This is a genomic window from Mucilaginibacter sp., from assembly GCF_041660805.1.
Lineage (GTDB): Bacteria > Bacteroidota > Bacteroidia > Sphingobacteriales > Sphingobacteriaceae > Mucilaginibacter.
Genome location: NZ_JBAZVP010000002.1, coordinates 57,672 through 115,342 on the forward strand (window position 1 = coordinate 57,672; position 57,671 = coordinate 115,342).

Consider the following 57,671-nt stretch of genomic DNA (forward strand, 5'->3'; position numbering starts at 1 on the left):
GGTAAAATTATTGCCATCGTATCTGAGGGGGATACCGAAGTTAAAGAGATGGCCGATTATGTCATAGAGATCCCGTTAACCGGCGAGACATTTGTGCCGCTGCTGGCAACCATACCACTGCAACTATTGGCTTACCATATAGCTGTACTGCGCGGTTGTAATGTTGACCAGCCACGTAATTTGGCTAAGTCGGTAACGGTGGAGTAAAGGAAAAAGAAGGATTAAATATAATTACAGGATAAAGCTGTCTTCAAAAGAGACGGCTTTGTTAATTTCCGGATGCTTTTTCAAGGGGCTTGCCGGGTTTTAAAAACCCATTTAAAATGGCTGCAATTATTATCACCCCAACGCAACCAATTGCATTTAGCCACAGGTAAGCCACCGCGTTATAATACCCCATTATACATATTATGGCTTCGGTAAGTACAGCGGCAATAAATACGGCTGTACCGTTTATGCGTTTAATATAAAAAGCCACTATAAAAACGCCCAATATGGTGCCATATATATAGGAACCTAACTGGTTAACGGCCTCTAAAAGATTGCCCATTTTACTTGCATAAAGGGCCATTACAATGCAAACCAATCCCCAAAAAATAGTTGCCAGGCGCGATGCCGTCACATAGCTTTTATCAGATGCATCGGGTTTAATGATCCGTTTATAAATATCTACCACGGTTGTTGATGCCAGAGAGTTTAACCCGCTTGCTGTAGAGCCCATTGATGCCAGAAATATAATAGCGATGAGTAAGCCTATCAGTCCCTTAGGCAAATAATGGGTAACAAAGGTGAGGAATACATAATTGGTATCATCTGTATTAGCGTTTTCGTTATTCTTTTTGATAACCGCTATAGCATCCTGCCTGATAATGCCCGCCTGTACGTTGGCCAGTTTCAATGCATCCTGCGCATGCGAAACCTGCTCGGGGTTGTTACTATCAATGGCTTTTACCAGCTCATTGGCCTTTATTTTTTTCTGTTTAAAAGCTTCGGTATATTGTTGTTCCAGGTAGTTATACTGTGTTGCATAGCTGCTTTTTTTAACCTGCTCAACCTCATAATTATTAAAAAATACCGGTGGGCGGTTAAACTGGTAAAAACTGAATACCAGTACACCTATCAGTAATATCAAAAACTGCATAGGTATTTTCAGCAACCCGTTCATGATCAACCCTAACCTGCTTTGCCCAACTGAGCTGCCGGTTAAATACCGGCCCACCTGGCTTTGGTCTGTACCGAAGTAAGACAATTGCAGGAAAAAACCGCCAATAATTCCGCTCCATATATTGTAGCGGTTATCAGGGTCAAACTTCCAGTCGATGACATTCATGCGGCCCAGGTTACCGGCCAGTTTAATGGATTTAATAAAGCCTACATCTGCAGGCATCAGCATCACCACAAATACACCGGCTAAAAACATCCCCGAAAAAATGATTGTCATTTGCAGCAGCTGGGTGTACGATACCGCTTTTGCACCGCCATAAACGGTGTAGAATAAAACCAACCCACCTATAAACAGGGTGGTATAAGTAGTATTAATGTGTAATATGCCCGATAAGATGATAGAAGGCGCATAAATGGTGATCCCGGTAGACAGGCCACGCTGGATCAGGAATAAAAAGGAAGTAAGCACGCGTGTTTTAAGATCAAACCGCTTTTCCAGAAATTCGTATGCTGTATATACCTTAAGCTTATGAAAAATGGGTACAAACGTAATACACAAAACGATCATGGCCAGTGGCAGGCCGAAGTAGAATTGCACAAAACGCATCCCATCGCTATATGCCTGGCCCGGTGCGGATAGGAAAGTGATGGCACTGGCCTGCGTTGCCATTACAGATAGCCCCACGTGGTACCAGGGTAATGAGCGGCTGCCCAGATACTGGTCTATATTTTTATTACTGCCGCTTTTCCACACGCCATAAATTACTATGGCAAGCAGTGTAATAACTAATACTATCCAATCGGTTAAGCTCATTCAAATGACCTTGTAATGAGCCAAAACACAATAATTAAAAAAACCAGCCACACGACAACAACGCCGTAAAACTGGTTCCAGTTACGTATAAATGAAGGAAGCTCGCTATCTTCAGGCCTCTTCACGGCCTTTCACCAAAAACTTAAGGAACACTGCTGCAGTAAGTAAACCAAAAACACCACCTACCGGTATCCAAATAAAACCTCTTTCAACAATTGCACCTACAAACATGCCGCAAACTAATGCTACAAGGTAGAATACATAATCGTAATTTTTTTCTTCCTGATGATGTGGGTGATGATGATGTGACATAGTATCGTATATTAAATTTTCGTTGCAAATTTATATTATTAAACCATTGATGCCTAATGCAATTATTAGTTTTTTGGCTTACTCAATAAATTTATAAATAAGCGGTAAGCGCCGGATTAGTAAGTATAATTTTTAAGCGCATTTTTTATTGCCGGGTTTTTAATGTTTTGAATAACCGGAATTATATCTTTTGGCCGGTACTTCGCCCAAACCTTGTTGTACTTAGTTATTAAGAAGTAAAAAAAATATTCTCTTACAAAGGGATTTGGATATTTTACAATATAGTTTAATAGGTTATCAAAGTTTTTCTCCGAGTCTATGGGGTTGAATTTTATATGTGTTAAATTGTAAAAAAATGCGCTAAAGGTTTCCTCCATGCGGTACGTATAACTGGTATCGGCAGGAATAAAGTTTGTGTTTAAGAATGCCGTGGATACTTTCTCAGAGAAAGCAGGGAATTGTTTTTTATTATATGTAGCAAGTTCGCTTTCAAAATATATAGCATTAGATAAAAATTCAAAATTAGTTGCTCGTGCTATATAGTCTATAAAAGACTTATCATAGCTATATTTATGTAGGTAGAAATTGTAATACTTAAGTCTAAAAGCATGAAACTTTGCTAAATCAGCATAAAAAGCTAAAGAATTGTTTTGATATTTAACATTTTTAAAATCGAGATATACTTCTCCATCTATTTTTCTAACAGTTACAAAATTTGAAAATGTATAGTTTTTCGCATTATTGCCTGTAGCCGTTATTGTATCCTTAAAACTTTCATCGTCCCACACGATTAGCTTATACATCAATTTAACGTCATCCCCGGGTGTAACTAAAATTGGTCGTCCGTTTATATAAATAACACCGGGTTTATTATCAAAATAATTTAATGAATAATGTTCTTCATCTATTTTTGTTAAATTATAATTAACCGGCTTTTCAAAAATGGAACGCCTCTCAACTTTTATTCTCTTCGTGTTCTGTAAGGTAATATCTATTGTGGCCCTATTTTGTGCGCAAATACTAAAGGGAAGATATAAAAGGACTAAAATTAAAAAAAATCTCATATAATTTACAGTTAAGTTGCGGTTTCGAATTTGTAAGGGTTTTTTAAAAGCTATGAAAAATAGCATCCTCCTAAAAATAAATAAATCGGGATGCTATTCTGTTAGAGTTAATCAAATAATCAAATTACTTTTTTGATTATTGATCTTTCAATAAATTAATTATTTCTAACACCAAAAACCACCGGTAGTATCATTACTACAGTAATTATGCAATCCCAGCTGTCCACTATGAGGCACTGTGTTGCAGTTACCTTCGTAAAGGTAAATTGTTCCATTATTTATTCCCGTACAATAAATTGAGCCACCCATTGGTTCGCATAATGTGGGGCAGGGATTGCCATTATTACCGCCTGGATCTACTAATCCACCTAAAACATTTTTCATCTCAGCACGGCTGAGTTTGTTAAATTTTGACATTGTATTAGATTTATTAAATTATTTACATTTGCCGTATCCACGCCCCGGCAATTTAAGGCTGCATGTATTTTTAAAGTTCATGCTCTTTACTTTGGCCAAAAGTTCCTTATTGCTGTCAGACCAGCATATATACTTAATATCTTTTATTTTGTATGTATCCGCTAAACGGTATCCGTTTATCGGCAGGTTGGGCGGGGATTTTACTTCGGGCGCTTTGCATCAAGTTTTTTAATTGCGCACTATCAGGGACCATTATAGCATCCTTTTTATTGTAGGCTATAAGTATTGTTCGTAACTGTATGTCGGCATTGGGGTTTAGCCATTCAATTAAAACAGCAGCAGGGTTGGTAGTCCTTGTTTTAAATAACATGTGATGAATAGGTTAATGATCTTAACACTATAAATTTATTTAATATTTATTAAATAACTGCAAATTAATAAGGCTTATTTCATCTGCTTTTGATAAAGTAATTATGCCATGAGAAACGATGGGGATTTATCTATGGTTAGTTTTTTGGCTTACTCAATAAATTTATAAATAAGCGGTAAGCGCCGGGTACACCTGCGGGCAATTCCCTGAAGAAAGCAAGCGATGTGTACACAAAACGCCCTTTGCCGAAATTCGCTACAATAAGCGCTCCCTTATTAGGGGCCATGCCGGTATCGTTCATTTGCAGGGGCGTACTGTACTGGCTGTCTGCATTGTCTACAAAATATAACCCCCGTTCCTGTATCCAGCCATTAAAGTCGGTATCGGTTATTTTGTTTGGGTAGTTAAGTACCGGGTTTTGCGGATCGGTAAAGGTTACCTTAGCACCTTCTTCGGTTACACGCTGGTTAACTACCGTAAAAGGGTACGGGCCAATATTACGGGTAACTAACCCGTTGTTATTATTGTATTGTACCAGCAGGTTGCCGCCATTCTTTACATATTCCATCAGCTTTGGCTGCCCATAGGCCAGGCGTTCGTTCACATTATATGCACGCACTCCGGTTACTATGGCATCATACACAGAAAGGTCGCCGTTAATGATCTCGCCTTCGGTTAACTGATGTACATCATAGCCTACTTCACGTAATGCTTCAGGTACCAGATCGCCGGCACCGGCTATGTAGCCAATTTTTTTGCCAGCGGTTTTCAGGTCTATGTTTACCAGTTTAGCTTGTGCCGGCGGGAAAATAGTGATGGCGGGTATATGGACATATTTTATGTTTAGCAAACCCTGAGAAAATGATTTACCATTTGCTGTCGCGATAACCTCGAAATTGCTGGTGTTAGGTTTGCTATCTGTTGGGGTAACGCTGAAAGCTACCGTCCATTCATCACCTTTGTTTTTGCCGGTAAAATCTATCTTCTCCGGGCTTATTTTCCAACCCGCAATAGGTTTTATGCTGATATTGCCGCTGGCACTGGTGAAGCTTTTTAGTTTTACCTGTACACTTTGTGGTTTGGTGTTATTAAAAACATAAACCTTGTCGGCTATGTCGGCAGTAACAGGTGGCGCAATCACCAATGGCTGGTAAACTTCGCCACGGGCAGGATCTGTGTATTTATATTCAACCGGGGTTTGATAGGTAATTGTAGTGTTTGATATTTTAAAACTTACAGTAACCGATGGGGGTATATTTTGAGGCAATGTTTTTTGCCCTATTAATTTATCGTTCTCTAAATATTCGGTGTTGTAAAAACCAACGCTGTGCGGGTTTTTTAACCAATAAGGCTGGGTAATGTCATCAGCAGGCATTTCGCTGTCAATAGTTGTAAGATTGTTGCTTACTAATGCTGTAGTGCTGCTGTTTGCTGTAACGCTAACCGGCAGGCTGCTTCTTAAAATAACTTGTGTGCGTACTTTTACTATATCGCCCAGTGCATAGCTTGCTTCATTTGCATAACTTTCAAACCACAAGCCGGCGCAGGCAGCTATCAGGCCCTTTAACTCCTTAGTTTTTTGTTTGTGCCAATATTCATAATCGGCAGCGCCGGTTTGTGATAGCCTGACATTCTGCAGGGCTTTATCAGTTGCAATAGTCTGATCAATTTTAGTTAGTAACGCTAACAAAGGTTGCACCGATGCTTGCGGAGAATCGGCCTTAAAGGTTTTATTAATGGCGGCTAACTGAGCGGTTATCTGTGCGCCACCTGCTACCCTGCTCCAGGTAACATCTACCCCATCCATTAAATCGGTTTTTGGTGCATCGCCCAAAATAGTTTTAAAATATTCATAAGCATCGCCCCGCTGCTTTGCCGAACCAAAGCCCTGTGTTTTGTGGCTTGAGCGGCTTTCGGCAGCTATTTCGCCATAACTTTTGCCCAATAAAGTATTATATCCGCCAACATTAATTTTAAACTGATCGGGCGATGTAGTATTAGTATTGCCAAAGTTAAATGTATTCCAAAGCAGGCGCTTGGCCTGCCATACCTGTACATATTTTAATTGCTCGGGGTAACGGTTTGGATCTGCTGCTGCCGAGAAGGCTTCTTGTGCTAATATGGCCGATGAAGTATGGTGCCCATGGCCACCCTCGCCGGTTGTAGGGAAGCGGCAAATCATTACATCGGGCCTAAAATTGCGGATCACCCAAACCATATCTCCCAGTACTTTGTCCTTATCCCAGATCTTTAAAGTTTCTTCCGGCCCTTTTGAAAAGCCAAAGTCATTGGCACGGGTAAAAAATTGTTCGGCACCATCTATACGGCGGGCCGCTAAAAGCTCCTGTGTACGGGTTAATCCTAAAAGTTCGCTTTGTTCGGTACCTATCAGGTTTTGCCCGCCATCGCCGCGGGTTAATGATAAATACCCGGTACGGTAATGTTTTTCCTGCGCCAGATAAGCCAGCAGGCGGGTATTCTCATCATCGGGGTGGGCGGCAACGTATAATACACTGCCCAGCACGTTTAGTTTCTTTAAGTTTTGCTGGATAGTGCCAACATCCGTAGCCGGAGAAGTTTGTGCAGATACTGTAGAGGAAACAAGAAAAAATACAAGGATTAAGGGAAGGAAGCGCTTCATAGCAACAAATATATTGTAAAGATGTATTTCGCGATAACCGTAATGACGATATTATATCATGCGAAACTAATTTTTTGTAAAAATTAATCAAACGATTGATTTTTTTGGCATGGTAATCAATGTCTTACAAATTACTGACAAATCCAATTTTAATTAATCAATCGTTTGATTAATTTTGCGACGGAATGAATCAGACAATGGAAAAAGATAAGACAGAAAAAGCGGATAAAACAGATAAAAAGGATCATATCCTTGATGTGGCTGAAAAAGTTTTTGCTGAATTGGGATATGACGGGGCATCGACCCGGTTAATATCTGGCGAAGCCAATGTTAACATGGCCATGCTTAATTATTATTTCGGTTCAAAGGAAGGGGTTTTTATGGCCATTTTTGAACGCAGGATATCGTCATTCCAATCAATATTGCTAAGTATAGGGAACGATGACAGTATTAATGCCTGGGAAAAGCTTGACAGGTATATTGAAAGTTATGTAGACAGGGTTGTGAACAATAATTGTTTCCACGTAATGCTGCACAGGGAAATATCCAAATCAAAAAAAACAGAGCTTACTGATCAGATAGCCGGTATCATGATGAAAAACGTTAGCGTTTTTCAGGCCATTATTGATACTGGGATTAAAAGCGGCGAATTCAAAAAAGATACAGATTCGCAGTTGCTGGTAGCCACCATATTCGGCACCAAGAACTACTTAGTTAATACCCCGCACATTTCATCATTAATAATAGGGTATGATGTAATGGATAAAGAAAACCAGGATAAAAAGCTTAAACCGCGCTTAAAAACATATTTAAAAAGTTTGTTAAAAGCCTATTTAGTAAATGAAAATGATAACAATAAATAATAGTCCCTTGAAACCTTACCTTACAAACAAAGCTGTTAGGGCCGCGGTAAGTATGGCAATGCTGTTACTGGCAATGCTGTTTACAAACCCCGCCGCCGCCCAGGACAGGACACTTACCCTTGAAGAAGCTATAAAGCTTGGATTGGACAACAGTAAAGTGTTAAAACTTTCGCAATCAAAAATTGACCAGGCCGTATCACAGTATGAGCAGGCTAAAGACCAGGCATTGCCAACCGGCTCTGCAAGCTTTGGCTACAATCGTGCACAGATCCCTGCCCACAAACTTAATGTAGGCGAAGAAAGCCTGGTGCTACCTACCAGCGCGAACGCTTACTTAGGTACCCTATCAGTAAACCAGGTTATTTGGGCCGGCAACAAATTAAAGTACGCCCGCGAATCAACCAACCTGTTAACCCAGGTATCGCGCCTTGATGCGGTGAACGATAAGGATCAGATAGCTTATAGCATTATCAATTCTTATTACAACCTGTATAAAGTGTTGCAAAGCAAGAAAGTAGTTGAGCAAAACTTAGCCACTATTGATGCGCAGATAAAACAATCGCAACGTTTTTTTGACCAGGGTTTGGTTACAAAAAATGATGTATTACGCTTTCAACTACAGCGCTCCAATATTGAGCTGAACGGCATCGATCTGGAAAACAACCGCCGGATAATTAATTACAATATGGATATTTTATTGGGCCTGCCAGAAAGCACCCAGTTAAATATTGCACAAATAACCGAACCCAACAGGGATGCGGCACCTTTAGCTAATTACCTGGATACCGCGCTGGCTAACCGCCCCGAACTTATGCAGATGGATTTGCGTACGCGGGTTGCAGAAACCAATATCAAAACTATTAAGGCAAACACTACCCCTACGCTATCGGCAGCGGGCAGTGCTTATTATGTGGGCATATCAGGTAACCCCATCCCTAAAAGCGGCAACTTTATCACCCCTATATCCGTCGGCTTAACCCTCGGCTGGAACTTTGGCACATTGTGGACCAACAAAAACAAGGTTAATGAGGCCCGCTTGCAACGCGAAGAAGTGATCATTAACAAAGGCATCACTACTGATAATGTAAAGAACGAAGTAAATCAAAGCTATCAGAATTACATGGCTGCCCTGGATAAGATAAGGTTGCTGCAAACATCTATTAACCAGGCGCAGGAAAACAACCGCATACTGGAATCAAAATACAAGAGCAATATATCATCGGCCACAGACCGTGCTGATGCGCAAACCTTGCTTTACCAGGCACAGATAAACCTGGAATTGGCTAAAGCCGATGCAGGGCTTGCATATTACACATTAGTAAAATCAACAGGAAAACTTAACAAATAATTACAATACATAAAGAAATGGCAAACCAGGCGAACGAAACAGAAACCAAAAAGAAACCAAATAAGGTAGTCCCTATTATATTAGGTGTTTTACTGCTGGGTGGTATTATTTTCGGTATAAAAGAATACATATACTACAGCAAACATATTGATACGGATGATGCACAAATAGATGGCGATATAAGCCCGGTTGTGGCACGTGTTGGTGGTTATGTTGATAGTATTATGTTTGAAGAAAACACACACGTTAATAAAAACCAGCTGCTGGTTAAAATTGACGATCGTGATTACAAAGTTAAATTAGAGCAGGCACAAGCCGCACAGGTTGGTGCAAGCGCAGGCATTAACGTAGGCGAGTCGCAAATTTCTACTACTGCTGCTAATTCATCAAGCGCCAGGGCACAGGTTGCATCTGCTGCTGCACGGTTAGAGAAGGTAGAGAAAGATTACCAGCGTTACGCTAACCTTGTTAAAGACGGTTCAGTTACCCAGCAACAATTTGACCAGGCCAAAGCAGATCTTGATGTGGCCCGTGCTACTTATAATGCGGCAAAAGATGAATACAAAGCAGCCCAGCAGCAAATAGCAACAAGCCGTAGCCAGTTAAAGGTTACCAATACAGGTGTAAGCCAAAAGCAGGTTGATATTGACTATGCAAAACTGCAGTTAACCTACACCGATGTAAAAGCGCCATCATCCGGACTTGTATCTAAAAAGAATGTACAGATTGGCCAATTGGTACAAGCAGGACAAACTTTGTTCTCGATAGTAAATGATAACAGCATATACATTACCGCCAACTTTAAAGAAACCCAGCTTGATGAAATGAAGAACGGCCAAAAGGTGGATATTGAAGTTGATGCTTATCCCGACTTGAAACTGGAAGGGTCTGTATACAACTTCTCTCCGGCTACGGGCGCTAAATTTTCATTGCTGCCGCCGGATAATGCTACCGGTAACTTTGTGAAAGTTGTACAACGTGTGCCTGTTAAAATTAAAATTAACGGTTCAAAAGAAGATTTAAGTAAACTGCGCCCGGGTATGAGCGTAAAGGTTTCTGTAATTAAAGGATAAAAAAATGGCTGAAACAGGCTTTAAAAAATGGATCATCACCATAACGGTTATCATCGCTTCGTTACTGGAGCTTATTGATACCACTATTGTGAACGTATCCCTGCCCGATATACAGGGTAACCTTGGTGCAACATTAGAAGATATTGCATGGGTGGTTACCGGTTATGCTGTGGCAAACGTAATTGTACTCCCCATGTCGGGATGGTTAGGAAGCCGCTTTGGGCGCAAAAACTATTTCATTACATCAATAATCGTGTTCACCATTGCCTCTTTCTTATGCGGTAATGCAACCGGGCTTGATGAGCTGGTAATATTCAGGATCATACAGGGTATTGCGGGTGGTGGTTTAATATCAACCTCGCAGGCTATACTAATTGAAACCTGGCCCCGCGAACAAATTGGTACTGCTACGGCGCTGTTTGGTTTGGGGGCTGTGGTAGGCCCAACAGTGGGGCCAACAATTGGCGGTTACATTACTGACCACTCTTCGTGGAGGTGGATCTTTTATGTGAACATTCCGGTTGGTGCCCTTGCTGCTTTTTGCGCCTACACATTTATAAACGAAACGCCTAAGGAAGAAAAAGGGAGACCTATTGACTGGTGGGGTATTGGCTTGCTTGCTGTTGCAGTAGGCAGCTTACAAACCATATTAGAAAAAGGGGAGACCGAAGATTGGTTTGCCACCCCTTATATTACCGTATTAACGGTGACTGCTGTATTAGGCTTAGTATTATTTATATGGCGCGAAATGAGTATTGACTACCCGATAGTGAACTTTGCCATATTAAGGCACCGGAGTTTCTCTGTGGGGATGTTTACCTCTTTCATACTCGGTTTTGGTTTATACGGATCAGTGTTTGTATTCCCGGTGTTTTGCCAGACTTTGCTTGGCTTTACAGCGCAGCAAACGGGCGAGATATTATTCCCGGGCGGGTTGTGTACCATAATTATGATGCCATTTATAGGGAAGATGCTTAACAAAGGTATCCCGGCTCAATTTATGGCTACCGGTGGTATGTTCCTGTTTTTTGTATTTACCTGGATGCTGAGCAATTCAACCTTAGCGGTAGGCCCAAGCAACTTCTTTTTACCGCTAATGATACGCGGTGTGGGTATGGCCTTACTATTTGTACCCCTAACTACTTTGGCAATGGCCGATTTGAAAGGGCCCGAAGTTGGGCAGGGTACCGGGTTAAATAACATGATGCGCCAGTTAGGCGGTTCGTTTGGTATTGCAACCTTAACTACCATTATCCACGTGCGCCAGGGGCTGCACCGCAATAACCTTATCACTAATATGAACCCTTACAACCCTGCATTTACCGAACGTTTAAACATGTATCAGCATGCGTTTATGGCTAAGGGCAAATCAATGATAGATGCTACGCACATGGCCTATGCTGCTATGGAGGGCGCTTTAACCAAGCAGGTATTATTGTTAACTTATGATGATGCTTACTGGATCTCGGGTTTGGTAATGCTGTTCTCTATACCGCTGTTATTCCTGCAACCGTTCCGCAAGAACATGAAGGTGCAAACAGACGCACATTAAAACAAAAGCCGTTCCGCTAATACAAGCGGAACGGCTTTCTCCAAAAAATCAACAATTAAATTTGTATAATCCCCCCTGGGTCCACAAAGTGTTTGATGCCAGATAGTATGTACAGGGGTTAGTAATAATCTTAAGGTATAAAATTAATAGTTTTAATTGAACAAAGCCAAATTTTATTCCATAATATTTTACACTGCCGGGGTATTATTTTACGATAAGTTAAAAAATCACTTTCCCGGTTGCTGTTACCAGCGATGCTATGCGCACAGCGTCAAAGATCCTCTCTTCTGTAGTGCCTAATTTTATCAATGAATCTTCATGGGCATTTACGCACATTTCGCAGCCATTAACGGCAGATATGGCAAGGCTCATCAATTCAAAAAATTCTTTACCGGTTACAGGTTTCATCATTAACTGCATGCGGATACGTGCAGGGATCTGTGTGTATTTTTCTTTTTGAGTAAAATGCCTGAAACGATAAAAAATATTGTTTGATGCCAGTAATGACGCGCAACCAACAGCCTCTGCAATATCTGCAGCTGTTGCGCCCTGTTCTTCGGCGTATTTAGTATAATAGGTAATAAGCGGTTCGTTGTTATTATTAACAGCGGTGCTAAGGCCTAATAAAGCGCATTCCTTAGTGCTTAAATGCTCAGAGGTAAGTGTGCTGGTAAAATTCAGCTTAAGGTCGCGCAGGTAACGCGATTCGCCTTTTTCAAGTAAGGTAAGGCTCAATGTTCTGTAAGTGCTATCTATACTGATGCTTTGCAGCAGTTCTTGTATAAGCTCGGTGCTCTCGTTCATGATAGTGTATAAAAAGTGATAAAAAAATAACCACAAAGGCCACCAAGTATTCACAGAGGTCACAAAGTTAAATCTTCGTGTTCTTTGCGGGTTACTTCGTGTTCTTTGTGGTTATCAATAATTTGCTGCTAAATTAATTATACGCTTAATGTTTCCTGGCCTTTTTCCCAGTTGCAAGGGCAAAGTTCGTCGGTTTGTAAACCATCAAGTACACGTAAAACTTCTTTAACGCTACGGCCTACGCTTAAATCATTAACACATACCCAGCGGATGATACCGGTAGGATCAATAATGAAAGTAGCACGGTAAGCAATTTTTTCGGTAGGTTCTAATATGCCTAAATCTTCAGCTAATGATTTTGAGGTATCAGCTAACATTGGGAATTTAAGATCGCGCAAATCGTCATGATCTCTTCTCCATGCTGCGTGTACAAATTCAGAATCGGTAGATGCGCCAATTAAGCGGGTGTCGCGGTCACGGAACTCGCCAAAGTTTTTGTTGAACTCAGCAATTTCTGTAGGGCATACAAAAGTGAAATCCTTTGGCCACCAGAACATTACGGTCCAAACGTTATCATCATTAACTAAGTAGTCTGAAGTTATTGTTTCAAACTCTTTTCCTTTTTCGATACTTGTTACAGCTATTTTAGAAAACTGTGGGAATTGTTGTCCTATCGTTAACATAATGGTTATTTTGTTATAATTTATGCAACAAATATACGTTTTTTTGACTGCGGATAATATCCAAAATATCTATATACTATAGATAAAAGCTATGGGATAAGTGTTTGATATTGAGAGATGCTATTGGAAAGGGTATAAAATATATGTCATTTCGAGCGATTCGCCCCTTGTTGGTGACAAGGGGAAATAACATATGCGGGGTCATCCTGAGCTTGTCGAAGGACGTGCGCAATGGCCCTGCCCGCAATGCTTCGACAAGCTCAGCATGACCCGCCTAATTAAATATGTCATTGACATTAGAAAGTATAGCGATAGATAAACATCGCTATACAGAAACTATAATATAAACTTTGTACTTAAAAAGTTCGAGTCGTTATCATTTACTATTTCGTTAATGAGCTGCTTGTTGGTATCATTCAACTTGGCGGCTACCAGTGAACGGATAGAGAACGACCTTAAAGCGTCATGTACAGATAAGGTACCCTCTGCACTGTCTTTACGGCCGGTGAAAGGGAAAACATCCGGGCCACGCTGGCATTGGGTATTGATATTTACCCGGCTCACCAGGTTCACAAAAGGATCTATCAATGATGATACTTCTTTTGCATCGTTACTAAAAATACTCACCTGCATACCATGCGGCGAATCTATCTGGTACTCAATCGGCTCTTCAATATTCTCGAACGGAATAATAGGGATCACCGGGCCAAACTGCTCTTCGCGGTACAGCTTCATTTTTTCGTTAACGGGGTACACCACTGCCGGGAAAACAAACGAAGCTGCAGTAACACCGCCATTCTCATTCATCACCTGTGCGCCGTTGGCTATGGCATCATCAATACATTCCTTCAAATAATCAGGTTTATGCGGCTCGGGCAGCGGGGTAAGCTTTACGCCATCCGTCCACGGTAATCCCGGTTTAAGGGCGCTTACCGCTTCGCTGAACAGCTTAATAAACTCATCGGCCACTTCCTTGTGCACAAATATGATCTTGATAGCCGTACAACGCTGTCCGTTAAAAGATAACGAACCCAATATGCACTCGCTTACCGCCAGCTTAAGGTCGGCGTTTTTAGTGATGATAGCTGCGTTCTTGGCATCCAGGCTTAGCACAGCACGGAGGCGGTTCACTTTAGGGTGGCGCTTCTTCAAATCATTGGCAACTTTACTGCTGCCTATGAATGCCAGTACATTGATCTTACCGGTAGCCATTAAACCGGGGGTAACTACCGCACCACGACCGTAAACGGTATTCACCACACCTTTTGGAAAAGCATCCCTAAAAGCTTCCAGTAACGGATAATGCAAGAGCGTACCATGCTTAGGTGGTTTAAAAAGTATGGTATTGCCCATAATAAGGGCGGGTATTAAAGTTGTAAAAGTTTCGTTAAGCGGATAGTTGAATGGCCCCATACAAAGCACCACGCCAAGCGGCGACCTGCGAATTTGTGCCACCAAACCTTCGGCCATCTCAAACCGTGATGATTGCCTGTCAATACCCTTTAGCCCATCAATAGTGGCATTAATATATTCAATAGTACGGTCAAACTCTTTGGCCGAGTCGCCGTATGATTTACCTATCTCCCACATTAACAGTTTTATTACCAAAGTGCGCTGTTCGCTCATTTTATAAACAAAGCGCTCCATGCATTTAATGCGGTCGGGAAGGCTCATGGTAGGCCACTCGCCACGGCCGTTATCATAAGCGGCAAGGGCAGCTTCCATTGCCTCCATTGCTTCGTATTCGCCGCAAACGGGATAGGTGCCAATCAATTTGCGTTTAAGCACACCATCAGTACCGGGAATGCAAACAGGCGAATATACTTCGGTTACATCACCATCCCATTGGCGCATTTCACCGTTAACCAGGTATTCGCGCTGGTGAATTTCTTCAATTCGGTGCGCGGAGGGTATCTGGTCCTCGGCAACAAACATAGCTTGGAGTTGGTCTTTAAAATTTTCCATAGGCAGGGGTTGATCTTATAATGCAAATAAAAATAACGCGGCATATAAAGCGCGATGCATAAAAATACAATTCTTTGCAAGGTAAACCAACACGAAGACACGATGGTTTTAAGAAAAAACGTCGATAACGATATCGTAATGAATTATTGGGCCATTATACCTATTCAATTATCACCTTCTTTTCGTACGTTTTAATGCTGTTTTTTAAACGCAAAATGTACACGCCGTGGCTAAGAAAATTACTGTTGATAGGAATTTGATTATCGCCGGCGAATATATTTACTGTAGAACGGTAGACCCTAAAACCCATCATATTTGTCAGCGTTATTTCGCCGCCATCTTTAATGCGCGATGCCAGCTTAATATTAATTACCGTTGTTGCCGGATTTGGAAATACCTGTAAAGGGTCGGTAATTACAGAATCTGCGGGCGGCGGGGTGTTTCTTTCCACAGCCAGCACGGTTGCAGCAGGGTTATATGCCGAAAGCCGGGTACAAGGGATAGGCAATTCTATTGTGCCACTAGGCAACTGCCATTGTACTGATAAATTATCGCCGGCACTACTTTCCTTTTGTAATGCCTCGATATAGTATTTTTTGCCAGCTGTAAGGGCTATCAACGCTGATTTTTGTGCCGGATATTTAGTGTATTGCCGCGAGAGTGTATATGCGGTTGCCGATGCTATTTTTCTTTTACGTGCCGTTGTCGAATCTGTACTTAACCAAAGCTCGGCCTGGTCATCTCCTGCTATCCAAAAAGTATAGTTGCCGGTAGTTGGCGGTGTAATGTACCCCCTTACACGCGCGCCAAAGTTTTCACCTGCATTAATAGGCACCTCAAAAGCGCTAAGCCGGGTGGTTACAGAAGGATGGTCGGGATAGTTGCTATTGCTGGTAAGGTCAGTAATGAGCTTGCCGGCTATGTTGTTATATTGTTCTTTGGTTATATAAGCCTGGGGGCCGCAATTAGGCGCCAAAGGCATTTCTACCTTCCAGATCTTAGGCGAACTGCCGCCGTATTCCAGTACGTAAATTAGGTTACCCACCATTTCGGCATCAATAGGGTTGTTAAACCCTCTTATAAGGCGGTGCGTTTGTATCTTATAATTATCTGTTTTGCTGTCATATATAAATTGAATATGCAGCAGATCCTGACCAGGGTCGCCGCCAAATGGGCCAAGCATTGTGGAAGTGCCGGTGGAGGTCCACGCCGTTACAAAGCCATGCCCTTTAAATTCATCGGCTAACAGGCTGTCCCTGTCAAACACCAGGCCTAATGGCGACCGGTGGCTTGTAAAAGTGCTGATGTTTATGCCTTCTGCGCCTGCATCTTTAACAGTGCCTGTTATAGGGTCGCGATATTTATCAGCGTCAGGGCCTAAATTTACAATAGGTTCTATAAACGGCCGGTTGGGCCTTTTGGGATAAGACGGATCGTTATAGAAAAAACCGTTTATATAAGCTGTTGAGTTATGATCTACAAGCTTATCTGCAGCCGGGTCATAGCCGGGATACTGCATGGGGGTATTATTCCCGCCCATCCTCCAGGGGAAACCATAAAAACGTCCCTGTCTTATCCAGTTCAGTTCTTCGGGATCGTCCCGGTCTCCTGAGTTTTCGGTGGCATATAAATTACCGTCAGTCCCAAAAGCCAGGTCGAAGCTGTTACGGGTCCCGTCGGCATATAAATAACCCAGGCTTGCCAGCTGGGCAGAATCGTTAGGAAGCACCAGGTTGTTTGAATTGATAGGGATGCGGAAGATGGCAGATGTAAGCGGTTCTTCTCTTAACCCGGGCCTTAAACCACCGCTGCTTTGCACTTCGCCATGATCTGTGCGCGATCCGCTGTTGATAAAAAGGTAATTACTATCGGGGCTAACGGTTATCCCGCTAAAGCCGTGGTCAAACGCGGTATTGGTTAGGCCGTAAGTTGCGGTAGTCATTACTGTCGACCAGATCCTGTCTCCATTAGCCTGTTTTACACCTTTCATTACCTTCCCCACATAACCGGCGTTTGGGGTTTTGATATTCCCAATTAAAAAAAGCGATGTTCCCTTAAACGCCATCCCCTGCAATAGTGTTATACCATGATTTGCCGAAGTTGCTTTTAATGTACTGATGTAAGTTCCCTGGCTGTTGCGCACGTCATACACATTACCGGTTTGGTTAATATACATGATATGCCTGTTGGTAGGATCAAACCCCAGCCTTGAGCAGTTTGGCGGCACATTTATAAAGGGGCTTATCTTAACATCAGAACGCAAGGGTGCCGGTACGGTTTGCGCCAATACGGTTTTATAGGTAGGCAAATAAATGCCGCTTAACCATAATAAACTATAAAACAACTTTACAGAGTAATGTTTTAACATAATAATGGGGGCTTGAAGGTAAATGATCAGTACACTTAACGCTTATAAATGGATGGAGCAATAGCTACCAGGCAGCGGGTGGGATTTAGAGTACAATTTACTACAAATAAAAAGGGAATGCAGCCTTGCCCGCTAGTTGTATACCAAGATGTGGTGCTGTTAGCACAATATTGTATGGAGAGTAAAGTTGGAGGGGGGCCTTCCTATCCTGTGGGATCCTGAAACAAGTTCAGGATGACCGTTGTGATTCTTGATTCCCCTCTTGAGAGGGGTTAGGGATGTGTTTCGCGGAATGCATTTGCGAATTAACACACCCCTGCCATTTCACATCCCTGCCCACCCCCTCTCAAGAGGGGATTTAAAAATGTCATTGCGAGAAGAGTGGCAACATGGCAATTATATGAAGGGGGAATTATTGAAGCGGATGATACCAAAAAAGCCTCCCGATCAGGAGGCTTTTTACTTTATTTTTTTTCCAGCTTGCTGGCTGCGGGTTCATCTAAAAACCATTGCAGGTCGCCTTTGCCGTTGGGTTTAATGAGTTGCGCGGGATAGTTAGGGATGTCTTTGGCATCTTCTAAAATGTGCTTTACCGCCTCTGCCTTGCCTTCGCCGTATACCAGGAACGCTATGTGGTGGGCATTGTTAATGAGCGGCGCGGTGAACGTTATACGGTTCATCTTTACCTCGTCAATATACAAAGCCTGTACAGATGCGGTCTCGTCTGTTAAAACGGGTGTATGCGGAAACAGGGATGCCGTGTGCGAATTATCGCCCAGGCCTAATATCACCAGATCAAAACAGGCGTTGTGCCCGTCAAAAAAACGGATGAGGTTGCGGGTGTAATCTTTGGCGGCCTCTTCGGCACCTAAAGTGGTTTGCACCGCGAAAATATGCGATGGGTCAATACCAAGCGGATCAAACAAGGTTTGCTTCGCCATCAGGTAATTGCTTTGCGGGTCGGTAAGGGGCACATCGCGCTCATCGCCAAAAAAGAAGAAGATCTTTTCCCACTCAATTTTATCGCTATACTTGGCCACCAGTAACTCATGCAGCTTTTTAGGCGAACTGCCGCCAGATAGGGCTACAGAAAAACGATCGTTCTTCTCTATCGCTTCTTTGGCGGTTTTGGCAAAATAATCTGCCAGGCTTGCCAGCACTTCATCGGCGGTTTTAAATATGTTCAATTTCATAACCTTACTTATTTTTTACTGTTTACCGGCACTGTAAACCAGGTAAATCCGTCGCGGGCAATTAATGCCTCGGCAGCTTCCGGGCCCCATGAGTCGGCAGAGTAATTAGGGAAATTCAGGCTCTTTTTGTTTTGCCAGGTGCTTAGTATCGGCATTACCAGTTCCCATGCAGCTTCTACCTGGTCGCCACGCATAAACAGGGTTTGGTCGCCCAGCATGGTATCCAGTATCAGTGTTTCATAGGCTTCCGGCGCCTGGTTTGTGTAAGTACCTTTATAGTCAAACACCATATCAACAGCATTTAACACCATATCAATTCCCGGGCGTTTGGCCTGTACCTGTAAACGGATGCTCATTTCTGGCTGTATGCTAATGATAAGCCTGTTTTGTTGCCAGCTTTCGGCAGCTTCGGTTGGGAATATCAAGTGTGGCACATCTTTAAACTGAATAGTAATAACAGATGACGACTGGTGCATGCGTTTACCTGTACGCAGGTAAAATGGCACACCCTGCCAGCGCCAGTTATCAATAAAGAATTTAATAGCGGCAAATGTTTCTGTGTTAGATTCAGGATCAACCTTTGGCTCTTCGCGGTATCCGGGCACTTCTTTGCCTTTCATCCATCCGCTGCCATATTGGCCCCTAACGGCCGAATTACGTACATCCTCAGGTGTAAACCTGCGCATGGCCCTCAATACATCAACCTTACGGTCGCGCACCTCATCGGCATTAAAGCTTACCGGCGGCTCCATGGCTACGTGGCAAAGCAATTGTAACAGGTGGTTCTGGATCATGTCACGCATCGCGCCCGAGCCATCGTAGTAATCGCCGCGTTCTTCAACGCCCAATTGCTCGGTAACAGAGATCTGTACATGTTCAATATAATTTCGGTTCCATAGCGGCTCCATAATGGAGTTTGCAAAGCGGAACGCCATTATATTCTGAACGGTTTCTTTACCCAGGTAATGGTCAATACGGTAGATCTGGCATTCATCAAAAATACCCTTTAGCAATTCGTTTAACTCTTTAGCTGTTTCCAGGTCATGGCCAAACGGTTTTTCGATGATGATCCTCACCTTTTGTTTATCCTCGGCCAGTTTGGCTTTTGATATGTTTGATGCAATAATAGGGAAGAAGTTTGGTGCTACCGCCAGGTAAAATAAAACATTGGCTGTAGTTTTCCATTCGGCATTATGTTTTTCAATGCGTTTGCCAAACTCTTTATAAGTTTCAAAATCGTTTGCATCAGAAACCTGGTAATAGATATTTTTGGTGAATTCGGCCCATTTCTTATCATCGGTTTTGCCGCTGCGCGAGAACTGGTCAATATCTTTATGCAGATTATCCCTAAACTGCTCATCGGTAAGTTTGGTACGCCCGGTCCCTATAATGGAAAACTGCTTAGGCATCCAACCATCTAAATAAAGGTTATAAAGTGCCGGTGCAATTTTACGGGAGTTTAAATCGCCTGTACCGCCAAATATGATAAATATGGTGGGTTCTGATTTTGTGCTGGTACTACTCATGATAGTATGTTTTTTATTTAGAAACAAGAACTAAGAGCCAAGAATCAAGATAAGATTTTTTCCTGATTGTTGCCTCCCGGTTCTTGCCTCCTGATTTCTTGTATCTCTTTATTAAGCCTCGTTAGCTGGTGCCCACTGTGTATGGAATGTTCCTTCTTTACCTATAAGCTCATAAGTATGCGCTCCAAAGTAGTCACGCTGTGCCTGTATTAAGTTTGATGGCATGCGCTCGCTGCGGAATGCATCAAAATAACTTAACGAGGCAGCATAAGCAGGTGCTGCGATCCCTGCATTAACAGCCGCCGAAACTATTTTACGGATACCCGGTAATGTACCTTCAACAAGGTTTGCCACATCGCTGTCTAAAAGCAAATGTTCAAGGTTTTTATTTTTACCGTACGCGCCATAAATATTCTCCAGGAATTTAGAACGGATGATACAGCCGCCCCTCCAGATCTTGGCAATCTCGTCAAGCTTCAATTCGTATTTATACTCTGCAGAAGCGTTTGACAGCATGTGCATACCCTGTGCGTAGGTAATGATCATGGTGAAGTAGAGGGCCTGCTCTAAAGCGGTTAATAACTCATCTACATTGCCTTCAATTGCCTGGTGGTCATCGGTGCTGTAAATAGCGGCAGCTTTGGTACGTAAGGCTTTGTATTTAGAAAGATCGCGCATGGCAACCGCGGTATCTACCGTTGGGATAGGTGCCTGCAGGTCCATCGCGCTTTGTGATGTCCACTTACCGGTACCTTTTGCACGGGCCTCATCTTTAATATCATCTAAAAGCAAATGGTTGGTACCCGGTGCTTTAAACTTGAAAATATCTTTGGTAATATCCAACAGGAATGATTGCAGGCGGCCGTTGTTCCAATCGGCAAATATTTTACCTATGGCAGCATTATCCAGCTTTAAGCCTTTCTTCATTATCTCATAGGTCTCGGCCAGTAACTGCATTATGCCATACTCAATACCATTGTGTACCATTTTAACAAAATGGCCAGACGCCCCCGGGCCAATATAGGTTACACAAGGCTCGCCATTAACTTTAGCGGCAATGGCTTCAAATATAGGCTTCATTACATTGTAGGCATCCTTATCGCCACCCGGCATCATGCTTGGGCCACGGCGCGCACCTTCTTCACCGCCAGATACGCCCATACCAAAAAAGTGCAGGCCTATAGCCTCCAGCTCTTCAACACGGCGGTTGGTATCAGTAAAGTGCGAGTTACCGCCATCAATTAAAATATCGCCTTTTTCCAGTAACGGGACCAGTTCTTCAATAACGCTATCTACAATTTTACCTGCGGGCACCAGCATCATTATGGCACGCGGCGTGGTTAGGCTTTTAATAAATTCTTTAGCGTCGCCAAAGCCTTTAACAGCCAGGCTGCCGCCTTCTTCATTTAATGATGCTACTTTGCCGGCATCTTTATCATGCCCGGCCACTGCATAACCATGGTCGGCCATGTTTAATAGCAGGCTGCGGCCCATAACGCCTAAGCCTATCATGCCGAAAGCATATTTATCTGTTGTTGCGCTCATATTAAGTGAGATTTTCTTTCTTTAGATCGTTTAGTATTTTCTTTGTTGTCTCAAAATCCACATGCTGAAAAGAGCGGATGCCCAGTTTTTCGGCAGTTTTCACAAACATTATCCTGTCATCAAAATAAACACATTGCTTTGGCGATGCCTGTGCTATACCCATTGCCAGCTGCCAGATCCCCGGATCGGGCTTGCGCATTTTTACTTCGCAGGAGGAGATAAAGGCATCAAAACACTCATGCAGCTTAAATTTTTGCACGCGGTAATCGTTCAGTTCTTTACCCTCGTTATTAAGGGAAATAATACGAAAACCGCAATTTTTTTTCCACTCCTTTAACCAGGCAAGCATATCAGGTAACTCAACCGACTGCGCGTAGATGAACTCCTTAAAATCCTCGCGTACAAAATCGCGCGGGTGGTTAAATATTACCGTATCAAGGTATTCATCTAAGGTGATGCTGCCAATTTCATATACGTTGAAAATGAAATTATGCAGGGCGTTAACCTCCTCTGCATCCAGGCCAAATTTTTTGGCCGCCTCATGCCGGGATTCGTGCCCCCAGCCATTGGTGAGCAAAATGCCACCTACATCAAAGAACAGGATCTTCAAATCTGATTTTTTCATCAGCAGGATTATATTTTAACTTTTTGATCTTCTATAGCTTTCAACAATTTTTCGAAAGGCTTGTTAAATTTATCAATACCCTCGTCTTCTAATTGTTGGGTTATCTGGTCAAGGTCAATACCCAATTCTTTAAGCTTAGCTAAAGCAGCTGTTGCTTCTTCTAAACCATCTTCTAAAGTATTTGCTGCAATACCATGATCGCGGAAAGCATCAATAGTTTCTAATGGAACGGTATCAACAGTATCAGGGCCAATAAGCGCTTCAACGTATTTGGTATCTTTAAATGCAGGGTTTTTACTGCCGGTACTTGCCCATAACAAACGCTGTGGCTTAGCACCTTTAGCAGCTAACGCTTTCCAACGGTCAGTGCTGAATACTCTTTTATAAATTTCGTAAGCTTTTTTAGCCGACGCGATAGCAACCTGACCTACAAGATCTTTTTGGCCTTTTTCTTCCAAAAGCGGGTCAACAATAACATCAATACGGCTTAAAAAGAAACTTGCCACTGATGATATGTGTTCGATGTTATGGCCTGCAGCTAAATGATCTTCTAAACCAGAGATATAGGCTTCGGTAACTTCTTCATAACGGTCTAAACTAAAAAGTAAGGTTACGTTGATGTTGATGCCTTTGGCGATAGATTCGCGGATGGCTTGCAAACCCGGTTTAGTACCCGGAATTTTGATCATTACGTTTTCGCGGTCAACCTGTTTCCAAAGTAGTTCAGCTTGTTTGGCAGTGCCTTCGGCATCTAAAGCTAAAAATGGAGATACTTCAAGGCTTACGTAGCCATCGGCACCTTTAACTTCTTCGTTGTATACGCCGCTAAACAGATCGGCAGCAGCCTGGATATCTTTTATAGCTAAACCAAAGAAAAGCTCCTCGGTGGTTTTAGCCGTTTCGCCAAGTGTTTTTATATCTGCATCATAATCAGAACTGCTGGTTATGGCTTTTTCAAATATCGCGGGGTTTGAGGTTACGCCTCTTACGCCATCCTCGTCAATCAGTTTTTTTAATTTGCCTGATGCGATGATCTCGCGGTCAATAAAATCTAACCAAATGCTCTGTCCAAAATCATGTATTTTTTTTACTTTATTTTCCATTATACGTTGTCTTTATTATAGTAAAGGTCTTAATTAATTAACTGTGTTATGTAACTTAAATATCCTAATTCTGCTATAGTTGTGTAATGTTGTTTAACTGTTTGCCGCCATTAGTATTTCCAGGTTGTATCCAATAAAAAGCCCGCTCTCAATAACACCGGTAATTGATTTTATATCTCTTTCAAGGCTATCATTTACCTCATTAAAGCGGCAATCTAAAATTAAATTATTATTCTCTGAAATTATGGGGCCATCCTTGCCAACTGCCGGCCTTAGTACAATGCTTTTAGCGCCAAGCTTCTTTAGTTCTTCTTCGGCATGCAGTAACGCTTGCGGGAATACTTCAATTGGGATAGGGAAATTAACGCCTAATTTATCAACCAGTTTAGAGTCGTCAATAATAATATAATTGAGCGGACTGCTGCTCATCAATAGCTTTTCTTTAAACATTGCCCCACCCCGCCCTTTGATCAGGCTTTTTTTAGGGTCAACCTCATCGGCCCCATCAAATAGCCAGTCGGGTTTATGTTCAAACAGGCTGGTTAAGGGTATGCCCAACTTACTGCAAAACATAGATATCTCTATCGAAGTAGGGATAGCCAGTACGTTTAATTTTTCGTTTTTTATCCTTTCGGCTATAGCTAAAAGCGCCAGGTAAACTGTTGAGCCGGAACCCACGCCAAGCACATCGCCGTCTTTTACCTTCGCGGCAATTTCAAGCGCTACTTTTTGCTTGCCGCTTTGGTTAATAATGGTGCCAGACCATTCAAGCGTACTGATTAAACTATTTCCCCAATTCATATTTATTGAGTCAAGAAACAAGATACAGGAATCAAGAGACAGGAAAAATTTTGTCTCTTGATTCTTATCTCTTATATCTGTTTACAACAAAGCTTTCGCTCTTTTAACTACGTTATCAACCGTAAAGCCAAAAAACTTGTAAAGGTCTTCTGCCGGGGCCGATTCACCAAAGGTGGTCATGCCTAACATATCGCCTTCATCGGTAGTGTATTTATGCCAGCCCATTGGTGATGCCATTTCAACTGCCAAACGTTTACGGTTTGCTTTAGGGAAAACCGATTCTTTATAAGCGGCATCCTGTTTTTCAAACAATTCCCATGACGGCATACTTACCACCCGGGTTGAGATACCTTCGGCTTCCAGTTTTTCCTGTGCCTGCATAATAAGGGCAACTTCAGAACCGGTTGCCATTAATATCAGATCGGGATTTTTGCTTGCTTCAGATAAAATATACGCGCCTTTTTCAAGGTTGGAAGCCTTACCATATTTATCCTGATCAAGTATTGGCAATGTCTGGCGGGTGAACACCAATACAGTAGGGCCGCCTTTTTTCTCGATAGCCACTTTCCATGCGAATGCAGTTTCGTTAGCATCGGCCGGGCGGATAATTGTAAGGTTAGGGATAGAACGCAATGAAGCCAATTGCTCAACAGGCTGGTGGGTTGTACCATCCTCGCCTAAGCCAATACTATCATGTGTGTAAACAAAAATAGGGCTTATTTTCATAATGGCCGCCAAACGGATAGGCGGGCGCATATATTCAGAGAACATAAGGAAGGTAGCGCCAAATGGCAGCAGGCCTTTTGTTAAAGCCATACCATTTAATGCCGAGCCCATAGCGTGCTCGCGGATGCCAAAGTGGAAGTTACGGCCAGCCCTGTTTTCTGATGTAAATGAATCAAAATCTTTAAGGTTTGTTTCTGTTGATGGCGAAAGATCCGCAGCGCCGCCAATTAAGTTTGGCAGGCTTGCAGCAATAGCGTTCAATACTTTACCAGATGCCTGGCGGGTTGCCATTTTAGGGTCGGAACCTTTAAACGCCGGCAACTTAGCAGCCCAGCCCTCAGGTAATCCGCCATCGCGGGCTACTTCGTATTCGGCAGCTAATTCAGGGAATTTCTCTTTGTATTTAGCAAAAAGCTCATTCCATTTTTCTTCTGTTTTAATACCACGGGCACCTTTTTCGTTGTAGTATTTTAATACTTCGGCAGGTACTTCAAATGATTTTTCCGGATCAAAGCCAAAGAACTCTTTTACCAGTTTAATTTCATCAGCACCAAGCGGAGAACCGTGTGAACCTGCGGTGCCCGATTTATTAGGGCTACCGTAAGCGATAAGCGAACGTACGCGGATCAATGACGGTTTTTGTGTTTCGGCTTTAGCGTTTATCAAAGCTAATTCCAAAGCGTGTGTATCATTAACATCCGGCAGGTCCTGCACATGCCATCCGTATGCTCTGAAACGGGCGCTTACATCTTCATTAAAAGCAATATCGGTACTGCCTTCAATGGAAATATGGTTATCGTCATACAAATAGATCAGGTTTCCTAACTCCAGGTGGCCTGCTAATGAAGCCGCCTCAGAGGTTACGCCTTCCATCATGTCACCATCGCTGGTGATAGCGTAAATATTGTAGTTAAACAGCTCGAAACCAGGTTTATTATAACGTGCAGCTAAATGTTTTTGGGCAATAGCAAAGCCAACGCCATTTGCAAAACCCTGCCCTAGGGGGCCGGTTGTTACATCAACACCAGGTGCCAAACCATATTCGGGGTGGCCTGCGGTTTTGCTGTGGAGCTGACGGAATTGTTTAATATCATCTAAAGAAAGGTCATAACCTGTTAAATACAAAAAGTTGTACTGTAAAATACAAGCATGGCCTGCCGATAAGATAAACCTGTCACGGTTTACAAAATCAGGGTTTTTTGGGTTATAGTTTAAAAATTTAGTCCACAATACGTGGCCCATTGGTGCCAGTGCCATCGCTGTGCCCGGGTGGCCCGAATTTGCTTTTTGTACCGCATCTGCAGATAGTACCCTTACGGTATTTATTGCTAATTCTTCCAGTTCTTTGTTCTGTTTCTCCATTGTATTTATTAAGAAAGTTATTACTTGGTTGGGGTTGCCATTGCTGTATGTGTAATGGGGTGTTTATCTTCCTTCCATAATTTTGCACCGCCTTTAATGCCATCGGCATTGGTTACTATTTTCATGTTTTTGTCCAGCTTAAAATTCAGGACGTCTGAATTGCCGCCGCCTATATACAGGTAGTCGTAATTGAATACCGTCTTCAGGATATTAAAAACCTTTTTCATCCGGCGGTTCCATTGTTTTTCACCTACTTTTTCCAGTGCCTGGTCGCCAATGTACTGATCATAATCGCGGCCCTTTGATACCGGGTGATGAGAAATTTCAAGATGCGGCAGCAGGTGGCCATCCATTAACAGTGCGGTGCCAAAACCGGTGCCCAGTGTTATTACCATTTCAAGGCCCTTGCCGCTTACTACACCTAAGCCCTGCATATCGGCATCATTTACTACCTGCGCGTCTTTACCTAAAGATTCTTCCAGCTTTTTGCGAAAATCAACGTCCTTCCAATAACTATCGCCCAGGTTTGGGGCGGTTTTAACTACGCCATTACGTACATAACCCGGAAAACCTACCGATATCTTATCATATGCGGGAAATTTTTCTACCAGGGTTTTTATGGCTTTAATAACATTATCAGGATTAGCGGGTGATGGGGTTACAATTTTGTTGTAATCCATTTTAAGGTCGCCGTTGCTGTTTAGTATTGTAGCCTTAATGCTTGAACCACCGATATCAATGGAAAGAATTTTTAGTTGGGTAGGTGTAGTTTTCATGACCGGCGATATATTTTTGAACGTATATAGAGGTTTTAGTGTGTAAATATCACATTTTTAATATTAAATAGATATTATTTTAGCTATAATATTAAACGCCAAATAAACATTATAAGAATTACCTATTTGTAAGCCGGATGTTATTTTATATTGACCGTTAATAGTGCAATAGTAACCAGTTTACATTAAAAAAGGTTTTTACGAGATTGATTGAGCGTTTTTTATGACATTTTAGCAACGAATGTGGGCAAATTGACCCTTAAATGTAAGTGAATACTCAGATACTTAATCCATTTTTCCCTCCTTTTAAAGGATAACTTTTTCCCCGCCATATAAAAACGCCCGTGGTTTTAGCAGGTAAGCTGATGGCTATTATCCATTTATTGCCCTGCCTGGCATAATTTACAGCTACTGTTCCGTTAGGGTGCGGGATCTCTCCCGATGCGGATTCCATAGCGCCTAAATGCGGTTCTACCTTTATTTTAGCAAAGCCGGGCGCATAGCTGTCTATCCCCAGTACGGTGCGGAAAAATTCAATATTTGGGCTGGCCCCCCAGGCGTGGCAATCAGAGCGGTTATGTTCAAGGTCAGAGATCTCTGCCCAGGTAGTGAGGCCCATTTTAATGTTGTTGCGCCATACATCCAGCCAGTTCATATAATGGTTTCCCCGGCCGCCTTTTACCAATGCCTGGTGCAGGTAATATTTAAAGTAGATGGTGCATTTTACAAGGCTGGAATCTGTTTCGAGCTTTTTACTGAAAGCTGCCAGGTTTGGCCCGCTTACCATGCCGCTTAAAATAGCCAGTGAATTGGCGTGCTGCGAGTACGTGGTTTTATCCCGGGTATCGGCATACAGTTGTTTGCTGCCGTCCCAGTATTTTTTTTGGATAGCCAGCTTTAACTGCGCTGCTTTGGCCCGGTACATTTGGGCGTACATGGGCACACCTATCTTTGCTTCCATTTCGGCGGCCTGCTGGTAGGTCCACATCAATTGCATATCAAGTATAGCCGAGTTGCCATTTGTATCTTTTGGCGGCTGGCCAAAATCCCAGCCTTTTTTATCAACCCAATCTACAAATTTCCAGTACGGCGGGTTTTTCAGGGAACCATCCGCCTGCTGATATTTGCTAAAGAATGCCAGTACCTGCCGTATGCCATCCATTTTATCTTTAACAAAGCCGGCATCATTCCGGTACATCCAATAATCATGCAGCATGGAGATATACCACAACGAAAATGTGGAGATGATCTGTGGGCTATATGACGGATGCCTGCTCAGTGTAATCCCCTCGGCCAGGCGCGAGTGGTCCATCTGGTTCAGGGCGTTGCGGGCAAGGCGGTCATCGCCGCTGTTGTAGTAGGAAATAAGGGCCTGGATCCTGCCATCGCCAATGTATTGCAGTTGTTCGTAATAAGGGCAATCCATATAAGTTTCCGTCGCGCAGGAGCGGGCGGTGCGCCAGCCGATATCCAGTATCTGCTGCAACTCGGGATTGGTGCCTTTCAATTTGGCGTTTAGTTTAAATGGATAACCGGTAAAAGTGTTGTAAATATCTTCAATAACCAGGGGCTGCTCTTTTGTGGTGATATTTACCAGTACATATCTGAACGTGCGGAATGCCAGTGTGGTAAAGCTTTGGTTGGTGGTGCCATCTGCCGTGATGCTGTCTTTTCGGCCAACAAATTTGTAGCCGTTAACCTCGTTGCGGTTGGGCTTAACTATCTGGTAAGTGTTGCCTACATTAACCATCGGCGATTCGGTATAGGTTAATGATACCCCCGCTTTATCGCCGCCGCTTAAATTAAGGGTTACATAGGCATTGGTTAAAAACGACTGATCTAACAGTAAAGAAGCGGTTGTATTGGCAGGGATGGTAATCGGGGTACGGCTTGCAGGGAAGGTTGAAGGTATATCAATCCCCTTTGCCATTCTTGCGGCTGTAAAGCGTTGCGCAGTCAATTCCATTTGCGGCAATGACGAAGGCACCAGCATCCAGCCGAAAGCATTGGTTATCCCTTTGGGGTTACCCCTGTCTATTTTGAGCGCATTGGCCCAGGCGCTGTCATCAAAATTACCCGCCTGCCAGCCTTTTATGGTTTGGTGCAGATCTACCATTTCGCCGGGGCCTGCAACATAGTAAGTAGAATAGCCTACCCCGGTTAGCGGACGATAGGCTTTATCGCGGGCGCATTTCCATGTATTGTTGGTATTAAGGATTTCTTCTTTTTCGGTATTGCCCTGTAAAATAAATGCGGTACGTTCTGAGATCTGCGCTTCCGGGCGAACATCACCTTCGTTCCAAACCAGGGCAGCTACGGTGTTTTTGCCTGCCGATAAATAAGGCGCTATATCAATGGTCTCAAAATTCCAGTAATACAGGTCGCCGCGGGCGGGGCCTAATGATACCAGGCGCTCGTTTACGTATAGTTTATAACGGTTATCTGCCGATACATGGATGATAAAGTTAGCCGGCTTATCTGTTAGCTCGAAACTTTTGCGGAAGTGATATACACCATAATCTTTAGCGGGTTCATTGGGTACGGAAACCCACTGCGCTTTCCACTGTTTATTTAAAATTGCAGGATCAATAGATTGTGATAACACCGTTTTTGAAACAACAAAACACAGCATAACAGCCAGGGCAGTTGAAAATCTCATCATGGAAATATTACAGGTTTATTTTTAAAGATACAATTTGTAATGATAAGTAGCGGGTGCCGCGGCTACCCGTGACAAAAGCATTGCAGGTAAGGCCATTGCGCACATCCTTCGACGAGCTCAGGAGGACCCGGTACACTGTCATGCTGTAGCATCAAGGTGTTCGGAAGATTGGTATTGCTAACAAAATCCCCTCTTGAGAGGGGGAGCGTTGATAGTGCGGCTGCAGGGGTGTGTATTTCGCGCGCGAAGGACACACCCCTCCACCCCTCTCAAGAGGGGAATCGCACAACCCGCCGCTTCTTTTTAGTCTTCCGAACACCCGTGGTGACAACACCAACAAGGGCGAAGAGCAAAAGAAAATGAAGTTTATTGCTTCGTCATATCTTTCACCATAAAATCTAATGCCGCCTTATCAGGCAATGATGTGGCGGCGGGCTTTTCGCCCAGGATCATTACTTTATTGCCCGTGGTATTGTATGCCGGCCATTCCGGTAAGCCATTACCGTTTGGGTTGCCGTTTTTGGCAAAATTTACCCAGTAGCTTGACATGGTATCGGCCAGTAGCTGGTCTACCGGTTCAAAGGGGCGGTTCAGGAATTTAAGATCGTTGAAAACGTAGGCAACCTCGCCGGTGTGGAAAGCGCCATACTTTTTAAAGTCTTCGGTAGCGGGCACCCTGCGGGTAAAGCGGTACAGGTAAACTTTGGCTTTGTTTTTTGCCGACTGTACATTAACCCAGCAGTAATTTTGCACGCCAAATATCATATCGCGCGATATTCTTATTTGTGAGGTTTCGGCTTCTGCATCAGTGCCTGCGGGGTATAATTTTAAAACCTCAGCGGCTTTGTCGCCATATCTTTTCTGCATACCGGCTTTATAGTCTGCCGCGTTTTTTAACTTCCCAACAAAAGCGTCATCTTCATTCCAGCCGGTTAAAAGCGGTACCTGGTTCTCTTTGTTGGCAGCAAAAACTTCGGGCGGCGCCTGTTGTAAAAAGTAACCATCAATAATTGGCCTGAAACTATTTTGCTTTAACAGATCATCTGCAGATAATTTCCTAAGCTCTGCCAACGAATTGGCATTTAATACCTTGGCTGCTTCAGTGCCGCTTTTTTCTGCTTGTGCTAAAGTTGTTCCGCTACCCGGGCCGGGTAACATATGAGCGCCGCTTTCGGCAATGGCACGTTGAAATAATCCTTTACTTAACGGTGATGCCACCAGGTAGTTAACATTCATTGACCCCGCAGATTGCCCGGCGATGGTCACGTTATTAGGGTCGCCGCCAAAGGCCGCGATGTTTTTTTGCACCCATTTTAACCCGGCTATCAAATCCAGCAAGCCATAATTACCTGACGAATGGTTAGGCGATTCTGTTGTTAGTTCCGGATGGGCGAAAAAACCAAAAATACCAACCCGGTAAGGAACACTCACCAGTATCACACCCTTTTTAGCCAGTGCTTCGCCATCATAAATAGGTACATTGGTGCCGCCGCTTACAAAGCCGCCGCCATAGATCCATACAATAACAGGCCTTTTTTCGGTTGGAGCTTTCGCGCCCGTCCATACGTTAAGGTACAGGCAGTCTTCGCTTAGCGGTTCATCTTTTATCAAAAACTCGCGGGTATAAACACCAAACTCATTTGGTTTGCCCTGCATGGGGCTTTTGGCAAATTCGGTACATGCCTTTACGTTTGCCCAGGGCGTTACCGGCTGCGGCGCTTTCCATCGCAAATCGCCAACCGGGGGCGCGGCAAAAGGGATCCCTTTAAAAATGTTTACCGATCCATCACCATTCACACTTCCGGAAATTTGCCCGGCATCGGTTTTAACTACTTTAAAAGCGGTTTGCGCCATAGCACAGGCACATAACAGGATAAGTGGCAGGATGAGAAAACGTTTCATAATAATTGGTTATAAGGTTTAAGAAGACACAGGAATTTGACGAAAAAAATAAAAATATTGGATATAATGCAAAGACGCGAAGGCGCAGTTTTCTAAATAAATTCTTTGCGTCTCTGCGTCTTTGCGCGATATCATTTTAAAGAAATTCTTAATTCAAGTTTAAACGAATTTACAATTTTGCAACGGCTTTGCTATATTTTACTGTGCGGGCATCTTTAATAATACCTTTCCAGTTTAAGCCATAACCAAAGTCATAAACATGGCCTTCAGAATCGGTGTAGCATTTCATATCATGCGGTACATCTTCAAACTGGGCCTCAACCGTTTTCATATCTAAAGGCATTTGCAGGGGCAATAATGCCGATGGCTCGGCCTTGCCGGTAAGGATATCCAAACTTGCCTGCCCCTGCACTCCAAAATCTGCAATGATGGCATTGGCCTGTTTTTCCAGTTCGGCAAAAACCATTGGGTTATTAATGTTAACAGATACAATAACCGGTTTGCCCTTCATTTTAGCATAGGTATCGGTTACCATAGCCAGGTCGGTTACATTGGTTGATGTTTCTGATTTGTTTTTATAACTCCTGTTAGCCGATTTTTCTAAGGGGTCACCACCTGCCAGGCTGGTTGCACGTGCGGTTTCTGCAATGTACTTGCCATATTGTAACGATACCGGTAAATAGCCATTACCGCCATTTTTGGCATCGTCGGCATCGTACCCACCATGGCCTATAGGACTGGCAATAAATACCAGGGCATAGTCGGCCTCATCCGGGTTTTCGGTCACTTTAAAATATTTTTTTACGATATCCATATTCACCGGGTATTCGGTTTTTTCCGCGATCGGCATCCCCAGAAAATTTTTACCTGCCGGAGTGAATTTTTTAGGCACATAAACCGTTTTACCCGTTTGCAAAGGCAATACATTGCCTTTATTTTTTAACATCACTATAGATTTTAGCTGCGTTTGGTAACCTGCTGCCATAAATTCGGCATTACCAACGGTTGTTTTTGTTGCCTCGGTATCAAGATAAGGGTTCTCGAACAACCCTGTGCGGAAAATGCCCCTTAACAACCTAACAGCAGATTGCTCGAACCGGGCGCGCATAAATGGCTCGCCGTGCTCTTTTACTCCCATTTGATAAGCCGCCACAACCGGGCCCAGATCATTATTACCGCCAAACTGATCAACACCGGCCATTAATATTTTATAGTGGCGCTCGGCTATGGTTGCTTTTTCCATCCCCCATGATTTACCTGACAGGAAGCTGTTGATGACGGTTTCGTCGCCGGTTACCAGCCAATCGGTACAAACCACGCCGTCGTATTTATACTTGGTGCGCAGTAAGTCGGTAATGATGTATTTATTGTAATTATTGGCCACATTCTCGTGGTTCTTTTTATCCTGATTATAGCTAATGGTATAGTAAGGCATCACCGCGGCGGCCATGCCCGTTTTGCCGCTTAATTTAAATGCGCCTTGTGTAAAAGGGATAAAATGCTGCTCGAAATTGTTGCCCGGATACACCGCATATTTGCCAAAGCCGTAATGCGCATCTCGGCCGCCTTCGCCGGCACCGCCGCCCGGCCAATGTTTTACCATCGCGTTAACGCTATTATATCCCCAGCCATTGGCTATTTCTTTGGTGCCTGTTGAGGTTTGGAAACCATCAATATAAGCCCGTGCCATATCGGCGGCCAGTTGCGGGTCTTCGCCAAAGGTTCCGCTTACACGGTTCCAGCGTGGGTCTGTAGCAATATCAACCTGTGGGGATAATGCTGTAGCAATACCTAAAGCCCTGTACTCCTGGCCCGCTATACGGCCAAAATTTTGGGTAACAGATGGGTCAAAAGTGGCTGCTAACCCTAAAGAACCCGGCCACATAGAAATGTTGCCTCCTGCACCGGCATTAAACTCCGCATTGGCAACCGTGCCATGGCGCGGATCTGAACTGTTATTGTTAGGGATACCCAGGCCAATGCCTTCTACATAAGCTTGTGCATTATTATTCCATTTTGCGGCAACCTCCGGGCTTTGTACCGATGTGATCAATACATGGCGTACGTTATCGTCCTTTAAAAATTTCTTTTGCTGATCTGAAAGGTCATAAGCATTTGCACCACTTTCGCTAAACGGCTTACCATTATAAAAACCCGCAAAAGGGCCGCCCGGCATAGTTGGGATAGATTGGTGCCTGCTGTAAAGCATCAGGCCGCCAATTTGCTCAATGCTCATTTTTGAGGCCAGGTCTTTTGCGCGCACATCAACCGGTAAGCGCCAGTCTTCGTACTTATCCAATTTGCCATTCTTGTTAAGATCCTTAAATGCCAGGCCATCGGCAGTTAATAATTTAACACCCGAAGTAGCGGAGTAACCCAGATTTTGCCCGCCTTTGTTGGTTACAAAAACAATGTCACCGGTTTTGGTTTCAGTCCATTTTGTTTGCGCCGAAACTACGGCAGGCAATAGTGCCATTAGCAATAGATACTTTTTTTTCATAAACACTTTATGCTTTAAGCGGTTTGTTCACAAGCCTTGCAGCTTATGATATTATAATTGGTTTAATGACCACCGGAGAACCTTTGTGTCATTCTTACACAATACTATATATTATTATTTTAAATAGCAAGCCCTTAAGCAATTAAATAGGGCAGACGCATTAAAAATTTTTAAGCGCATTTTTTCTTTTTCTGATGTGCCGTCAGGTACATTTTTGTTGGTAGAATGTTGGTTTAAACCCACCAAGCGTTCCTATAGGAACGCCTCGTGCTTTTTTTGACCGTTTCTACCCACCAAAAGTCCCGCTGGGACTAAGAAAATTACAATTTAGGGTTCTGTCAAACAGCAATGTATTTTAAGCTTTTTTTTCTGATGTGCCGTCAGGTACATTTTGTTGGTAGCATGTTTGTTTAAAATTCACCAAGCGTTCCTATAGGAACGCCTCGTGCCTCTTTTGACCGTTTCCACCCACCAAAAGTCCCGATGGCCAATGCCATTAAGTTTAAGGAAAGGCAAAATACTCCGTTAGGAGTAAAAGCTTTGTAGGAAATATAAATAGCGCTTTTAGCGTGCCGTAGGTACGCAACGCAAAGGTTCCGTACCTATGGCACGGATTAGATAATTTCGATTTTAGTCTACAAAGCTTTAACCCCTCTGGGGTCGAGATCCCTTAAATAATGACATTGCCCGCTGGGACTAAGAAAAATTACAATTTAGGGTTTCTGTCAAACAGCAATGTCTTGTGTTTTATTTTAATGCGTTTGCCCTGGTAATTAAACAGGGTAGATGCATTAAAACAGAGACCGTCTGTTTAATTATACTCCTGACAGAGTCAGGCTTTTTCAACAGAGCTCAGGGCGTTTGCGGTTACACATAACATTTGGCGGATCGCTTGCAGTGCTTTGTGTTGTCTTAATATTTTAAGTTACCTTCAACTTTAAATTAACCTTTGTTATTTAAAACCTAAGAAACAGGCTTATCGGGCATGGAGCAGATATAGCCAAACCAAGAAATTATGAAGCTTCTTCTCACTTCCGCCGGCATCAGTAACACGAGCATCCATAACGCGCTGGTTGAACTTTTGGGTAAACCGGTTGCGGAGGCAAGCGCCCTTTTCATCCCCACCGCGATATACGCCATAGCTGGTGGTGCTGACATAGCACGAAAGGTAATTTGCGGATCATTAGGTGACCCTTTCTGCGAATTGGGTTGGAAATCGCTGGGAGTACTGGAACTAACGGCTCTGCCCAGCATCAAACAAGAGCTTTGGGTGCCGATGCTTCAGGAGACTGACGCCTTGCTGGTTGGCGGCGGCGACTGCCAGTATCTGTGCTACTGGATGCAGCAATCCGGACTGGCAGATCTCTTGCCGTCGCTGCTGCGTAAGATGGTATATGTGGGCTTGAGTGCCGGAAGTATGATAATGACCCGCTTTGGAACAACCTACGGGAACCATATACTGCCGGCAGAAAGCGATAAATCGCTGGGACTGGTTGATATTGCAATACATCCGCATTTGGATCACGAGTGGTTTCCGAAGAATTCCCTGGCCAACCTGGAAAAGCTGGCCGCTACGATACCAGTACCGTCATATGCGATTGACGACCAGACCGCCATTAAAATGACAGACGGCACCATCGAAGTTGTCTCCGAGGGACATTGGAAGCTGTTTACCCCCTAATATCACTAATACTATTGCGTTTGGTCTTGATAATTAGAACAATAGTGTGTCGGAATTGCCCCGTTAAATGGTCGCATTAACACCCTATGAGGACATAGGTATGACAGTATCTTTGATCATCAAAACATTAACCATTAAAACTAATAACAATGACAACGGAATTATGGATGAACCTGCCGGTTAAAGATATTAACAGGTCAAAAGAGTTTTTTAAAAACATTGGATTTGGCATTAAAGACGGGCCCGGTAGCACGGATACCTCTGTCGCCATATCGGTAAGTGAAAAAAATACTATTGTGATGCTTTTTCAGGAGGATGTATTTAAAAGCTTTGCTCAAAACGGCCTGGCAGATACTTCAAAAACGACCGAAGTGTTGTTCAGTTTTGGCGCCGAAAGCCGCGAAGAAGTAGATGAGGTTGCCAAAAAGGTAACGGCTGCCGGAGGCGATCTTTTTGCACCACCCGCAGAGATACAAGGCTGGATGTATGGCTGCGCTTTTAGTGACCCGGACGGCCACCGCTGGAACGCGCTGTTTATGGACAATAGCAAAGCTTAAAATTGGAATTATGAATGCCGTTAAAGCAAAAGATGTTGACGAATACGTAGCTGCTTTCCCTGCAGATGTTCAGAAGGTAATGGAACAGGTGCGGGAAGTTATTAAAAAGGCAGTTCCGCAGGTAAGGGAAGTGATCAGTTATGATATGCCGGGGTTTAAAGTGAACAGGGTGCTGGTATATTTTGCCGGCTATGCCAAACACATAGGCTTTTACCCCGGTGCGGCAGCTATTGCGGCGTTTAAAGAAGAGATCTCCGGCTACAAATGGGCAAAAGGCTCGGTCCAGTTCCCACTGGGCCGGCCTATGCCCCTGGACCTGATTGCCCGGATAACTAAGTTTAGGCTGGAGGAAGATGCTAAGGTTAAGAAATAGACATATATTTGATAGGGTAAACATGCAGTGAATGAATTACTATACAATAAAGCCCTCTGAACAATTAGCGCTTTATGTACGCTTTTTTTGGGTGCTTGAGCATGATAGCGTTTCTGCTGATCGGCCTTATACTCATCGGTCTATGGCAGATGGTTGTTGCGAGATGCTTTTTCATTACAAAGGCCGGTTTACAACTTTACAAACCGACAGGTTATCAGATACGTCTTACAGTGCCGGAGTTGACGGACCCACACAAAAATTTAGCAGGCATCAAATAACAGAAGCTTTTGGCATTTTTGGATTATATCTTTATCCCTTTGCAGTAACCGCGCTGTTTGGTATCCCGGCATTGGCTATAGCTAATCAAAAAGTTGATTTGGTTACCTTGTTGGGGCCGGAAGGCAAAGACATTGAAGAAAGAGTAATGTTAGCAGCCACAAATACCGAACGCGTACAAATCTTATCTGCATTTTTAGAATTGAAGCTCAACGGGGCTAAATATCAGCCATCCGTTTTTTCTGCTATAAAGTATATTATTAAAAGTAAAGGGACTGTTACGGTTGACAGCCTTGCTCAAAAACATTTTTTATCTACCCGCCAGTTCGAGCGTAATTTTAAAGAGCTGGCAGGTTTTAGCCCTAAATTATACTCCCGGATCATCCGTTTTCAGGCGGCAATTGAAAAATATCAACATAAGTATATATCACTGACCGATATTGCTTATGAGTGCGGTTATTATGACCAATCGCACTTTATTCATGACTTTAAAGAATTTTCAGGCTATCACCCTAAAACCTATTTTTCTGGCGGTAACGAAGCTACCGAATGGAAAGATGCTGAATGATGTCGGATTTTTCCAATTTTGCCCGCGCCCGGCAATCTAATTTTGATGTATTATTTAATTAAAAAAATTAAAAATGGAAATTCCAAAAGTACACCAGGCCGTAATGCCTTATCTGATGCTGCAAAATGCTGCAGGGTTTATAAATTTTACTGAAGCGGTTTTTAATGCCGATGTTGCTATGCAAAAGAACCGCGAAAATGAAAACCTGATCATGCATTCTGAAATAAACATTAGCGGCAGCACTATTATGTTTTGCGATGCTTCTGATAACTTGCGGATTGCAACGGCCAACCTTTTCATTTATGTTGATGATGCCGATAAGACCTACCACCTGGCTATTGAAAACGGTGCAACCACGGTAATGGAATTGAGCGATCAGGATTATGGAAGAACCTGTGGTGTAATAGACCCATTTGGTAATACCTGGTGGATAACATCAATAAAAAGTTAGCTTAAAACTAAAGCCTGTAAACAGCTACAGGCTTTAATTTTAACCCCATTTTATTACCAGGGTTTCTCCGGCATCAATACTGATGTCCATGCCTTGCGCCGATCCGTTTTTATTGGCGAACAATACATGGGTGTTAGTTCGGCGTTTTGTATTATCAGCTTAAATTCTTTTTCCCCGGAGATTCATTGATGATGGTAGTAACCAGATCATGCCCGGAACCAGGCACTTTCATTACCAGGCCTTTTTGCGGCAATTCAATCTGTCCGGTAGTCCGGGCATAAATTTTTAAAGGGTCGGCAGATTTTTAATTTTGAGTTATATTTTTCCGGACCATCCGTTTTTCTGGCGGTTGTTGAAAATTAAAATCACGGAAAATCAGCCCATCAAGTTTTACCTTGAGAAATTTAACAAAAAAAGCAAAATAACGCTCAGTTTTTTGTGAAAATTAGAAGTTTTTAGTGATTTTTAGAGCAAAAGACCTAACCCCGGCTGGTTGTTGAGCACCCATTTACCGTCCTCAAAAGCGGGCATTTTGTAAGGGTTGTTTGAGATAAGAAAGGGGCCATCCAAATCGGCCCAATCACATTGCGGGGCCAGCGCGGCGGCGGCCAGTGTAGCACAGCTGGTTTCGCTCATACAGCCTATTAATATCTTCAAACCCAGCTCTTTGGCTTTGTTTATCATCTGTTGCGCCTCATGCATCCCTCCCGATTTCATGAGTTTTATATTAATGCCGTGGTAAACACCCTCTGCCTCAGCAACATCCGGTAAACGCTGTACGGCTTCATCGCCAATAATGGGGATAGGGCTATGTTCGGTTAACCATGCATTACCGTCAATATCGGTTTTCAACATGGGTTGCTCAATTAGCATAACCCCTTGTTCCTTAAGCCAGTACACCATGTCAAGACTTTGCTTGCGGTCTGTCCAGCCCTGGTTGGCATCCACATAAAGCGGCACATTGGTAACCGATCTTATGGTCTGTATCAGTTCTTTATCGGTATCCCTGCCTAGTTTTACTTTTATCACTTTTAATCCCGCGGCTTCTTTTACTTTTTGGAGGATAACTTCCTTAGTATCAATGCCTATGGTAAAGCTGGTTATGGGCATTTTAGCAGGGTTGCTACCAAAAATCTTCCAGCAGGACTGGTTATTTAATTTGCCTTCCAGGTCATGCAGGGCAATATCAATAGCCGCTTTTATAGCCGGCTGCCCGGGAGCTATGCTATCCAGATAATGAATGATAGATGGAAAATCAAACGGATATCTAAATTGCGTGGCATCCACCTGGTTTAAAAAATCTACTGCGGTTTGGTGGCTTTCGCCCATGTAGGGCACCATTGACGCCTCGCCGTAGCCGGTATGTCCCTCATGCTCAACCTGTAACAAAATTACCGGGGTTGATGTACGCGAAAATTTAGCGATGGTAAAGGTGTGTTTTAACTGTAATTCGAAGGGTTGATAAGTAAGCTGCATGTCAAATATCAAAGCTAAAGTTTTACAATTAAATTCCTGCTTATCTTTGCAGGCATGCCGGCACAAATTTATTCCCCGTTCGAGAAGTTTAATTTTAGCAACAAACAATGTTTCCTTAGCGGGCAGGCATTAAACAGCGAAGAAGAAAAGATCCAGGTCTTCCCCCAATGGCTCATGAGCATGTATAAGCTGGAAGATCAGCCTTTTAAACTGCTTGATGAAACCATTGCCACTTATAAAGATCTGAAAATCCCCTGCTCTGCGTTTATTAATGATGAATTTTTGGAGCCTCTGGAAAAGGATGTAGCCAATGCGTTTAGCGCTGGTTATGAAGGCATTAAGGCATTGGATGATGTAAAACTATTTCAATGGGCGGCTAAATTATTGTACGGTATTATATTTAACGAGATACAGGCCGGCATCAGAATGATGCATGCACAGGGCGAGGAGTTTAATATATCGCAGTCTATCATACACAAATTCAGCCATTTACATATGATGCTGCAAAGTATTAACCTGCCTTTGCATTTTGAGGATTTTAAACCCTTTAGCCTGTTTTTATTTAAGGTAGATAATAATGAGGCTGAATTTGGCTACCGCGATGAAATAAACACCCAAACATTCGCCTTGCGGATAAAAGATTTTGGACTGGTTATTTGTCTGCAGGATAACGGCGCCAATGCAATGTATCATCGCGAGATATTTGAAAAGATAAAGGAAGATACACTGCACCCTATACAGTTTGAGGAGTTTTCTGGCCGGGTATTTTACTCAAACTACCTGTTTAACCGCCTGCCTGAGTATAATATTTTACCCGTTGGAGACGAGATCTATATTGAGGCCATGCCCTTACGCGGTATGAGCAGCAAGCCCTTGTTTGACGATTGGATGAACAAAACCTACGGACAAGTGCTGGAAAACTTCTGGAAAAACTGGGGCTTTTTATTATTAGAAATAATTAAGAATCCCGAGAAACCCATGAGCTTTTTATTTGATGCTGATGGCAACAAAATAACCGCTGAATCAATAGAACTGCCTAATTAGAACTTGATAATAAATTCATGCACAATATGTGGGTTAAGCGCAATGGTAATTATAATACCGCTTAATGCGCCAAACAAGTGGGCATCATGGTTTACGTTGTCACGGGCATGTTTTGATGCAAAATGGCAGTAAACCAAATACAACAAACCAAAGATCCAGGCGGGGATAGGTATAGGGATAAACAATATGCCCAGGCTGGCTAACGGATCATACATAATATAGCTGAATATTACCGCGCTTATTGCGCCGGATGCACCCAGGCTGTTATACCAGATATCTTCTTTATGCTTTTGTATCGATGGTAGATCACTTAATATCAGGCTCAAAACATACAGCAAGCCAAACTGCCAATGGCCCAATCTGGCCTCTAACTGAAAAGCAAAAAAGTAATAGGAGAGCATGTTGAACAGCAGGTGGTTCCAATCTTTATGGATCAGCCCGCTGGTAATAACAGTATAAACGCGCTCGCCCCGCGATACGCCATAGGGATTTAAAATAAACCGGGCGTAAATGTTTTCATCGTTAAAGGCCCATAAAGAAGTAGCCAGGGTAAGTACAAATATTATGGAAGCCACCGGGGCAACCAAAAGATATTCCATCATTTAAGGTCGAGTTTAGTATTGGTTAACAATCTGCCTACCGGGTAGCGCAGATAAGTTTTTTCAAAATAAGGCGAATTACGATAAACAAAGTTTAATTGAGCAGCCGCGCTTTTTGCCAATTGCGGGTTAGCCGTTTTTTCATCATCCAGTTTTTTTCTTAGTCCGGCGTCTTTCTTTAACAGGTCAGCAGCTATATCTTCAAAAACATAGTCGGAGAAGTACTCTTTTTGCCCCAATACCGAATCAAAAAAGTTCCAGGCAAAAAACGAATCAACACCCTGCGGCTCCAGCGTTTCAACTATGTAACGGTTAATGGGCTGGTTTACATATACCACATAGTCGCCTTCGTAAAATTTAACTTTTGCATCAACCGGGTTCAGTTTCACATTACTATGCAGGTAATGCCCCTCATATGGTCGTGTGCCGGTTTTGTAATCACCTATATAATACATCTGCAGGCTTAATGTAGTATCACGGCCAAGCCTTTTCATAGCAACCCTATTTAACTTAAACAGGTCAATAACCTTTCCCCATGCCTGCGGAATAATATAGGCAACAGGTTTATCTGCAGTAGCAGTAGCTTTGTAGGTGTTAAAAAATTTAATTGTTTTAGTGTACGGTTTATTACGATCATAGTATAAACGCTTTAACCCGCTCACTTCGCTGGTTTTATATTCGGCGGCGTAGCCTTTAAAGGTGATGGTATCTACCACTTTTTCATCTACCTGCCAGCTTAAAGCGTAGGTTTTCTGCTCGCTAACCTCTGCGTCTACCTTCTTTTTCATATCGCCCAATAGCTTAGCATCGCGCTGGCAAATATTTATTAGCTGCTGCATAAAGTTGTAGGTGGCATACAGGCGTTTATCAAACGGTTTTAGCATATGCGTTTCTGTCATGTAGCTGATAATATTATGCTGGGCCGCAAAGCCGGTAGAAAACCTTGGTGTTTCCATAAAGCTAACAATGCCCGAATCTGGCAACCCCTGCTCTCCTGCGCCATAAGGGATCATTTCATAGCCGCTTTTTTTCATGCCTTTATATAAATCGGCGGTCATGGTTTTACTGGTGTAATTGGCCAATGTAGGGTTTTGTTTATCCTTTTGTGTTTCTATCAGTGTCATCACATACTGGTAGTCGGCACCATCGCTTACGTGGTTATCCAGCAAAACTTCGGGCTGCCAGGTATTCAGGATCTGCGCGAATGCCAAAGCGTTTTTGCTATCAGCCTTAATAAAATCGCGGTTCAGGTCAAGGTTGCGGTAGTTACCTCTAAAACCATAGGCCCGTGGGCCATTCTGGTTTGCGCGGGACAACCCACGGTTCTTGTTGCCATCAATATTATAAACCGCAATAAAACAGATGACAACATCTTTAGGCAACTGGTTCTTTTTCAACAGATCGCGCGCCAGCATCATGCTGGCGTCAATGCCTTCGGGTTCGCCCGGATGGATCCCGTTATTAATAAGTAATACCCGTTTGTTTTGCTTTTTTATCAACTCCGGATCAAACACTTTATCTTTTGATAACACCACCAGCGTTAATGGCTTGCCAATATCTGTAGAACCATAGTTAAACAGCTTCATTTGCGGCTGCTGCCTGGCTAAAGCCTGGTAATAGGTCATTACCTCTGCGTAGGTGGCGGTGTAATTTTTATCCTTACTTAATTCAAATGGGGTTAGCTGGGCATTTGCCTGTATCCAGCAAAAAAAAGCAATAAACAGTAAAAGATATTTTTTCATGGGTAACAGCAAATATATAAGAGGAGTTAGTTGGTGTCGGTAATTTCTGCCTGGAGCTTTTTAGGTAAGCTTGCAAAAACAAGCTCGTAAGAATGATCTATCATATCGCGCAGCTGTTTGTTGGTTAGCGAGCCATCGGTATGTATGGTATTCCAGTGTTTTTTATTCATGTGATAGCCGGGTTGCACTTCGCTGTATTGTTCGCGCAGTTCAACGGCCTTCTCAGGGTCGCACTTTGCATTAAAGCTGGGCGAATTTAAGCCGGTGAGTAAAAATATTTTATCGCCAACCTTAAAAACCAACGTATCCTCGCCAAAAGGAAAGCTTTCAGTTACGCCTGGTTTTTGCAGGCAATAATCGCGTATTTCTTCAATGTTCAATTGTTATTCCCTCTAATAGATTTGTTATAAGAAACACTACTCCCAAAATTAACCCTTACACCTACAGTAATTTGGCGATACTGGCTCAGGGCATTATTTTTAAACTTACTTGATGGGTCATTATATCCATCTAAACCTTCGCCAAATACTATATTATGGTTATACCCTACAATTATCCCCATAAATGGCTGGTTATAATCATCATAAATTTTAAACTCGTATCCGGCGCGTAACGGTATCATTAAATTTACGCCACTGTTATCCCCCGGAAACACATAGTTAGGGTCATCTAAACTGGTGCGCTGTACTTTTAAACTATTGGATATTGCGCCAACACCCGTCCCTACATAAAAATCTTTAAGCAATTTCATAAAGAAATTATTTTCATATTCTATGATCTCTCCAAACTGCAGGTCGGCATGTATTATTATTGCTTTATAGTTGTTGGCGTATTGCCGCCTGTATAAATCACGGTCAACAGTTAACCCGCCACCAGTTAGTTTACCAAACTGTATCTCGGCAGCAATTGGCACATACGGACTATAATTATAAATGAAGTTTAGGTTGTACGCTTTTTCATCGTAATTTCTTTTAACATTGGTATAACCTTTAACGCTGCTAAAACCAATACCTACTCCTAATGTGCTATAGTTATACTGGGCTCTTGCCGTAAAGGCAGCAAGTGTTATTACAATAAATAAAAAGGTTTTTTTCAAAGTGATATAGTTAGGATATTTACAAATTACTTTACTGCAACAACCGTTTGAAATACGAAAATAAAATTTCTACTAATATAGGCTTTTATGGATTTTAATATGCCCCTAAGTTTTACAGCAACCAAAAGATTTTTACACTACGTAACTATTGATACGCAATCAGACCCATTATCGCCAACATGCCCATCAACCGAAAAGCAAAAAGATCTGGGCAGGGTACTGGTAGCCGAACTACTTGAAATGGGCATTACCGATGCACATTTAGATGAATTTGGCTATGTATATGCAACTATCCCCGCTAATACTGATAAGCACGATGTGCCGGTTATATGCTTTTGTTCGCACATGGATACCTCGCCAGATTGCAGCGGAAAAAATGTTAAACCACTGATACATAAAAACTATACCGGCGGGGATATTATTTTGCCCGATGATACAACGCAGGTACTGCGCATACAGGATCATCCCGACCTGAAGAACCAGATAGGGAACGATATTATAACCGCATCCGGAACCACTTTACTGGGTGCCGATAATAAAGCCGGACTGGCCGAGATAATGGATGCCTGCTATCAGCTGGTGAATAATCCTGAAATAAAGCATGGTACTATAAAAATATTATTTACACCCGACGAGGAAATTGGCCGCGGAGTAGATAAGGCAGATATTGAAAAAATAGGGGCATTTGCCTGCTATACTATTGATGGTGAAAGCGCAGGCAATATGGAAAATGAAACTTTTTCTGCGGATGGCGCACGGTTAACTATTCAAGGTGTAAGCGCCCACCCCGGTTTTGCAAAAGGCAAAATGGAAAGCGCCATAAAAATTGCAGGGTTAATTATAGCCGCCTTGCCGCACAACCTATCGCCTGAAGGTACTGAAGGCATGCAGGGGTTTGTGCACCCGGTTAATATGGAGGGGCATGTTGAAACCGCTACCATTGATTTTATAATCCGCGATTTTGAGGAAGACAAGTTAGATGCCCATGCAGCAGTAATAAAGCAGGTAACTGATGATGTTTTAAAGAGTTTCCCAAACTCCACCTATAGTCTTGATGTAAAAGCCCAGTACCGCAACATGAAAAATGTGCTTGCGCAGCATCCACAAATTGTTGATTATGGTATGGAAGCTATTCGACGGGCAGGTATGCAAGCCAAGCTTTGCAGTATCCGTGGCGGTACAGATGGTTCAAGGTTGTCATTTATGGGATTACCAACCCCCAATATTTTTGCCGGTGAACACGCCTTCCATGGTAAAGAAGAATGGGTGTCTGTACAGGATATGCACAAAGCCGTTGAAACTATACTGCACTTATGTATGGTTTGGGAAGAGAAAAGTTAGGAGGGTAATTCACCCCGGATAATCCGGCATATCTTTTTTACATATCAATCAACACACTCTCGCCAAATTTTTGCGAAACAGTGGTGCGCTCATTGCCATCAATGCTTATCACCAGTGAGCTATCAAAGGGGATCTTTTCTATTAATTGAATTTTTGTTCCGATGCTGATATTCAGTTTTTGAAGGTATTGCAGGAAAGAGCTGGTGGTATCTTTTACAGCGGCAACGCGGCAATACCCACTGGTTTTAAGATCTGCCAGGGTGGTTGAATACCGCTTGGCCATTTTACCGTTAGCTTTTGGAATAGGGTCGCCATGTGGGTCGTACTCCGGGAAACCGAGAAATTTATCCAGCCTGTCTGCCAGTGAGGCATCCTTAATATGTTCCAGATCTTCGGCAATATCGTGGATCTCATCCCAGTCGTACCCCAGTTTCTCTAACAAAAAAACCTCCCACAGGCGATGACGGCGCACAATTAATGTAGCATCTTTCTGGCCCTGAGCGGTTAGCTCCACACCTTTCTTTTTATCGTAGTTTATCAGTAGTTTATCGGTAAGCTTACGTAACATATCCACTACTGATGCCGGGTTGTTCCCTAATGATTCTGCAATGGCCGTTGGTGTTATCTTTTGCCCTTTATCCTGCCAAAGGCGGTAAATACATTTCAGGTAATTTTCTTCTGATAGGGTATGCATACAATTTATTGGGTTGTACAAACATAATCAAAAAAACATATTAATAAATAAAATTAGGCAAGACTAATTTTATTTATTAATTTAGACGAATTAATTACGTATGCTTACGCCAATAATATACCTATGCGCTTATTGTTACTCTCCATATTAATACTTCTTAAACTGACGGTTACTGCTCAAAAAAGCTCAATAAAAGGAAAGGTGACCGCCAATAATTCTCCATTACCTTATGTTAGCGTTTTATTAAATGGCACTAAATATGGCACTACTACCAACCAGCAAGGCCTGTATGAAATTAAAAACATTGCCCCCGGCGAATACTTTGCAGTATATTCAAGCGTAGGCCATCAGAGTGATCGGGTTAAAGTTGTTGTTAACGAATCTGCGCCGGCAACCATTAATATCGATCTGAAGGAAAGCAGTTCAAAACTAAGCGAGGTGGTAGTGACCGGTGTATCGCGCGCTACAGAACTACGCAGCAACCCGGTACCCATTGTGGTGCTTACCAAAAAAGAGATAGACCAAAATGTTAATAACAATATTATTGATGCCATAGTGAAAGGCATCCCTGGCGTTACCGCGGTTACTACCGGGCCAAATATATCCAAGCCATTTATTCGCGGGCTGGGATACAACAGGGTTTTAACGCTGTATGATGGCATTCGCCAGGAAGGGCAGCAATGGGGAGATGAGCACGGTATTGAAATAGACCAATACGGTATTGCCCGTGCCGAGGTAATAAAAGGCCCGGCCAGTTTAACTTATGGCTCGGATGCCCTGGCGGGGGTTATTAACCTCATTCCATACATCCCCAACGGGGAAGACGGTAAGCTGAACGGTGACATTATTACCGATTATCATACCAACAACGGGCTCATTGGCTCATCGCTTGGCTTATCCTACAAAACCGGCGACTGGAAATATGCTTTCCGCGCTACGGGTAAAATGGCGCATAATTACCGTAATAAAATTGATGGGCCGGTATATAATTCATCCTTCCAGGAGTATATTTTATCGGGGATGACACGTGTAGATAAAAAATGGGGTTACTCGCAATTTGTGGGTACAACCTACAATAACAAACAGGAAATACCCGATGGCAGCCGCGATTCACTTACCCGCAGATTTACTGTGCAGGTAGCCGAAGGTGCAAATGATAATATTAAAAACCGCCCGTTTGCCCCGCAGGAATGGCTCACCTCTTATGGCGTTACACCTTTGCATCAGCACATACAACATTATCGCTTATACAATAAAACCGAAATAAAGCTGGGCGATGGCCTATTCAATACCGCTTTGGGCTGGCAGCAAAGTGTAAGGCGGGAATATAACCACCCCACTATGCCGCAACAAGCCGGATTGTTTGTAACACTGAACACCTTAAACTACGATTTCAGATATAGTCCGCCGGTATTTGCCGGGTTGGAAACTTCTTTTGGTGTAAACGGCATTTACCAAACCAACCGCAGTAAGGATGCTACCGATTTCCCTATCCCCGATTATAATTTGTTTGATATTGGAGGCTTCTTTTTCGCTAAAAAGTCCATCGGCAAAACAGACATTTCGGGCGGGATAAGGTATGATACCCGCAACATTTCCTGGAATGATTTTTATGTTGGCCCCAACCCTGCAAACGGATTTGAGCAACGGGTAACAGCGAATGACCCGGGGGCACGCCTGCAATTTCCCGATTTTAAACATACCTATCATGGCCTGTCGGGCAGTTTAGGTTTTACTTATAATATTAGCGAGCGCCTATTGCTAAAAGCCAACATTGCCCGTGGCTACCGTGCGCCAAATATTACCGAAATTGGTAGTAATGGCCTTGACCCCGGTGCGCACATTGTTTATCTGGGTAACCGTACCTTCAATCCTGAATTTAGTTTGCAGGAAGACGTGGGCTTTATAGCTTATCTAAAGGATGCCGACTTCCAGTTGGAGCTTTTCAATAACCAGATTAATAATTACATATACCAATCGCGGCTGGACGATGCAAACGGTAATCCGGTGATCATTGTCCCCGGTAATACTACTTACCAGTATCAGCAGTCAAAGGCGCGGCTGTACGGAGCTGAGCTTACATTTAACCTGCACCCGCAAAGCATTAAATGGCTCGCGTTTAATAACAGCCTGGCGTATGTAGCAGGCATCAACCAAAATGAAGCATTAATTGAACAAAGCAATGGTGCGGCTAAATATCTGCCGTTTATTCCGCCGTTGCATATCCGGTCTGAGGTTAAGGTGAAGCTGCAGGGCAATTACGGCATGTTCAGCAAAGTATATTTCCGGGTTGAGGCTGATGCTTACACAGCGCAAAATCATTATTACGCACTAAACGATACAGAAACACCTACACCCGGTTATACCCTGATAAATGCGGGCATCGGCTCAACATTAAAGCGAAAATCTGGCAAACCTATTTGCGAGCTTTTTTTACAGGCCGATAATTTATTCAATGTAGCCTATCAATCAAACCTGAACCGGTTAAAGTACTTTGAATATTATAACAGTTCGCCAAATGGCCGCTCAGGCATTTATAATATTGGAAGGAATATAAGTTTTAAGGTGATTGTACCCTTCTAAAAAACCATGTCATGCCGAATTTATTCGGCATCCTGCACGCAAGATATCAGCATTGCTTATTACTTTCCCGTGGCATCCTGACTTTATTTCAGGATGCCACGGGACATTTATCTATCGTTGAAAAATATCCATTTGATTTATCATCAAATACCCCCAACTTCGCAGTTCCGATTTGTCGGTAAGATCATAAAAATGGAATACAATATTAAAATAGCCCAGGAACTTTCTGTTGGCAGCAAACAAGTAAGCGCAACCATTGCCCTGCTTGATGAAGGTGCGACAGTTCCTTTTATATCCCGTTACCGTAAAGAAGCTACCGGCAGTTTAGATGAGGTACAGGTAGCCGCCATCCGCGACCGTGTACAGCAACTGCGCGACCTGGATAAACGCCGTGAGGCCATATTAAAATCGCTTACAGATATGGGCAAGTTAACACCTGAGCTGGAGGAGCAAATTAATGCCGCCGAAACAATGGTGCTGCTGGAAGACATCTATCTTCCTTATCGCCCTAAACGTAAAACGCGCGCTACGGCAGCCCGTGAAAAAGGATTGCAGCCACTGGCTGATAACCTGCTTACACAAAAGAACATAGACCCGGAATTAGAGGCCGGTAAATACATAGACGAAGAAAAAGGTGTAAATAATACCGAAGAAGCCCTTGCCGGTGCCCGGGATATTATTGCAGAATTCATAAGCGAAAATGCTGAAGCTCGCGCTAAAATGCGTACGTTGTTTACCGAAAAAGGCACTTTCCAGTCGAAAGTAGTTGACGGTAAGGAGCAGGAAGGGATTAAGTATAAAGATTATTTCGACTGGACAGAGCCGGTAAAATCGGCACCATCTCACCGCATCCTGGCCATGCGCCGCGGCGAAAAAGAGGAGATCCTTTACCTGGATATTAAACCTACCGAAGAAGATGCTATTGATCTGCTTGAAAAAGAATTTATCACCGCCCGTAATGCTGCGGCAGCACAGGTAGGATTAGCTATTGGCGACGGCTATAAGCGCCTGCTAAAACCATCAATGGAAACTGAGATAAGGTTGCTTACTAAAAAGAAAGCCGATGAAGAAGCTATTCGTGTATTTGCGGAGAACGCTCGCCAGCTTTTGTTAGGTGCACCACTAGGCCAAAAAAGAATTATGGCTATTGACCCCGGTTTCCGAACCGGCTGTAAACTTGTTTGTTTAGATGAGCAAGGTAAGTTATTAGAAAATACTGCCATTTACCCGCACACCGGTGCCGGGCAAGCTAAAGAAGCAGAGAAAACCGTTCAACATTTGTTTGAGCGTTATAATATTGAGGCTATTGCCATAGGGAATGGTACCGCAGGCCGCGAAACGGAAGTATTTGTGCGCAACCTGAACTTGCCGGGGGCAACCATAGTAATGGTGAATGAAAGTGGTGCATCCATCTATTCGGCATCTGAAGTGGCAAGGGATGAATTTCCCGATAAAGATATTACCGTTAGGGGTGCCGTTTCAATTGGGCGCCGGTTAATGGACCCGCTGGCTGAGCTGGTAAAGATCGACCCAAAATCTATAGGCGTTGGACAGTACCAGCATGATGTGGATCAGAATAAGCTACAAACTTCGCTGGATGATACCGTTATAAGTTGTGTGAACGCTGTAGGGGTGGAACTGAATACGGCATCTAAACAGATATTGGCCTATGTATCGGGCTTAGGGCCACAACTGGCGCAAAATATTGTAGAATACCGCAACCTTAACGGTGCCTTTAAACGCCGCGACCAGTTAAAGAAAGTTGCCCGTTTAGGCGATAAAGCTTATGAACAGGCAGCAGGTTTCTTACGTATCCGCGGAGCGGAAAACCCATTGGATACCAGTGCCGTTCACCCGGAGCGGTATGCATTGGTTGAGCAAATGGCTAAAGACCTTAAATGCAGTGTGCAGGATTTGATGCGTGATAATACTTTGCGCAAATCAATCCCGTTGCAAAAATATATTTCTGATACGGTTGGCTTACCTACCCTCAATGATATTATAGCCGAGCTGGCCAAACCAGGCCGCGACCCGCGTGAGCAGTTCGAGGCGTTTAGCTTTACCGATGGTGTAAATTCGGTAAGTGACCTTAAACCCGGCATGAAGTTGCCCGGAATAGTAACTAACATTACCAACTTTGGCGCTTTTGTAGATATCGGCGTCCATCAGGATGGTTTGGTGCATTTAAGCCAGATAACCAACCGCTATATTAAAGACCCTAATGAGGTATTGAAGGTGCACCAAAAGGTTGAGGTTACAGTTACCGAGGTAGATGTAAACCGTAAGCGGATATCGTTATCAATGAAAGAGAATGAGAAACGCGAGCCCGCAGCAGCAGCTAAGACGCGTGAAAGCAAACCTGTTCAAAAACAATTTGTACAAAGGCCTGCCAAACCAGCTCCCGAACCTGAAATGGATATGATGAGCAAGCTGGCAGCGTTGAAGAATAAGTTTAAGTAGGAATATTGTTGGTGAGGATACCAACAACAGGAAATTATTATTCAGGTTGCGGTGAAGACACCGCGTACTTATTTTTTAGTGATTGGCTTCCTCGTTTTTATTTCTGCGGCCTTTAACCGTTTAGTGCGCATTTTAAGGTTCAGCATTTCTACCAGGATAGAGAATGCCATTGCAAAATAGATGTACCCTTTAGGTATATGCTGCTCAAACGCCTCAGCTAATAAGGACACGCCTATTAACAATAGAAACGACAGGGCAAGCATTTTTACTGTTGGGTGCCTGTTTACAAAACCGGCAACCGAGCCTGATGCCCATATCATAATACCAACTGCAATTACAACAGCGGCTATCATTATCTCTACGTGCTGTGCCATGCCTACAGCGGTAATAACCGAATCGAGCGAGAAAACAATATCTAATAGCGCTATCTGGAATATGGTTCCCCAAAAAGAATGTTTTTTAACGGTTGTCTCGTCATCATCCTCGCCTTCAATTTTATGATGGATCTCGGCTGTGCTTTTATATATCAGGAACAAACCTCCAATTATAAGTATCAGGTCGCGGCCGGAAATGGAGAGTTTTTCTGCCCATTCTCTGTCGTTTATATTTAACAAGCCCGATATGTTGAATAACGGTGTAGTAAGCGTCATTACCCAGCTAATAGAAAGTAGCAGCAGGATACGGGTTATCATGGCCATAGCTAAACCCAGTTTTCGGCCTTTTTCCTGCTGGTTTTTAGGTAACTTATCGGCCAGTATGGATATGAATATCACATTATCGATACCTAAAACTATCTCTAAAAGTGTTAGCGTAACAAGCGACAACCATGCCTCGGGGTTGGTAAGTATTTCCATTATAGGTAGATTTTTTAACAGCCCTAAAATAGCAAAACCCCCGCCGTTATGGCAAGGGTTTTAAAAATATGCTGATTTTATGATTTTAGCTGTTAATTAAAGCTCACTCTGCCAAAGGTTGCATTAATTACAATCTTACTATCGCCGTTGTCTTTACCAATATATCCTTTGTAATTTTTAGTTGATGACCATCCACGATCTTCATCTGAGGGAGATTTTGATGTTACTTTTACTTTGCTGCTATTGTTGTCAAATCCACCCATTTTGCTGGTAACATCAAAAGTAAAGTCATCACTATCTTTAAAATCTAAATTAACTTTAGCAAACTGTGAGTGGATATTAATGTTTTTAACACTTTTATCAATAGAAGCGACGTTAATGCCATTGCCGTATTTAACGCTCACATCTGCAGATCCTTTTAGTCTGTCAATATCTATACTTGAAAAGCCAAAACTGGCATCAACATTATTAAGGATACCTACTTTAAACTTACTGTACTGTACTTTTAACTTACCTCCGTTAAACACTTCTATAGTTGATGTATTTCCCTGGGTAAAATTAATTGTTATGTCGTTTTGGGTGTTACTAAGATGTTGTGCGATCAGATTACCAAACTGCACCTTAATTGTTGCCTTGCCAGAAAGATCAGGCAGTATAACTGCACCAAACTGGTTGTTAATGTCAATAGCATTACCCGCCGGCATATAAACGGTGTAGTTGATATCTATTCTTTGCTGGTTATTCCCTCCACTTTGTGATCTTCCGTTTGCAAGATTAGTTCTGAATGAAACAACATTTCCTGTTTTGCTATCGCTGATGCTTGAGCCTTCTATCAAATCGTTCACGGCCTCTTCGTTGTTTGAACTAAATTTCATTTGAACATCAACCTTAAACTCACTTTTGTTCCAGGTGTTCACAGTTACCTTACCAAACTTGTTATTTATCTGTAATATATCATTACCATCAACACTATAGCTCTTGCTGTAGTTTTTCACCTTCTCGGTGATCTCGCCGCTGGCAATTTGCTTTTTATATTCCTTATCAGATACATTGCGGCTGGTGTTATTATTAATCACTACATCCACATCCGGTACCATACCGTTAAAACTGCCTGAAAAATCCTTGCCAAAGTCTTTAAATTTCGCGTTAAACTTTTTGTCAAAGTCTTTCATTTTAACAAACACCTGCGTGTTTATTTTACTATTCATTACAAACATTTGCTTGTGCAAATCGGCCATTTTAAGATTAAACTTGACCATGTTTTTCTTGAACGCTACTTTATCAAAGTTCTTATTGAGCTTAAATTCCGTATTAAACTTGTATTCTTTATTTGTTTTAAATTCTTTGTTATGCTTATACTCCTTATTAAGTTTATAGTTTTCTGGCGGGAGCGGCGGGGCAGGCAGTGTATCCTGCGCAAATGCCTGTGCGCTTATAGTGAGTACGGCAATGAAGGCAAGTAGCCTCTTAAATATCCTGATTTCCATTTTGTTGATCTTTTTTGCTTTGATTAAATTGTTCAATTACACTCAGTTGCTGATTAAGCACCTCTGTTTGTATTTGCAAGTTCCGGATCATTGCACGTAAAACACGTTCCTGGTTAGGGCTGGTAGCTAAATCTGTATTTAGTTTTTTATAAGTTGTTTGCATTTTGGTGATCTCGGCGCTAAACTCTTTATAAAGCTCCGGATCATACTTGGCTATCTGTTTAAGTTCGATACGTTTGGTTGCAATAAGCGATGCATATTGCAATTGTTGTTTAGCGTAAGTTGGGTTTATGGCAGCCAGGTCAACGCCTTCGCTGCTTTTTTGGTTTTGTACATACACCCCGAAACCTATTCCCATAACCACCACTATCATAGCGGCTACCCTTAGCACGAAACCAAGCGAGAATGTTTTTGCCTCGCGCTTTTTTGGCAGTTGTTGCTCCTCATCCCAGGCATCCAGTTCTTTTGAAATATTATTCCAAATGTCTGCACGTGGTTCCAGGTCGTCAAATTCTTCCCTGTTATTGCTGATAAAATCTTCTAACCGCTTACTCATTTCTTTATTCCTTTCCTTATTAATATTTCGCTTAGTTTACGTTTTGCACGTAAAAACTGTGTACGCGATGTATTTTCACTTATGTGTAACACTTGTCCTATTTCTTCATGATCATATCCCTCTAACAAGTAAAGCGATAAAACCACCCGGTAGCCTTCCGGTAATTCTTTTATGGCTTCTTTTACCTGTGCAACCTGGTACTGTACATCTTCATCATCCCATTCTTCCTCATCGGCTACATTATCCAGAAGGCCGTCTTCCATCTCAACAAACTCCAATTTTCTTTTACGCAGAAGATTTATTGAGCGGTGTACCACAATTTGTTTGAGCCATAGCCCAAAAGTGGTTTCCTGCCTAAAATCTTTTAGTCTGTTAAAAGCATCGGTAAATGCTTCCTGTAAAATATCTTCCGCCTCGCCAATATTGCCCACTATTCTAAAGGCGACGTTTAACATCGCTTTTGAATATAGTCGGTACAACTCGTAGCAGGCTTTTTTACTTCCCTGCTTACACTCAACCACCAGGTTGTAGTGCTTATCTACGTATACAGCTTCCAAATTAATGACAGGTTTCAAGTTAAATGACGCAGGCCATTTAACAACGTTGCACGATGAGCGAAAATAATTTCAATAACTGCTTGATGGCCATACGCAAAATACAACAAAAGCCTTTATAACTTATAGTTGCATAGCATAAAACAGGCGGGTTGGTTACCGCATTAACTGTTAGAAAATTGCGGGGTAATTACTGGTTATTTATTGCAGAACTCGATCAGCTTTATCATGTCATCAGTTTTGCCCATGCTGATATTGTTCTGTTTAATAAAATCATTTATCTGCCCTTCTTTCCCGGGGAAAAGTGTAACAATTTTTTTGAGGTTGTTTGTAGGATAAAATGAGCCCCCTTTTTGCAGCCAGTATTCGTTTTCAGGTACAAAATGATAGCCATTTGGCAAACGCAAATCATAAGATGTTATTTTTGAGGGGTCGCCTTTTTGCCCTTTTACACCAACCAGGCCGCCAATTGAAGTATTGTTTGATTTATCTATGGCAGACGAACCACCCAGCATGGCTTTACCTTTGTATTGTATATAAAGCGGAATAGCCGTATTGGTTAATTTTTCTAAAAAAACCCGTCTTGCCGGCACAAATTTGCGGCTGTTAAGGTAAAGGGTATCAATATTTTCATAATTATCTAACACCATGTTAGCTCCATCTTTTGTGAAAAGCATTTCCTGGGTAGCCATATTATAGTTCATCTGTGCTTCGAGCATAGCGCCGCCTTTTTGCAAAACCGTAGCCTTAACAAATTCAGGAAAAACGTATGGCGAATTGTCTTTAGTGGCCTGTGCAAACAGTTTTGTTGATGCGATGAATAAGAAAACAGTTAATCTTAGAAAATTCTTGTACGGCATAATGAGGGACTTTATTATAAAGGCAGATACCAAATCTAATTATTAGGCACCCATATTCCAAAGAAAAAATGCCCGGTAAAATGTTTTTAAAGCCGGCTTTAAATATTACATAGCTTGTTAGTATTGAATAACTTGTTAAGTATTAAATTCCAGTAGGCCCTTCATTAATGACTTCCATTGCGGAAAAGACAAGCCCTCTCTTGCGCTTAATGCTATAATGGTATTGCGTACAGTATCAAATAAGCCGGTATCAGTATTGTTTGGCACTTCGTTACGGCCATGTACTGCAGCGCTTACCTGGTTTAAGTAGCGTTCAACAATAAAAGTACTGGTTGAATTGTGACTAAAAAAATGAGCTATGGTTTTATTGGGATGCCTGGGATTAGCTACGGGCCTAACCGTCATGGTTATATATTCGCTTTCGGCTTCTTCATTTATATTTTCTTCCATAGCCTCTATCCGTACCCATTCAAAACCGCTTCCGGCCAGTGGCCCGGGGCCGGGTATGTCAATTGAAAACAGATCGCCAGCTTCGGCCAGTTTATAAACGTCATTCCCCTGTGCATCTGTAATAGAAAAATTTGAAGATAGCGGGCTGCTATACTTATGCCATTGCGAAATATCTTTTAACCTGTCTTTAGCAAGTAAAAACAAATGATGCGCTTCTTGCCGGGTTGGTGCATTAACAACGTGCAGAATATCTGTTTGCTGCCCTTGTGTTTGTGTTGGTATATTATCGTTTGCGCTGGCCATGATAGTTCATTTATTTAATAGTAAACATCGTTTCACGGATACGGTTTTCCACTAAATATTATGATAATAAATTATGTTAATACGAATTGAAATTACATAACAATTAAAAAATCATTTAATAAAATGCATTGAAAACTTGCATTTTAACTAAAAGTGAGTAATTTCATGCTACCAATTATTATACCGAACAAGTGATGAACTGTACTTCTTTTAAAATGCTGCTGGCATTTCCCCTATTTATATGCACGGCTACTAATTCTTTTTCGCAAAACCTGCAAAGTGATACTGACCTTCGTGAGAGTGTTTTAGAAAGCACCGTTACCAGCTATTATAATGCTATTGACAACCAATCGCGCTTATATACTAATGGCCCGGAATATTCTTTTTATGATCCTGCAATTAAGGGCAATGCCTACTTGTTTGATTCAAATAGTTTTGTCCCCGGCTCGGTTGAGTATGATGGCTTTTCATACAAAAGCGTACCCATGATGTATGATCTTTTTAAAGATTATGTGGTTGTGCTTTTACCCAATAAATCTGCTAAAATTAGCCTGCTGAGTGATAGGGTGCAAAACTTTGACTGGCTGGGCCATCATTTTGTTTACATTGATACAGATACCTTAAGCAATAACAAAGGGGTAAATACGGGCTTTTATGATCAGGTATATAAAGGCAAAATGGAAGTGCTGGTTAAACGATCAAAAAACATCCAAAACTCTTCGGGCCAATCTGGAAAAGTTGAAACTTTTTTTACTTCTAAAAAGGAAATCTACATAAAAAAGGATGGTGTTTACCACGGTATCGACAGCGAAGGCTCGCTACTTAGCCTTTTAAAGGATAAGAAAAAGGAATTAAAACAATATATCCGCAATAACCAGATAAAGTTTGGCAGCGAACAGGAACAGGCAATGGTAAAAGTAGCAGCCTATTATGACCAGCTAACTATTTAGTACGGATAAACCTATTTAACGAATGCACAACATTACCCTTGAGATGAAATAGCCAAAGAACACAGAGATTGGCTTAAATAATAACCACCAAGAGCACCGGGATTTTATTCCGGGGCTCTTTATGTAAACACCTTGCGGGTAAACTAAAATTCTCCCTCAATAAAAGAACACAGAGCGATTAACTCTGTGTTCTTTGTAAAAATTCTCTTTTGTGATTAAATAATAAAGAGGTGTTTCTTATAACCTCTACCAGAAGAAAGAATATAACGCTACAATAATACCACCTACTATTAGTGCACCTGCAGTAAACGCTCTTGATGTTTTAAACATTGATGCATCAATTTCCAGCCCGTTGGCTACAACACCTCTCGCGCCATCAATTTTTGATATAATGTACATACCTATAACGCATATCAGGAAAACAAAACCCATCCTGTCAATGAAAGGGATTTCATATACACCCTTCTCGTTCATTTTAGAGAACCCGTAAGGCGCCATAAAAGCCAGGTTTGCATAGTATGGTAAAAATTTAAATATTACCGAAAACACAAAGCCTC

Annotated in this window: 49 protein-coding genes (2 of these 49 cut by a window edge); 15 read left to right on the forward strand and 34 right to left on the reverse strand. The window is 42.6% G+C overall.

Annotated features, from left to right (window positions below):
- Positions 1-207, forward strand: partial view of a glutamine--fructose-6-phosphate transaminase (isomerizing) gene (gene glmS, locus WC743_RS03200; protein WP_373010329.1) — the 3' end only. 1,629 nt of this gene lie to the left of the window's left edge; only the last 207 of its 1,836 coding nucleotides appear in the window; its start codon lies beyond the left edge, outside the window; the stop codon is at positions 205-207.
- 61 nt (positions 208-268) lie between these two features.
- Here the strand turns inward: glmS and WC743_RS03205 are convergent, their stop codons facing one another.
- The 6 genes from WC743_RS03205 to WC743_RS03230 form a co-directional block, all read right to left on the reverse strand.
- Positions 269-1,978 (reverse strand): sodium:solute symporter, encoded by a 1,710-nt coding sequence (locus tag WC743_RS03205; RefSeq protein WP_373010330.1) that lies wholly within the window; start codon positions 1,976-1,978, stop codon positions 269-271.
- Positions 1,979-2,089: 111 nt separating this feature from the next.
- Positions 2,090-2,290, reverse strand: coding sequence for a hypothetical protein (locus WC743_RS03210; RefSeq protein WP_373010332.1), 201 nt, complete (start codon positions 2,288-2,290; stop codon positions 2,090-2,092).
- Positions 2,291-2,406: 116 nt separating this feature from the next.
- Positions 2,407-3,354 (reverse strand): hypothetical protein, encoded by a 948-nt coding sequence (locus WC743_RS03215; RefSeq protein ID WP_373010333.1) that lies wholly within the window; start codon positions 3,352-3,354, stop codon positions 2,407-2,409.
- A gap of 165 nt (positions 3,355-3,519) precedes the next feature.
- On the reverse strand, positions 3,520-3,771 hold the full coding sequence (locus tag WC743_RS03220) for a hypothetical protein (protein WP_373010334.1): 252 nt from the start codon (positions 3,769-3,771) through the stop codon (positions 3,520-3,522).
- 133 nt (positions 3,772-3,904) lie between these two features.
- The gene (locus WC743_RS03225) at positions 3,905-4,141 is read right to left on the reverse strand and encodes a hypothetical protein (protein ID WP_373010335.1); all 237 of its coding nucleotides are present in this window, start codon (positions 4,139-4,141) and stop codon (positions 3,905-3,907) included.
- A gap of 136 nt (positions 4,142-4,277) precedes the next feature.
- Positions 4,278-6,782: a PIG-L family deacetylase gene (locus tag WC743_RS03230; RefSeq protein ID WP_373010336.1), complete on the reverse strand. Its 2,505-nt coding sequence runs from the start codon at positions 6,780-6,782 to the stop codon at positions 4,278-4,280.
- 197 nt (positions 6,783-6,979) lie between these two features.
- On the opposite strand from WC743_RS03230, the gene WC743_RS03235 reads away from it, so the two are divergent.
- The 4 genes from WC743_RS03235 to WC743_RS03250 are packed head-to-tail and all read left to right on the forward strand — an operon-like array spanning position 6,980 to position 11,618.
- Positions 6,980-7,645 carry a TetR/AcrR family transcriptional regulator gene (locus tag WC743_RS03235; protein WP_373010337.1) on the forward strand — a complete coding sequence of 222 codons (666 nt, stop codon included), beginning with the start codon at positions 6,980-6,982 and terminating at the stop codon, positions 7,643-7,645.
- Positions 7,623-8,993 (forward strand): TolC family protein, encoded by a 1,371-nt coding sequence (locus tag WC743_RS03240; RefSeq protein WP_373010338.1) that lies wholly within the window; start codon positions 7,623-7,625, stop codon positions 8,991-8,993. Before WC743_RS03235 ends, WC743_RS03240 begins: the two co-directional genes overlap by 23 nt.
- Positions 8,994-9,010: 17 nt before the next feature.
- Complete coding sequence (locus WC743_RS03245; RefSeq protein WP_373010340.1) at positions 9,011-10,066, forward strand: HlyD family secretion protein; 1,056 nt, start codon at positions 9,011-9,013, stop codon at positions 10,064-10,066.
- Positions 10,067-10,070: 4 nt separating this feature from the next.
- On the forward strand, positions 10,071-11,618 hold the full coding sequence (locus WC743_RS03250; RefSeq protein WP_373010341.1) for a DHA2 family efflux MFS transporter permease subunit: 1,548 nt from the start codon (positions 10,071-10,073) through the stop codon (positions 11,616-11,618).
- Between the two features lie 219 nt (positions 11,619-11,837).
- On the opposite strand, the gene WC743_RS03255 is transcribed toward WC743_RS03250, so the two are convergent.
- From WC743_RS03255 to WC743_RS03325, 15 genes are all read right to left on the reverse strand, one after another.
- Entirely contained in the window at positions 11,838-12,422 is a 585-nt protein-coding gene (locus WC743_RS03255; protein ID WP_373010342.1) for a carboxymuconolactone decarboxylase family protein, read from the reverse strand.
- Between the two features lie 137 nt (positions 12,423-12,559).
- A complete protein-coding gene (locus WC743_RS03260) occupies positions 12,560-13,105 on the reverse strand; it encodes a peroxiredoxin (RefSeq protein ID WP_373010343.1) in 546 nt (181 codons plus the stop codon).
- Between the two features lie 336 nt (positions 13,106-13,441).
- Positions 13,442-15,070, reverse strand: a complete 1,629-nt coding sequence (locus tag WC743_RS03265; protein WP_373010344.1) for an NADP-dependent glyceraldehyde-3-phosphate dehydrogenase — start codon at positions 15,068-15,070, stop codon at positions 13,442-13,444.
- Positions 15,071-15,230: 160 nt separating this feature from the next.
- Positions 15,231-17,438 carry a PA14 domain-containing protein gene (locus WC743_RS03270; RefSeq protein ID WP_373010345.1) on the reverse strand — a complete coding sequence of 736 codons (2,208 nt, stop codon included), beginning with the start codon at positions 17,436-17,438 and terminating at the stop codon, positions 15,231-15,233.
- A gap of 464 nt (positions 17,439-17,902) precedes the next feature.
- Positions 17,903-18,631: a 6-phosphogluconolactonase gene (pgl, locus tag WC743_RS03275; RefSeq protein ID WP_373010346.1), complete on the reverse strand. Its 729-nt coding sequence runs from the start codon at positions 18,629-18,631 to the stop codon at positions 17,903-17,905.
- A gap of 8 nt (positions 18,632-18,639) precedes the next feature.
- A complete protein-coding gene (gene zwf / locus WC743_RS03280; RefSeq protein ID WP_373010347.1) occupies positions 18,640-20,157 on the reverse strand; it encodes a glucose-6-phosphate dehydrogenase in 1,518 nt (505 codons plus the stop codon).
- Between the two features lie 111 nt (positions 20,158-20,268).
- On the reverse strand, positions 20,269-21,702 hold the full coding sequence (gndA, locus tag WC743_RS03285; protein WP_373010348.1) for an NADP-dependent phosphogluconate dehydrogenase: 1,434 nt from the start codon (positions 21,700-21,702) through the stop codon (positions 20,269-20,271).
- A gap of 1 nt (position 21,703) precedes the next feature.
- Complete coding sequence (locus WC743_RS03290) at positions 21,704-22,327, reverse strand: HAD family hydrolase (protein WP_373010349.1); 624 nt, start codon at positions 22,325-22,327, stop codon at positions 21,704-21,706.
- Between the two features lie 8 nt (positions 22,328-22,335).
- Complete coding sequence (gene tal / locus WC743_RS03295; protein WP_373010350.1) at positions 22,336-23,430, reverse strand: transaldolase; 1,095 nt, start codon at positions 23,428-23,430, stop codon at positions 22,336-22,338.
- Between the two features lie 93 nt (positions 23,431-23,523).
- A complete protein-coding gene (rpiA, locus tag WC743_RS03300; RefSeq protein WP_373010351.1) occupies positions 23,524-24,231 on the reverse strand; it encodes a ribose 5-phosphate isomerase A in 708 nt (235 codons plus the stop codon).
- A gap of 81 nt (positions 24,232-24,312) precedes the next feature.
- Positions 24,313-26,319, reverse strand: a complete 2,007-nt coding sequence (gene tkt, locus WC743_RS03305) for a transketolase (RefSeq protein WP_373010352.1) — start codon at positions 26,317-26,319, stop codon at positions 24,313-24,315.
- Positions 26,320-26,339: 20 nt separating this feature from the next.
- Positions 26,340-27,095: an ROK family protein gene (locus WC743_RS03310; protein WP_373010353.1), complete on the reverse strand. Its 756-nt coding sequence runs from the start codon at positions 27,093-27,095 to the stop codon at positions 26,340-26,342.
- A 277-nt stretch (positions 27,096-27,372) separates the two neighbouring features.
- On the reverse strand, positions 27,373-29,757 hold the full coding sequence (locus WC743_RS03315; protein WP_373010354.1) for an alpha-L-rhamnosidase N-terminal domain-containing protein: 2,385 nt from the start codon (positions 29,755-29,757) through the stop codon (positions 27,373-27,375).
- Between the two features lie 366 nt (positions 29,758-30,123).
- Positions 30,124-31,659, reverse strand: coding sequence for a carboxylesterase/lipase family protein (locus tag WC743_RS03320; protein WP_373010355.1), 1,536 nt, complete (start codon positions 31,657-31,659; stop codon positions 30,124-30,126).
- A 169-nt stretch (positions 31,660-31,828) separates the two neighbouring features.
- Complete coding sequence (locus tag WC743_RS03325) at positions 31,829-34,159, reverse strand: glycoside hydrolase family 3 N-terminal domain-containing protein (RefSeq protein ID WP_373010356.1); 2,331 nt, start codon at positions 34,157-34,159, stop codon at positions 31,829-31,831.
- A 1,015-nt stretch (positions 34,160-35,174) separates the two neighbouring features.
- Between WC743_RS03325 and WC743_RS03330 the strand changes: the two genes are divergently transcribed.
- From WC743_RS03330 to WC743_RS03350, 5 genes are all read left to right on the forward strand, one after another.
- Positions 35,175-35,840, forward strand: a complete 666-nt coding sequence (locus tag WC743_RS03330; RefSeq protein ID WP_373010358.1) for a Type 1 glutamine amidotransferase-like domain-containing protein — start codon at positions 35,175-35,177, stop codon at positions 35,838-35,840.
- A gap of 149 nt (positions 35,841-35,989) precedes the next feature.
- Positions 35,990-36,397, forward strand: a complete 408-nt coding sequence (locus WC743_RS03335) for a VOC family protein (protein WP_373010359.1) — start codon at positions 35,990-35,992, stop codon at positions 36,395-36,397.
- 10 nt (positions 36,398-36,407) lie between these two features.
- Positions 36,408-36,770, forward strand: a complete 363-nt coding sequence (locus WC743_RS03340; protein WP_373010360.1) for an iron chaperone — start codon at positions 36,408-36,410, stop codon at positions 36,768-36,770.
- A gap of 31 nt (positions 36,771-36,801) precedes the next feature.
- The gene (locus WC743_RS03345) at positions 36,802-37,614 is read left to right on the forward strand and encodes a DUF6597 domain-containing transcriptional factor (protein ID WP_373010361.1); all 813 of its coding nucleotides are present in this window, start codon (positions 36,802-36,804) and stop codon (positions 37,612-37,614) included.
- Positions 37,615-37,687: 73 nt separating this feature from the next.
- Entirely contained in the window at positions 37,688-38,065 is a 378-nt protein-coding gene (locus tag WC743_RS03350; protein WP_373010362.1) for a VOC family protein, read from the forward strand.
- A gap of 465 nt (positions 38,066-38,530) precedes the next feature.
- Here WC743_RS03350 and WC743_RS03355 read toward each other — a convergent pair whose 3' ends face one another.
- Positions 38,531-39,541 carry a dipeptide epimerase gene (locus WC743_RS03355; RefSeq protein ID WP_373010363.1) on the reverse strand — a complete coding sequence of 337 codons (1,011 nt, stop codon included), beginning with the start codon at positions 39,539-39,541 and terminating at the stop codon, positions 38,531-38,533.
- A gap of 54 nt (positions 39,542-39,595) precedes the next feature.
- On the opposite strand from WC743_RS03355, the gene WC743_RS03360 reads away from it, so the two are divergent.
- Positions 39,596-40,585 (forward strand): hypothetical protein, encoded by a 990-nt coding sequence (locus WC743_RS03360; protein WP_373010364.1) that lies wholly within the window; start codon positions 39,596-39,598, stop codon positions 40,583-40,585.
- On the opposite strand, the gene WC743_RS03365 is transcribed toward WC743_RS03360, so the two are convergent.
- Genes WC743_RS03365 through WC743_RS03380 form a run of 4 tightly spaced genes read right to left on the reverse strand, consistent with a single transcriptional unit; the run spans position 40,582 to position 44,022 of the window.
- Positions 40,582-41,187, reverse strand: coding sequence for a rhomboid family intramembrane serine protease (locus WC743_RS03365; RefSeq protein WP_373010366.1), 606 nt, complete (start codon positions 41,185-41,187; stop codon positions 40,582-40,584). The two genes, WC743_RS03360 and WC743_RS03365, sit on opposite strands and share 4 nt — an antisense overlap.
- On the reverse strand, positions 41,184-42,926 hold the full coding sequence (locus tag WC743_RS03370) for a M14 family zinc carboxypeptidase (RefSeq protein WP_373010367.1): 1,743 nt from the start codon (positions 42,924-42,926) through the stop codon (positions 41,184-41,186). The genes WC743_RS03365 and WC743_RS03370 overlap by 4 nt, the downstream gene beginning before the upstream one ends.
- A 26-nt stretch (positions 42,927-42,952) precedes the next feature.
- Positions 42,953-43,306 carry an MmcQ/YjbR family DNA-binding protein gene (locus tag WC743_RS03375; RefSeq protein ID WP_373010368.1) on the reverse strand — a complete coding sequence of 118 codons (354 nt, stop codon included), beginning with the start codon at positions 43,304-43,306 and terminating at the stop codon, positions 42,953-42,955.
- A complete protein-coding gene (locus WC743_RS03380) occupies positions 43,303-44,022 on the reverse strand; it encodes a hypothetical protein (protein WP_373010369.1) in 720 nt (239 codons plus the stop codon). Before WC743_RS03380 ends, WC743_RS03375 begins: the two co-directional genes overlap by 4 nt.
- A gap of 87 nt (positions 44,023-44,109) precedes the next feature.
- On the opposite strand from WC743_RS03380, the gene pepT reads away from it, so the two are divergent.
- The gene (gene pepT, locus WC743_RS03385) at positions 44,110-45,363 is read left to right on the forward strand and encodes a peptidase T (RefSeq protein ID WP_373010370.1); all 1,254 of its coding nucleotides are present in this window, start codon (positions 44,110-44,112) and stop codon (positions 45,361-45,363) included.
- 37 nt (positions 45,364-45,400) lie between these two features.
- Here the strand turns inward: pepT and WC743_RS03390 are convergent, their stop codons facing one another.
- Entirely contained in the window at positions 45,401-46,057 is a 657-nt protein-coding gene (locus tag WC743_RS03390) for a metal-dependent transcriptional regulator (RefSeq protein ID WP_373010371.1), read from the reverse strand.
- Positions 46,058-46,180: 123 nt separating this feature from the next.
- Here WC743_RS03390 and WC743_RS03395 point away from each other — a divergent pair, with 123 nt between their 5' ends.
- Both WC743_RS03395 and WC743_RS03400 read left to right on the forward strand, forming a co-directional pair.
- The gene (locus tag WC743_RS03395) at positions 46,181-48,640 is read left to right on the forward strand and encodes a TonB-dependent receptor (protein ID WP_373010372.1); all 2,460 of its coding nucleotides are present in this window, start codon (positions 46,181-46,183) and stop codon (positions 48,638-48,640) included.
- A gap of 192 nt (positions 48,641-48,832) precedes the next feature.
- The gene (locus WC743_RS03400; protein ID WP_373010373.1) at positions 48,833-51,100 is read left to right on the forward strand and encodes a Tex family protein; all 2,268 of its coding nucleotides are present in this window, start codon (positions 48,833-48,835) and stop codon (positions 51,098-51,100) included.
- 68 nt (positions 51,101-51,168) lie between these two features.
- Here the strand turns inward: WC743_RS03400 and WC743_RS03405 are convergent, their stop codons facing one another.
- From WC743_RS03405 to WC743_RS03430, 6 genes are all read right to left on the reverse strand, one after another.
- On the reverse strand, positions 51,169-51,954 hold the full coding sequence (locus tag WC743_RS03405) for a TerC family protein (protein WP_373010374.1): 786 nt from the start codon (positions 51,952-51,954) through the stop codon (positions 51,169-51,171).
- A 92-nt stretch (positions 51,955-52,046) separates the two neighbouring features.
- Positions 52,047-53,441, reverse strand: a complete 1,395-nt coding sequence (locus WC743_RS03410) for a hypothetical protein (RefSeq protein WP_373010375.1) — start codon at positions 53,439-53,441, stop codon at positions 52,047-52,049.
- The gene (locus tag WC743_RS03415) at positions 53,422-53,997 is read right to left on the reverse strand and encodes a hypothetical protein (protein ID WP_373010376.1); all 576 of its coding nucleotides are present in this window, start codon (positions 53,995-53,997) and stop codon (positions 53,422-53,424) included. Before WC743_RS03415 ends, WC743_RS03410 begins: the two co-directional genes overlap by 20 nt.
- Positions 53,994-54,554 (reverse strand): RNA polymerase sigma factor, encoded by a 561-nt coding sequence (locus WC743_RS03420; RefSeq protein WP_373010377.1) that lies wholly within the window; start codon positions 54,552-54,554, stop codon positions 53,994-53,996. Before WC743_RS03420 ends, WC743_RS03415 begins: the two co-directional genes overlap by 4 nt.
- A 194-nt stretch (positions 54,555-54,748) precedes the next feature.
- A complete protein-coding gene (locus WC743_RS03425) occupies positions 54,749-55,411 on the reverse strand; it encodes a hypothetical protein (RefSeq protein ID WP_373010379.1) in 663 nt (220 codons plus the stop codon).
- A gap of 135 nt (positions 55,412-55,546) precedes the next feature.
- Positions 55,547-56,164 (reverse strand): hypothetical protein, encoded by a 618-nt coding sequence (locus WC743_RS03430; protein WP_373010380.1) that lies wholly within the window; start codon positions 56,162-56,164, stop codon positions 55,547-55,549.
- Between the two features lie 194 nt (positions 56,165-56,358).
- On the opposite strand from WC743_RS03430, the gene WC743_RS03435 reads away from it, so the two are divergent.
- The gene (locus WC743_RS03435; RefSeq protein ID WP_373010382.1) at positions 56,359-57,114 is read left to right on the forward strand and encodes a hypothetical protein; all 756 of its coding nucleotides are present in this window, start codon (positions 56,359-56,361) and stop codon (positions 57,112-57,114) included.
- A gap of 246 nt (positions 57,115-57,360) precedes the next feature.
- Here the strand turns inward: WC743_RS03435 and WC743_RS03440 are convergent, their stop codons facing one another.
- On the reverse strand, positions 57,361-57,671 hold the 3' end of the coding sequence (locus WC743_RS03440) for a sodium/sugar symporter (protein ID WP_373010383.1). Its footprint extends 1,375 nt past the window's final position; only the last 311 of its 1,686 coding nucleotides appear in the window; its start codon lies off the right edge, out of view — the gene reads right to left on this strand; its stop codon occupies positions 57,361-57,363.

Excerpts from the sequence above, each read along its gene's own strand:
- WC743_RS03205 (WP_373010330.1), bottom strand. The coding sequence starts at position 1,978 with ATGAGCTTAACCGATTGGATAGTATTAGTTATTACACTGCTTGCCATA.
- WC743_RS03210 (WP_373010332.1), bottom strand. The coding sequence starts at position 2,290 with ATGTCACATCATCATCACCCACATCATCAGGAAGAAAAAAATTACGAT.
- WC743_RS03215 (WP_373010333.1), bottom strand. The coding sequence starts at position 3,354 with ATGAGATTTTTTTTAATTTTAGTCCTTTTATATCTTCCCTTTAGTATT.
- WC743_RS03220 (WP_373010334.1), bottom strand. The coding sequence starts at position 3,771 with ATGTCAAAATTTAACAAACTCAGCCGTGCTGAGATGAAAAATGTTTTA.
- WC743_RS03225 (WP_373010335.1), bottom strand. The coding sequence starts at position 4,141 with ATGTTATTTAAAACAAGGACTACCAACCCTGCTGCTGTTTTAATTGAA.
- WC743_RS03230 (WP_373010336.1), bottom strand. The coding sequence starts at position 6,782 with ATGAAGCGCTTCCTTCCCTTAATCCTTGTATTTTTTCTTGTTTCCTCT.
- WC743_RS03235 (WP_373010337.1), top strand. The coding sequence starts at position 6,980 with ATGGAAAAAGATAAGACAGAAAAAGCGGATAAAACAGATAAAAAGGAT.
- WC743_RS03240 (WP_373010338.1), top strand. The coding sequence starts at position 7,623 with ATGAAAATGATAACAATAAATAATAGTCCCTTGAAACCTTACCTTACA.
- WC743_RS03245 (WP_373010340.1), top strand. The coding sequence starts at position 9,011 with ATGGCAAACCAGGCGAACGAAACAGAAACCAAAAAGAAACCAAATAAG.
- WC743_RS03250 (WP_373010341.1), top strand. The coding sequence starts at position 10,071 with ATGGCTGAAACAGGCTTTAAAAAATGGATCATCACCATAACGGTTATC.
- WC743_RS03255 (WP_373010342.1), bottom strand. The coding sequence starts at position 12,422 with ATGAACGAGAGCACCGAGCTTATACAAGAACTGCTGCAAAGCATCAGT.
- WC743_RS03260 (WP_373010343.1), bottom strand. The coding sequence starts at position 13,105 with ATGTTAACGATAGGACAACAATTCCCACAGTTTTCTAAAATAGCTGTA.
- WC743_RS03265 (WP_373010344.1), bottom strand. The coding sequence starts at position 15,070 with ATGGAAAATTTTAAAGACCAACTCCAAGCTATGTTTGTTGCCGAGGAC.
- WC743_RS03270 (WP_373010345.1), bottom strand. The coding sequence starts at position 17,438 with ATGTTAAAACATTACTCTGTAAAGTTGTTTTATAGTTTATTATGGTTA.
- pgl (WP_373010346.1), bottom strand. The coding sequence starts at position 18,631 with ATGAAATTGAACATATTTAAAACCGCCGATGAAGTGCTGGCAAGCCTG.
- zwf (WP_373010347.1), bottom strand. The coding sequence starts at position 20,157 with ATGAGTAGTACCAGCACAAAATCAGAACCCACCATATTTATCATATTT.
- gndA (WP_373010348.1), bottom strand. The coding sequence starts at position 21,702 with ATGAGCGCAACAACAGATAAATATGCTTTCGGCATGATAGGCTTAGGC.
- WC743_RS03290 (WP_373010349.1), bottom strand. The coding sequence starts at position 22,327 with ATGAAAAAATCAGATTTGAAGATCCTGTTCTTTGATGTAGGTGGCATT.
- tal (WP_373010350.1), bottom strand. The coding sequence starts at position 23,430 with ATGGAAAATAAAGTAAAAAAAATACATGATTTTGGACAGAGCATTTGG.
- rpiA (WP_373010351.1), bottom strand. The coding sequence starts at position 24,231 with ATGAATTGGGGAAATAGTTTAATCAGTACGCTTGAATGGTCTGGCACC.
- tkt (WP_373010352.1), bottom strand. The coding sequence starts at position 26,319 with ATGGAGAAACAGAACAAAGAACTGGAAGAATTAGCAATAAATACCGTA.
- WC743_RS03310 (WP_373010353.1), bottom strand. The coding sequence starts at position 27,095 with ATGAAAACTACACCTACCCAACTAAAAATTCTTTCCATTGATATCGGT.
- WC743_RS03315 (WP_373010354.1), bottom strand. The coding sequence starts at position 29,757 with ATGATGAGATTTTCAACTGCCCTGGCTGTTATGCTGTGTTTTGTTGTT.
- WC743_RS03320 (WP_373010355.1), bottom strand. The coding sequence starts at position 31,659 with ATGAAACGTTTTCTCATCCTGCCACTTATCCTGTTATGTGCCTGTGCT.
- WC743_RS03325 (WP_373010356.1), bottom strand. The coding sequence starts at position 34,159 with ATGAAAAAAAAGTATCTATTGCTAATGGCACTATTGCCTGCCGTAGTT.
- WC743_RS03330 (WP_373010358.1), top strand. The coding sequence starts at position 35,175 with ATGAAGCTTCTTCTCACTTCCGCCGGCATCAGTAACACGAGCATCCAT.
- WC743_RS03335 (WP_373010359.1), top strand. The coding sequence starts at position 35,990 with ATGACAACGGAATTATGGATGAACCTGCCGGTTAAAGATATTAACAGG.
- WC743_RS03340 (WP_373010360.1), top strand. The coding sequence starts at position 36,408 with ATGAATGCCGTTAAAGCAAAAGATGTTGACGAATACGTAGCTGCTTTC.
- WC743_RS03345 (WP_373010361.1), top strand. The coding sequence starts at position 36,802 with ATGAATTACTATACAATAAAGCCCTCTGAACAATTAGCGCTTTATGTA.
- WC743_RS03350 (WP_373010362.1), top strand. The coding sequence starts at position 37,688 with ATGGAAATTCCAAAAGTACACCAGGCCGTAATGCCTTATCTGATGCTG.
- WC743_RS03355 (WP_373010363.1), bottom strand. The coding sequence starts at position 39,541 with ATGCAGCTTACTTATCAACCCTTCGAATTACAGTTAAAACACACCTTT.
- WC743_RS03360 (WP_373010364.1), top strand. The coding sequence starts at position 39,596 with ATGCCGGCACAAATTTATTCCCCGTTCGAGAAGTTTAATTTTAGCAAC.
- WC743_RS03365 (WP_373010366.1), bottom strand. The coding sequence starts at position 41,187 with ATGATGGAATATCTTTTGGTTGCCCCGGTGGCTTCCATAATATTTGTA.
- WC743_RS03370 (WP_373010367.1), bottom strand. The coding sequence starts at position 42,926 with ATGAAAAAATATCTTTTACTGTTTATTGCTTTTTTTTGCTGGATACAG.
- pepT (WP_373010370.1), top strand. The coding sequence starts at position 44,110 with ATGGATTTTAATATGCCCCTAAGTTTTACAGCAACCAAAAGATTTTTA.
- WC743_RS03390 (WP_373010371.1), bottom strand. The coding sequence starts at position 46,057 with ATGCATACCCTATCAGAAGAAAATTACCTGAAATGTATTTACCGCCTT.
- WC743_RS03395 (WP_373010372.1), top strand. The coding sequence starts at position 46,181 with ATGCGCTTATTGTTACTCTCCATATTAATACTTCTTAAACTGACGGTT.
- WC743_RS03400 (WP_373010373.1), top strand. The coding sequence starts at position 48,833 with ATGGAATACAATATTAAAATAGCCCAGGAACTTTCTGTTGGCAGCAAA.
- WC743_RS03405 (WP_373010374.1), bottom strand. The coding sequence starts at position 51,954 with ATGGAAATACTTACCAACCCCGAGGCATGGTTGTCGCTTGTTACGCTA.
- WC743_RS03410 (WP_373010375.1), bottom strand. The coding sequence starts at position 53,441 with ATGGAAATCAGGATATTTAAGAGGCTACTTGCCTTCATTGCCGTACTC.
- WC743_RS03415 (WP_373010376.1), bottom strand. The coding sequence starts at position 53,997 with ATGAGTAAGCGGTTAGAAGATTTTATCAGCAATAACAGGGAAGAATTT.
- WC743_RS03425 (WP_373010379.1), bottom strand. The coding sequence starts at position 55,411 with ATGCCGTACAAGAATTTTCTAAGATTAACTGTTTTCTTATTCATCGCA.
- WC743_RS03430 (WP_373010380.1), bottom strand. The coding sequence starts at position 56,164 with ATGGCCAGCGCAAACGATAATATACCAACACAAACACAAGGGCAGCAA.
- WC743_RS03435 (WP_373010382.1), top strand. The coding sequence starts at position 56,359 with ATGAACTGTACTTCTTTTAAAATGCTGCTGGCATTTCCCCTATTTATA.